Source organism: Microbacterium songi, from assembly GCF_042747925.1.
Taxonomy (GTDB): domain Bacteria; phylum Actinomycetota; class Actinomycetes; order Actinomycetales; family Microbacteriaceae; genus Microbacterium.
Map to the genome: position 1 here is coordinate 114,068 of NZ_JBHZIE010000003.1, position 42,902 is coordinate 156,969.

Consider the following 42,902-nt stretch of genomic DNA (forward strand, 5'->3'; position numbering starts at 1 on the left):
GCGGACGCCTTCCAGCGCCGCCTCCCGGATGATCTCGGCGACGCGGTCCTCGATCGACTCGTCGGTGACGACATCTTCGGGGTAGAGCGCAGGACCGAACGGCATGAGCGTCAGGACCTCGTCGGTGAGCACGTCCAGCTGCTCCCGGGTCAGTGCCGACAGGGGGATGACGGCCGCCCAGTCCTCGCGGAGGGCATCGACCTCGAGGAGTCGCTCGGTGATCTGGTCGCGGGCGGCGGCATCCGTCTTGGTCACGATCGCGATCTTCTTCGCCCGCGGATACCCGTCGAGGGACTGCGCGATGCGTCGATCGCCCGGGCCGACCTTCTCGGTCGCGGGCACGCAGAATCCGATCACGTCGACGTCGCCGAGCACCTGCTCGACCAGGCTGTTCAGGCGCTCGCCGAGCAGCGTGCGCGGCTTGTGGATGCCGGGGGTGTCGACGATGACGAGCTGGCCGGCCGGGCGGTTGAGGATGCCGCGGATCGCGCGTCGCGTCGTCTGGGGCTTGTCGCTCGTGATCGCGACCTTCTCACCCACGAGCGCGTTCGTGAGCGTCGATTTGCCGACGTTGGGGCGCCCGACGAACGTCACGAATCCGGAGCGGATCTCTTCAGACATGTGTTTCGCCCTTCTCTGCCGCGGCCTTGTTCCTCGCCGTGGACTTCTTGCTCTTCGACCCGGCGCTCTTCGATCCGGAGCTCTTGGCCGCCGCCGTCACGATGGGCCCGGTTCCCGTGCTCTGCGCGGCCGCGGCATCCTTCTCGCGCCTCGACGGGCGTCGGGACTGCTCCTTGTCCACGTCGCGGTCGAAAGCGGCTTCCGCAGCCTCCAAGGACTCGGCACGTTCGACGAAGACGGTGGCGATCCCCCGGCGGCGGCCGTGCGAGACACCACCGGTCATGATCAGACCGGCGTACTCGGCGGTGGCGCCGGGCTGCGGGATGCGCCCGAGCGCCTTGCCGAGCAGACCGCCGATCGAATCGACGTCGTCGTCGTCGAGGTCGATGCCGAACAGGTCGCCCACCTCATCGAGGGCCAGACGCGCGCTCACGCGGTAACGGCCGTGGTCGAGTTCGACGACCTCATCGGCACGGGGATCGTACTCGTCGGCGATCTCGCCCACGAGCTCCTCGATGATGTCCTCGAGAGTGACGATGCCCGACACTCCGCCGTACTCGTCGATCACCAGGCACACGTGCACGGCGTCGCGCTTCATCTGCTGGAGGAGCGTCTCGGCGCGCATCGACTCGGGCACGAAGACCGCCCGACGGGCGATCCGCGTGATCGGCGCGTCGCGCCAGCCGGCCTCGTCGCGGAACCCGAACTGCACGAGGTCCTTGAGGTACAGCATCCCCACGACGTCATCGGCCTCGTCGTCGACGATGGGGATGCGGGAGATGCCCTTCTCGAGGAAGATCGACATGGCCTCACGGGTCGAGGCCGCGGCATCCACCGTCACCATGTCGGTGCGCGGCACCATGACGGCACGCACGTAGGTGTCGGTGAAGTCGAAGACGGAGTGGATCAGCTCGCGATCGTCCTCCTCGATCAGGTCCTGCTCTGCGGCCTCGTCGACCATGCTGAGCAACTGCTCCTCGGAGGCGAACGAGGTGCTGCGCGACACGCCCGGGGTGAGCCGGTTGCCGAGCGCGACGAGCGCGTGGGCGAGAGGGCCGAGCAGGATGCGGACGAATCGGATGACCGGCGCCGCGCTGCGCAGCAGCCCCTTCGCATGCTGCCGACCCACGCTGCGCGGACTCGCGCCCACGAGCACGAAGGAGATCAGTGTCATCAGGATCGCGGCGGCCAGCATGGCCCACCAGATGTTGTCGAACAGGACGGTGAACGCCACGGTGACCAGGACCGCCGCCGCCGTCTCGGTCAGGATGCGGATGAAGACGACCGCGTTGGCGTGCGCGTCGGGGTCGGCCGCGATGCGCCGCAGGTACGCGCGATTGCGCCCCTCAGTGCTGAGCTCGGCGAGATCGGCGCGCGAGGTGACACCGAGTGCCGAATCGACCGCGGCCATCAGGCCGCCGAAGGCGACGAGCGCGACAGCGCCGAGGAGGAGGAAGAAGGGCGTCATGCGCGACGGCGGCGGCGCTCGGCGAGCTCGAAGCTCACGATCAGATCGCGCTGCAGACCGAACATCTCGCGTTCCTCCGCGGGCTCCGCATGGTCGAACCCGAGCAGGTGCAGGAGACCATGCGTGGTGAGCATGACGAGCTCGTCGATCGTGGAGTGCTTCGCCGTGACGGCCTGAGCCTCGGCCACTTGGGGGCACAGCACGATGTCGCCGAGCAGACCGGCCGGCGTGGGCGCGTCCTCCGTGCCCGGACGCAGCTCATCCATCGGGAAGCTCAGCACGTCGGTCGGACCGGGCTCGTCCATCCACTGCACGTGGAGAGCCTCCATCGCGCCCTCGTCCACGAGGACGATCGCGACATCCGCATCGGGGCTGACGTGCAGTTCGGCGAGGTTGTGCTCCGTCAGACGCAGCAGCACGGTTTCGTCGATCGCGATGGCGGATTCGTTGTTGATCTCGATGGTCACGAGCGGCCCCGCTTCGGCGTGTGGTCGCGCGGCCCGCCCGTGCGGGTGGATCCTCGTCGCTCGGCACGATTGGCGAAGTCGGATGCCTCGTTGCCTTCGCGACGCGCGGCGAGGCGCTTCTCGTCGTACTCGGTGTAGGCGTCGACGATGCGACCCACCAGCGTGTGCCGCACCACGTCATCGCTCGTGAGATACGCGAAGTGGATGTCGTCCACGTCGGACAGCACGCGGGTGACGAGGCGCAGCCCGGAGGTGCCCTGGGGCAGGTCCACCTGAGTGATGTCGCCGGTGACGACCATGCGCGTGCCGAATCCGAGTCGCGTCAGGAACATCTTCATCTGCTCGGGCGTCGTGTTCTGCGCCTCGTCGAGGACCACGAACGAGTCGTTCAGGGTGCGGCCGCGCATATAGGCGAGGGGTGCCACCTCGATCGTGCCGCTGGCCATCAGCTTGGGGACGATCTCCGGGTCGATCATCTCGTTGAGGGCGTCGTACAGCGGTCGCAGATACGGGTCGATCTTGTCCGTCAGGGTGCCCGGAAGGAAGCCGAGGCGCTCCCCCGCTTCGACGGCGGGTCGGGTGAGGATGATGCGGCTGACCTCCTTGCGCTGGAGGGCCTGCACGGCCTTGGCCATGGCGAGGTAGGTCTTGCCGGTGCCGGCCGGACCGATGCCGAAGACGATCGTCGCCTCGTCGATCGCATCGACGTACGCCTTCTGCCCGAGCGTCTTGGGGCGGATGATCTTCCCGCGCGACGAGAGGATCGCCTCTCCCATGACCTCGGACGGCCGCTGAACGCCGTCACCCTGCAGGATGCGGCTGGACGTGCTCACGTCGGCGGGTGCGAGCGCATGGCCCGAACGGGTCATCTCCACGAGCTCGTCGACGAGGGACCTGGCGGCCGCGACGGCCGCCGCGGGGCCGGTGAGGGTGATCTCGTTGCCGCGGACGTGCACGTCGACATCAGGATGCTCTCCCTCGACCACCCTCAGCAAGCGGTCCTGCGGGCCGAGGAGCTGCACCATGGCGACACCGTCGACCAGGACGGTGTCGACCGACTGGTCGGGGGATTCGGACGACTCAGGCACGGATACTCTCTTCACTCAGTCCACCGGCGAGCACGTGCGCGTGCACGTGGAACACCGTTTGGCCGGCAGCGGCGCCGGTGTTGAACACAAGGCGGAACTCGCCCTTCGCGTGCTCCCGCGCGAGGTCGCCCGCCACGGCGATCACCTCGGCGAGGAGAGCCGGATCGCCCGCCGCCAGCTCGACGACGTCGCGGTACTCCGATGTCTTCGGGATCACCAGCAGATGCACGGGAGCCTGGGGGGCGATATCGCGGATCGCGAACACATTGTCGGTCTCCGCGATGATCTCGGACGGGATCTCACCACCGAGGATGCGGGTGAAGATCGTCGGCTCGCTCATGGGGCCAGTCTACCGAGCCGTCGAAAGCCCGGCTGGCTCCGGTCGTCCGGACCGATCTCACCAGCGGCGGATCGCGGCGCTCACGACGACGATCGCCGCGGGGCCCGCCGTCGAGGTGCGCAGCACCGCATCGCCGATGCGCACGCCGCGGGCGCCGGCGGTCTCGAGCGCGGAGAGCTCCTCCGGAGCGATTCCGCCCTCGGGCCCGACGACGAGGACGATGTCGCGCTCGTCCGCGCCGTCGAAGTCCATCGAAGTGAGGGCGCGGGAGGCCGTGGGCTCCAGCACGAGGACTCGCGCCGTCTCGGCGCGGGCCACGAGCTGCTTCGTGGTCGAAAGCGGCGCGACCTCGGGCACCCACGCGCGATGCGCCTGCTTGGCCGCCTCGCGCACGATGCTCGCCCATCGCACCCGACCCTTCTCGGCCTTTCCCACCTCCCACCGCGCGACGCTGCGCGCGGCCTGCCACGGGACGATCTCGTCGACACCGAGCTCGGTGGCGGCCTGGACGGCAAGCTCGTCGCGGTCGCCCTTCGCCAGCGCCTGCACGAGCACGATGCGCGGCGCGGAGGGCGAGGCATCCGTCCGCTCCGCGATGCGGACGATGACCTCGCGCGGTGAGACCGACTCGCATGCGCCGGTCAGCCACGCACCCCGACCGTCGCCGACGGTCACCTCCTCGCCGACGCGCACCCGACGCACAGCGGCGGCATGGTGCGCCTCGGCACCCGTCAGCGCGACGACATCGCCGGGGCGGGCCGTCGTGACCGTGTCGAGGAGGAAGTGCAGAACCATGCGGTCAGCCGCGGAAGCGATCGCGCAGCTTGGCGAACAGCCCCTGGTGGAACTCCGACAGGTGCGGCGCCGGGGCCTTGAGCTTCTTCGCGAAGTCCTCGATCATCGCGCGCTGCCTCGCGTCGAGGCGCGACGGCGTCACCACGTGCACGCCGACCTTGAGGTCGCCCCGCTGGCTTCCTCGCAGCGGAGTGATGCCGCGGCCCTTGATCGTGAGCACGTCGCCGCCCTGAACCCCCGCGCGCAGCTCGAGCTCGACGGGGCCGTCCAGCGACTCGATCGTCGTGGTCGTGCCGAGGATGGCATCGGGCATCGACACCTCGAGCGTGGCGAGCAGGTCGTCGCCGTCTCGGCTGAAGACCTCGTGCGGCGTGACCGTCACCTCGAGGTAGAGGTCGCCGTTGGGCCCCCCGGCCGGCCCGACCTCACCCGATCCGGGCAGTTGCAGGCGCAGGCCGGTCTCGACGCCCGCCGGGATGTCGATCGACACGGTACGGCGCGAGCGCACGCGACCCTGCCCCTGGCAGGTGGCGCACGGATACGGGATCGTCGTGCCGTATCCCTGGCACGAACCGCAGGGCTGGCTGGTGACGACGTTGCCGAGCAGGCTTCGGACGGTGCGCTGCACCTGACCCGCACCGTGGCAGATGTCGCATGTGACGGGCGAGGTTCCCGGCTGGCAGCACGACCCCTGGCACGTCTCGCAGAGCACGGCGGTGTCGACATCGATGTCGCGGTGGACGCCGAAGACGATGTCCTCCAGGCCCAGGGTGACGCGGACGAGGGCGTCCTGACCTCGCTCGCGCCGCGAGCGAGGTCGCCCGGAGCGCTGACCCCCGGCCGCGCCGAAGAAGGTCTCGAAGATGTCGCCGAAGCCGCCGAACCCGCCCGCCGCGCCCCCACCTCCGCCGAACGGCGACGAGTCGCCGCCCATGTCGTAGCGACGACGCTGCTCGGGGTCGTTGAGCACGTCGTAGGCGTGGGTCACGAGTTTGAACCGCTCGGATGCCTCGGGGCTCGGGTTCACGTCGGGGTGGAGCTCGCGCGCCAGCCGGCGGTACGCCTTCTTGATCTCCTCGGGGGTCGCCTCGCGCGAGACACCGAGGACTTCGTAGTGGTCAGCCACAATCGCCTTCCTGCCCGCGCAGGACGCGGGGATCGTTCGTCACGGATGCTGCTCAGCGAGCGTTGTCGTCGTCTTCGAGCATCCGGGTGAGATAGCCGGCGACGGCTCGTACCGCCGCAAGATTGGTCGGGTAGTCCATGCGCGTGGGACCCATGAGTCCGACGCGTGCGTTTCCTCGGGCGGAGTCGTAGCCGCTGGCGAGCACGGAAGCCTCGGAGAGCCCGAAGGACTCGTTCTCGCGCCCGATGCTGGCCGCGAGGCCGTGCTCGTCCGCGGTCATCTCCGCCATCAGGCGCAACAGCGTGACCTGCTCCTCGATCGCCTCCAGCAGCGGGTAGATGCTGCCGCGGAAATCGGACTCGCGCCGCGCCAGATTCGCCGCACCGGCCATGACGAGGCGATCCTGACGGAACTCGTCGAGCTCCTCGGCCACGACGGCCGCGATCACCCGGGCCGCCGAGTCGGTCGCGAGGGGCCCCAGCGTCTCTTCGGCCAGCATCTCCCCCACGCGGTGCGCGGCGTCGCGTACGGATCGTCCGACGACGAGGTCGGCGATGCCGCGGCGCAGCCGCGCGATGTCGGCCTCGTCGAACTCCTCCCGCACGAACGCGAGTCGCTGCGACACCCGTCCGGTGTCGGTCACGACGATCACGAGCATGCGCCCGGCGCCGAGTGCGACGAGCTCCACATGGGAGACACTCGCCCGCGCGAAGGAGGGATACTGCACGATGGCGACCTGACCGGTGAGCTGCGTCAGGGCGCGCACGGTACGCGACAACAGGTCGTCCAGGTCGGTCGGACCCTCGAGGAACGAGGCGATCGCCGCGCGCTGCGCCGGGGTGAGCGGACGGAGCTCGGCGAGATGATCGACGAAGACGCGATAGCCCTTGTCGGTGGGTACGCGTCCCGACGAGGTGTGCGGAGCGGTGATCAGCTCTTCGTCCTCGAGCAGCGCCATGTCGTTGCGGATCGTCGCGGCGGAGACGCCGAACGAATGCCGGTCGACGATGGCCTTGCTGCCGACGGGCTCATGGGTGTCGACGTAGTCCTGCACGATCGCCCGGAGGACCTGCAGTCCGCGCTCACTGACCATGTCATCCCCTCCCGCCTGGCACTCGCATGTCTGGAGTGCCAATTCTATCGGATCGCCCGGGCAACGGATGGGAGGCGCGTCAGTCCGTCAGCGCCCGCACCACGGCGTCGGCGAGGAGCCGCCCGCGGAGGGTGAGGACGATGCGTCCGTGCACGGCGTCGGCGCCGTCGATGAGTCCATCCGCGATGAGCGCGGCCACGGCATGACGCCCCTCGCCGAGCAGATCCGCGATCGGCAGCCCCTCGCGGATGCGGGAGCGCAGCAGGACGTCCTCGAGCGACCGGGCGGCGGCATCCGGCTGCTCCCTCCCCGCGGCGGGCGATTCGCCTGCCGCCAGCCGCTGCGCGTACGCCGCGGGATGCTTGACGTTCCAGAAGCGCGTACCGGCGATATGGCTGTGCGCGCCGGGACCGAATCCCCACCAGTCCGCACCCCGCCAGTAGGCGAGATTGTGGCGCGACCGGTGGCGCTCGCCCGTCGACCAGTTCGACACTTCGTACCAGTCGTAGCCCGCCGCCCCCAGCAGCTCGTCGGCGAGCTCGTACATGTCGGCCTGCAGGTCGTCGTCGGGTGCGGGCACCTCTCCGCGTCGGATCTGGCGGGCGAGCTTGGTGCCGTCCTCGATGATGAGGGCGTAGGCCGAGATGTGATCGGGTTCGTGCGCGAGGGCCGTCTCGAGCGAGTGGCGCCAGTCGGCGAGGCTCTCGCCGGGTGCGCCGTAGATGAGGTCGAGGCTGACGTCGAGGCCGGCGGTGCGGGCGAACTGGACCGCTGTCGTCACGTTGTCGGGATCGTGGGTGCGGTCGAGGGCCGCCAGCACGTGCGGCACCGAGGACTGCATCCCGATGGACATGCGCGTCACGCCGGCGGCCGCGAGATCGGATGCCACGCCCGGAGTGACCGTGTCGGGATTGGCCTCGACCGTCACCTCGGCACCGGCGACGAGCCCGAACCGATCGCGGACCGCCTCGAGCATGCGCGCGAGGTCGCCCGCCGGCAGCAGCGTCGGCGTCCCGCCCCCGAAGAACACCGTCGTGGCGGGCCGCAGCCCCCCGGCCTCGACCAGCACCTCTGCGGCCAGGTCGACCTCGCGAAGGACGACGTCGGCGTACTCGTCCTGGCGTGCACCCTGCAGTTCGGTCGAGGTGTAGGTGTTGAAGTCGCAGTAGCCGCAGCGGACGCGACAGAACGGCACGTGCAGGTAGACGCCGAAGTCGGTGTCTGCATCGATGCGCGTGCCGGACGGCAGCCGGCCGTCGGCGGGTGCGGGATCGCCGAGCGGAAGAGCGGAGCCCATCAGCCGGGCGTCGTGTACAGCGGGGAGATCGCCCGGAGGTAGCGGGTGAACAGGGCCTTGCGCCGCCGCCGCGTGAGAGCGGGGAACAGCTTGTAGGCCAGCGCGATCGGCGCGTCGAAAGCCCGCACGGTGAACCACACCTCGTCGTTGCCGCGCCACTCGATCATGAACGACTCCTCGCCGCTGACCACCGAGCTGCCCACGGTGCCGAGGGCGAATCCGACTCTGCGCGGTTCCTCCACGGCGAAGATCACCCGCAGCTCGGCGTCGACGCGCTGACCGCCGATGCGCCCGCGGAGGTGCACGGTCGAACCCGCACCGACGTAAGGTGTGCCGTCGGCGTCGAAGCGCTGCTCGACCTCGAGGCGACTGGGAGCGGTCGGATTGCCCTCGTCGTCGAAACTGACACCCGAGTACATCGGACCGGCGGCGGGCCGCACGTCCTTCAGCTCGAGACCGCCACCGCGTTGCGCATCCCACGACAGCAGCGCCTCGCTGGCGGTGGTGAACCGCTGCTCACCACTGCCGATCCGCCACGACTCCTCCGCGGGGAGGCTGCGCTCGGGCGGGTACTGCATGAGGTCGGGGGCCTGCGTCGCCCCGACCGCGGCGTAATCGACGGTCTCGTCTCGAAAGGTCCCACGGCGCATCGGCGAAGCCTACTTTCCGTCCTTCTTCTCCGTGTCGCCCGACAGGGCGGCGATGAACGCCTCCTGCGGCACCTCGACGCGGCCGACCATCTTCATGCGCTTCTTGCCTTCCTTCTGCTTCTCCAGAAGTTTGCGCTTTCGGCTGATGTCACCGCCGTAGCATTTCGCGAGCACGTCCTTGCGCATCGCCCGTATCGACTCGCGGGCGATGATGCGTGCGCCGATCGCGGCCTGGATCGGCACCTCGAACTGCTGACGCGGGATGAGCTTTTTGAGGCGCTCGGTCATGAGCACGCCGTAGGCGTACGCCTTCTCCCGGTGCACGATCGCACTGAAGGCGTCGACCGGCTCGCCCTGCAGCAGGATGTCGACCTTCACGAGGTCCGCCTCCTGATCGCCGCTGGGCTCGTAGTCCAGCGACGCGTAGCCGGCGGTCTTTGACTTCAGATGGTCGAAGAAGTCGAAGACGATCTCACCGAGGGGCATCGTGTAGCGGATCTCGACCCGGTCTTCGCCGAGGTATTCCATGCCGAGGAGCGTGCCACGCCGCGACTGGCACAGTTCCATGATGGTGCCGACGTAGTCCTTGGGTGCGAGGATCGCGGCCTTGACCATCGGCTCGGTGACGCTGGAGATCTTCGTGCCGGACGGGAACTCGCTCGGGTTCGTGACGGTGAAGGACTTCTTGTCGTCCGTGATGACTTCATAGGTCACGGACGGGGCGGTCGAGATGAGATCGAGCCCGAATTCGCGCTCCAGACGCTCGGTCACGATCTCCAGATGAAGAAGCCCGAGGAAGCCGCAGCGGAACCCGAATCCGAGGGCGACCGACGTCTCGGGCTCGTAGTTGAGCGAAGCATCCGAGAGCTTCAGCTTGTCGAGGGCCTCGCGGAGGATCGGGTAGTCGCTGCCGTCGATGGGGTACAGACCCGAGAACACCATCGGCTTGGGGTCGGTGTAGCCGGGCAGCGCCTGCTTCGACGGCTTCGCGGCGCTCGTCACGGTGTCGCCGACTTTGGACTGGCGGACGTCTTTCACACCGGTGATGAGGTAGCCGACCTCGCCGACACCCAGCCCCTTGGTGGGGGTCGGCTCGGGCGAGGAGACGCCGATCTCGAGCAGTTCGTGGACGGCACGGGTCGACATCATCTGGATGCGCTCGCGCGGGTTGAGCGATCCGTCGATCATGCGCACATAGGTGATGACGCCGCGATAGGAGTCGTAGACCGAGTCGAAGATCATGGCCCGGGTCGGGGCATCCGGGTCACCCCGCGGCGACGGGATCTGCTGGACGACGTGGTCGAGCAGTTCCTCGACGCCCATGCCCGTCTTGCCGCTCACGCGGAGTACGTCCTCAGGCTCGCCGCCGATGAGGCTGGCGAGCTCCCGTGCGTATTTCTCGGGGTCGGCGGCGGGCAGGTCGATCTTGTTGAGGACCGGGATGATCTGCAGATCGTTATCGAGCGCGAGGTAGAGGTTGGCCAGTGTCTGCGCCTCGATCCCCTGTGCGGCATCGACCAGCAGGATCGCGCCCTCGCAGGCGGCCAGCGATCGACTCACCTCGTAGGTGAAGTCGACGTGACCGGGGGTGTCGATCATGTTCAGTGCGTAAGTGTTGCCGTCGACCTCCCACGGCATGCGCACCGCCTGCGACTTGATCGTGATGCCGCGCTCGCGTTCGATGTCCATGCGGTCCAGGTACTGCGCGCGCATGTCTCGGTCGGAGACGACGCCGGTGATCTGCAGCATGCGGTCGGCGAGCGTCGACTTGCCGTGGTCGATGTGAGCGATGATGCAGAAGTTGCGGAGCTGCGCGGGCGGCGTCGCGGACGGCTGGAGGGGCGTGAGGGCGCGAGGTGACATGTCCTGTCGATTCTACGCGGCGGGATGCCACGGCACGGTGCGGCCGCGTCGACATGACATTCGCGTGACGTTCACGTGTCGTTCCGCAGGTCCCCTTGCGCGAACGACGAGGCTCGGAGAGAGTCGTCTGCGGGGAGACGACTGGGGTCCGAAATCCGAAAGTACAACGACGTCGCGTTCGTGACGTCCTCATGAAGCCGTCGCTATGAAGGAGCCTTCGTCCGTGCATCCCCCCACCAATCCCTTTTCCGTGCGCGATCCTCGAGCCGGGCGGCGGTGGACGGCGGGACTCGCTCTCGGCGCGCTCATCGTGACCGGGCTGGTCGCCCCGACCGCGGCTTCCGCGGCGGTCTCGCCCGACGCGGACGTCGTGATCACCGAGGTCTACGGCGGCGGCGGCAACTCCGGGGGCGCGTTCAACCGCGACTTCATCGAGCTGCGCAACGTCGGCACCGAGTCGGCATCCCTGTCGTCGTGGAGCGTGCAGTACGCCTCGACGGCCGGCTCGTCGTGGCAGCTCACGGCCCTCACCGGCGTGACCCTGCCGGCGGGAGCATCGCTGCTGATCGGCGAGGGCGTCGGCGCCAACACCGCCCTGCCCGCCTTCTCCCCTGACGTCGAAGGCACCATCCCGCTGAGCGGAAGCGGCGGCAAGGTCGCCCTCGTCTCCGATCAGGTCGCGCTCTCCGGCAACGCCGGCCTCGCTGCCGCCCCTCAGGTCGTGGACTACGTGGGCTGGGGCGCCGCCACCGACTTCGCCGGTTCGGCCGCCGCCCCCGGTACCGGCAACGCGACGTCGATCTCCCGCAGCGCCGCGGCGGCGAACACCGCGGACAACGCGGCGGACTTCACCGCCGGTGCCCCCACGCCCCAGGGGATCGGGGCCGACCCGGATCCCGACCCCGAACCTGAGCCGACCGATCCGGTGACCATCGCCGAGATCCAGGGCACCGGCGCCGCATCGCCGTACGTCGGGCAGACCGTCACCACGAGCGGAGTCGTGACGGCCTCCTACCCCTCGGGCGGCTTCAACGGCTACGTCATCCAGACTCCGGGTACGGGCGGCGCGATCGACCTCGCCACGCACACCGCCTCGGACGCCGTCTTCATCTACTCCCCCGCCGCGACCGAGGTGGCGGTCGGCGACACCGTCCAGCTCACGGGAGCGGTCAGCGAGTTCAACGGACTCACCGAGATCACGGTCGCCGCGGGTGCAGCGACGAAGATCGCGGATGCCGCGGCCCCGGTCGCCGCGACGGTGGCGTGGCCGAGCGCCGACGTCCAGCGCGAGTCGCTCGAATCGATGCTCATCGCCCCGCAGGGCACGTACACCGTGAGCAACACCTACTCCACCAACCAGTACGGGGAGGTGGGACTCGCGTTCGGCGACCAGCCCCTGCGGCAGCCGACCGACGTCGCGCGTCCGGGCACCGCGGAGGCCGCCGCAGTGGCCGCCGACAACGCCGCACGCGCCGTGGTGCTCGATGACGGAGCATCCGTGAACTTCCTGTCCGCGGCGAACAGCGCGCTCACTCCCCCGTACGTCTCGCTCGTCGAGCCGCTCGTCGTGGGCGCGACCGCGAGCTTCACGGCGCCGGTGATCGTCGATCAGCGCAATGGCGTGTGGAAGTTCAACCCGACCGCGCCTGTGGCGGGCGACGGCAGCGGCGTCGACGGGGTGCAGTTCTCCAACCCGCGCACGTCAGCGCCCGCGGCGGTCGGCGGCGACGTGTCGGTGGCCTCATTCAACGTCCTCAACTACTTCACGACACTCGGCACCGACAGCGCCACGTGCACGGCGTATCGTGACCGCACGGGTGACGGCCTGTCCGTCAGCGGCGGCTGCGACCAGCGCGGAGCGTGGGACAGCGGGGACCTCGAGCGCCAGCAGCAGAAGATCGTCGCAGCCATCAACGCCCTCGACGCCGACGTGGTCGGGCTCATGGAGATCGAGAACTCCGCCGCGCTCGGCGAGGCGCCCGATGAGGCGACCGCGACTCTCGTGGCCGCCCTCAATGCCGCCGCCGGGGCGCCCCGGTGGGCGTTCATCCCGTCCTCGACGGATCTTCCCGACGCGTCGGAGCAGGACGTCATCACCAACGCGATCATCTACCAGCCGGCGGCGGCGACGCCGGTCGGGGCATCCCGGGCCCTCGGAACGCAGTCCGCCGACGATCAGGCCTTCGGCAACGCGCGGGAGCCCATCGCCCAGGTCTTCCGGCCGGCGACGGGCGGCGAGCGCTTCCTCTTCGCCGTGAACCACTTCAAGTCGAAGGGGTCGGCCGGCCCGTGGGCGGGCGACGCCGACACGGGCGACGGGCAGGGCGCGTCCAACGAATCACGGGTGCGTCAGGCCACGGCGCTCAGGGACTGGATCGCGTCGATCCAGGGCGATGTGTCGTCGGTGTTCCTCGCGGGTGACTTCAACTCGTACGGCCGCGAGGACCCGCTGCAGGTCCTGTACGACGCCGGCTACGTCGACGCCGAGCAGTCGCTCGGGATCGAGTCGTCGTCGTACTCGTTCTCGGGTCTGTCGGGCTCGCTGGACCACATCCTCATGAGCGCGGACGCGCGCGAGCGCGCCACCGGGGGCGACATCTGGAACATCAACTCCGGCGAATCGGTGGCACTGGAGTACAGCCGCTACAACGTGCACGGAACGCTGTTCTCAGCGCCCGACCCGTATCGCTCCTCCGACCATGACCCCGTGAAGGTCGGCGTCGCGGCGGGTGTCGACGAGCGCATCGTGACGAAGACGGCCTTGATCGCCCTTCCCCCCGTGCACATCAACCGGCTGCTGCCGGCGACGCTCGTCGCCGCCGTCAGCGGCGCACGCGGACTCACCGGCACGGTGGAATTCCGCGAGGGCGACACGGTGATCGGCTCGACGGCGGTCACGAAGGGGGTTGCGATCCTGCGGCTGCCCTCGAACCTCACCCGGGGAACACACCGTTACACGGCCACGTTCGTTCCGACCGACGCGAACACGACCATCGGCTCGAGCAGCTCGTCCGCCCGCGTGACGGTCCTGTTCTAGCAGGCCCGCGTCAGGGTCGTCCCCGCGCCTGGACGACCGTGCTCTCGTACGCTGGAGAGCATGGTCGTCCAGGTCGTCCTCGTTCACGGCATCCGCACATCGGCGAGCATGTGGCGCACCCAGGTCGAGTACCTCTCCGCGCGCGGCAACCCGGTGACCGCCGTCGACCTCCCCGGCCACGGCACGCGCATGGCGGAGGAGTTCACCCTCGAGGGGGCGTTCTCGACCATCGACGAGGCGGTGCGGCGCGCCGCCTCCGAGGGGCCCGTGCTGCTGGCCGCGCACTCGATGGGCGGGCTGCTGTCGATCGAGTACGTGGGTCGGGAGGACCCGCCGCCGGTCGCGGGCTTCATCGCGGCATCCTGCACCGCCATTCCGCGGGGTGTCGGACTCGCCACGTACCGGATGCTCGCGCGTCGGTTCGACTCCTTGCCCGACCGCGGGATGTGGCTGACCGAGCGGATGCTGGCGCGCACCCTGCCCGAGGAGACCCGTGCCGACTTCGGGGCGGGCGGGTATGCCTTCGACGCGCAGGATGTCGCACTGCAGAGCCTGTCCGTGCTCGACCTGCTCGCCGCTCTTCGCCGCATCGACGTGCCGCTCTGGTTCGTCAACGGGCAGTTCGACCAGTTGCGGGCGAACGAGCGACTCTTCACCCAGGTCGCTCCCCGGGCCGAGCTGATCGTCGTCCCCCGCACCACGCATCTGGTCACCGCCATGCGCCCGCGGGTGTTCAACGCGCTCCTCGGCCTCGCGCTCACGACCCTCGAATCGACCTGATAGACTCGGTGTTTGACTTGCGTGTGGGTGTATCCCGCACGACCGCCGCGCGGCATCCCTCTCGTGCTCACCGGCAACCTACCGAACATTCCTCTCACGAAAGATTCCACACGTGGCGAACATCAAGTCGCAGATCAAGCGCAACAAGACCAACGCGAAGGCGAACGAGCGCAACAAGGCGGTCAAGAGCCAGCTCCGCACCGAGGTGCGTCGCACCCGTGAGGCCGTCGCGGCCGGCGACAAGGCCGCTGCCGAGAAGGCTCTGGCCACGGCGTCCAAGAAGCTCGACAAGGCCGTGAGCAAGGGCGTCATCCACGAGAACCAGGCGGCGAACCGCAAGTCGGCCATCGCCAAGCAGGTCGCGTCGCTCTAGCCGACGCGCTGCATCTTCGCAGCCGAGCCCGTCCCCTCGCCGGGGCGGGCTTTTCTGCGTGGGCCGAGTGGTGTCGACGGCGCACCTCAGCCGGCGTCGAAGCACCGAGGACCTACCCGCCGAACGGCTCCCGCGTCGCGATCACGGTCACGAGCCGTTCCAGCGCGAAGATCGGGTCGCGAGATGCTCCCTTGACCTCGGCATCCGCCCTTGCGGCGGCCTGGATCGCGAGGCCGAGAGTGCCGTCGGTCCATCCCGACAGGTCACGTCGGGCGCGATCGACCTGCCAATCCTTCATGCCGAGCCGCGCAGCGAGGGCGCCGGACGGCTCGCGGTTGCCCGCCACGCGGGCCATCGTGCGCAGCTTCGACGCGATCGCCGCCACCATGGGCACCGGGTCCGCGCCGGACGCGAGAGCGTGCCGAAGAGCCACGAGAGCGTCGCCGTAACGCCCCGCGATCGCCGTGTCGGCGACCGTGAACGCCGACGTCTCGACGCGGCCGCCGTAGTAACGGGCCACGACCTGCTCGCTGATGTCGCCCGCCACATCGGCGATGAGCTGCTGGCATGCGGCGGCGAGCTCGGTCAGATCGTCGGCGAACGCCGAGACCAGCGCCCGCAACGCGGGGGACGCGATGCGCACTCCCGCGCTCTTGAACTCGCCCGCCGCGAAATCGAACCGGTCGGAGTCGCGCTTGACCGCCGCGCACGGCACCTCGATGCCGCCTCCCTGACCCCCGCGGACGGCGTCGAGCAGCTTCTTGCCCCGCACGCTCGATCCGGTGTGCCGCAGGACGACGGTGGCGCCGTCCTGCGGGTTCGCGAGGTAGCCGATCGCTTCGGCGAGGAAGGTGTCGCTACACTTCTCGACGCCCGACACACGCACCAGCCGCGGCTCACCGAACAGCGACGGCGACGTCACCGTGAGCAGGGTGCCGGCGACGTAGTCGTCAGCGCGCACGTCGGTCACCTCGAGACTGGCGTCCTCAGCTCTCAGATACTCCCGGATCGCGGCGGTGGCGCGTTCGGCCAGCACCTCTTCCGGCCCGGACACCAGCACGATGGGAGCGGGCTGCGGAGCCCGCCAGGACACCTGCGGGATCGCGCTGCGCGCCCTGGCCGCGGGGGCGCGTCGTGGGGTGGCCATTCCCCCAGCCTACCGACGGGTCCCGACACGGGAGGACTGCGCTCGCGCCAGAGCGTGACCCCGTCAGGGGTCGGCCAGACCGCCAGCAATCCGCTGAGATCCGTGCGGGCGACGGTCATCCGCCCCTGCTCGAGGAAAGCGAGGGTCTCGGCGCGCGGGTGTCCGTAACTGTTGTCCGCACCCACCGACACGAGGGCGACGGATGCCTCGATCTCTGCGTACAGCGCGGGCTCCTGGTCGGCGCTGCCGTGGTGGGCGACCTTGACGACCTCGTACGGCGGCGCGAGCACGTCCGACGCGAGCAGCGCACGCTGAGCGGATGCGCCGAGGTCACCGAGGTAGACCGACGTGGGCACGCGCCCGCCCCGCACGTCGACGATCACTCCGGCATCGTTGCCCGGCGGGAACGCCGTGTTCTGCGGCCGCGGCCAGAGCACCCGCCAGCGGGCCTCGCCCAGCATCCCCGTCATCCCGGCGGACACCTCGACGATCCGCGCTCCGTCCTCGGCCAGCTGCGCGAGCATCCGTGCGTCGGCGGGCTCGCCGACCGGGCCGTGCAGCACGATGTCGACCCGTCCTGAGAGCACACGCACTCCCCCGGCGTGGTCGAGGTCGAAGTGTGTGAGCACGAGCAGATCGACGCGACCGATGCCCGCGCGCGCAAGGCAGTCCTCGAGCGCGGCGGGCTCAGGACCGGTGTCGACCAGCGCCACACGGGTGTCCGAACGAATCAGCACCGCGTCGCCCTGCCCGACGTCGCACGCGAGGATCGCCCAGCCCGACGGCAGGGTCCACCGGCCGGCGACGCTGCCCAGCGTCGCCGTGCCCCCGACGATCCCCACCACGACGGCCACGAGGGCGGCGGCCGCGACCTGCACTCGACGTGCGCGGAGTCCGTCGGCCGCAGCGCGTCGTCGGGTGAGCAGCCCGACACAGACGCCGACCATCGCGAGCGCGGCGACCCCCCACCACCCTTCGATCCACGGCACCGCGTTCCCCGGCAGCGCCGACATCACCTCGGCGGTGGCCGCTATCCAGGCGGCCGGCACCCAGGCGAGCGCGGCGAGCCCGGACGCCAGCAGGGGGAAGGCACCCGCCAGACACGCGGCGAGCCCCACGATCGTCGCGACCGGCGCGGCGGGCGCGGCGACGAGGTTCGCCAGGACCCCGTAGAGGGGCACCACCGGGGTGATCAGCACGAGCAGCGGACCGCAGGCCAGTTGAGCGGCGAGCGGCACGGAGAGGACGAAGGCGAGGGAACGAGGCATCCATCGCTCCAATCCCGCGGCGAGGGGACGCGCGAACAGGAGCAGCGACGCCGTCGCCGTCGCCGACAGCGCGAACCCCAGCGACCAGGCCAGCCACGGGTCGCCGACCAGGAGCACCGTCACCGCGAGCGCCAGCACCGAGATGCCCGATCCGGTGCGGCCGAGCTGCACGGCGAGCATCGCGATGGCCGCCATCGCACCCGCCCGCACCACGCTCGGCTCGGGCGTCACCAGCAGGACGAAGCCGATGAGCGCCGTGAGCCCGGCACAGACGCGCATCCAGCGCCGGGCGCCGGCCAGCGCCGCAAGCGCGAAGGCGAGTCCGACCACGATCGCGCAGTTCGCTCCCGACACCGCGGTGAGGTGAGAGAGGCTCGATGCCTTCATCGCGACGTCCAGAGCCGGATCGACCGCGCTCGTGTCCCCCACGGCGAGACCCGGGACGAGGCCGCCGCCCGGCTGCGGGAGCGTGGCGCTGAGGCGCACCAATCCGCGCCGGAGGTCCGATGCGACCGCCCAGACGCCGCGGGGGGCCGAGACGACCGACACGCCCCGCGAGGCGGTCACCTCGAGGGCCGCCCGGTCTCCTTGCCGCGACGCACGAGCCGTGCCCCGCACCTCGACGAACGAGCCCACGTCGAGCGCGGCGATCCCGTCGACGTCGGCGGGCGCGACACGGACGGCGATGCCGACCGCCACCGGGTGTTCCTCGCGGCCGACCGCGATCCGTATGGCGTCGACGTCGAACGTGAGGCGGCCGTCGGCTCGCGGTTCGACCTTGCTCGTGATCGTGCCCGACACCGCCATCGCGCGACCCCCGTCCACGGCGATGTCGAGTGCCGCCGCGCGGGTAGGCAGGACGACGGCGACATGGGATGCCGCGGCCGCCGCACCCGCCAGCGAAACGACCAGCAGGACGGGCCAGACACCCCCGGCTCCGCCCACGCCGGCGCGCCGTCCGCGTACGCCGCGGCGGACCAGGATCCCCAGCACCCCCAGCACGGCGCACCACAGTCCCCCCGCGACGGCGGGCGCGGCATCCGGCACCCCCGTCGTGAGGAACGCGCTCCCCGCGCACGCCGCGGCCACCGGCAGGAGGCGCAACCGGCGCGCCCAGACGCGCAGCGCATCCGCAGCGGGTGACACCGCCGGGTCTTGCGACGGTGCGCGCGCAGACGCGGCGGGCCCGGCGTCGCCGTTCACACCGTGACCAGCTCGCGCAGGCTCTCGAGCATCTTGTCCCCGATACCGGGCACGGCCAGCAGGTCTTCCACGCTCGTGAATCGGCCGTTGGTCTCGCGCCATTCCAGGATGCGCCTGGCCATGGCCGGGCCGATGCGGGGCAGGGTGTCCAGGGCGGCCTCATCGGCGGTGTTGAGGTTCACGCGACCGTCGGTCGCGATCGCACCCGACGCCTCCCCCTCGCCCGCGGCCCCGGCGGCGGGCTGGTCACCGAGAGCAGGCACGGCGAGCTGCTCGCCGTCCGACACCGGCCTGGCGAGGTTCACCCCGGTGGGGTCGGCGGCGTCGGTGAATCCCCCGGCGGCGGCGATGACGTCGATCACGCGCGCTCCGTCGTCCAGGACGTAGAGGCCCGGATCGACCACAGCCCCGAACACGTGCACGTAGAGGGGCGCCGCGGATGCCGCAGCCCCGCCGTCCCCCTCGTCGATGACCGCGCCGGGCGTGACGGACTCCGTCGGAGCCATCGCACCCCGGAGGACGCCGATGCCCACGGTGACGGCGAGTGCGAGGAGCACGACCACGATCGCCGCACCCACCCCGAGTCTTCGGGGTCGCGACGCGGCCGCCGCCTCCAGGACCGAGGTCATCCCGCCAGGCTAGGCAGCGCCACGCTCGCGCCCCTCGCATTCGAGCCGTTCCCGGGGAGTACCGGGGAACGGCTCGAGTTGTGGAGGAGGGGCCTACTTCGTGCTGAAGCTGACGACCTTGGGCGCTCGGACGACCGCTCGGACGACCTCACGGTCGCCGAGCGAGCGGACGATGCGCTGGTCCGCCCGTGCGAGTGCTTCGAGCTCGGCGCCGTCGATGCGCGCCGGCACGGTGAAGGTGGCGCGCACCTTGCCGTCGACCTGGACGACGGCCGTCACGGACTCCTCGACCAGGAGGGTCGGGTCGGGCTGACGCCACGGGACGAGACCGACGAAGGGCGCGTACCCGAGGATCTCCCACATCTCCTCCGCGGTGTGCGGCGCGAAGAGATCGAGGATCATCGCGGTGACTTCGGCCGCCTCGCGGACGGCGGGGTCGGTCGGGCCCGCACCGGAGTCGATCACCTTGCGTGTCGCGTTCACCAGCTCCATGAGGCGGGCGACGACGACGTTGAACTTCGTCTGCTCGACGAGGCCGGGTGCGTCGGCGAGCAGGCGGTGCGTGACGCGTCGAAGCGCCTCGTCACCTTCGGCCCACACGACATCAGTGCTGCTGTCGACGTCCTTGGCCACACGCCACGCCCGCGCGAGGAACTTCTGCGCCCCCGCGGTCGAGACGTCCTCCCAGTTGATGTCGTCCTCGACGGGGCCGGCGAATGCGATCGCCACGCGCACGGCGTCGGCACCGGGATCGACCATGCTGGCGGCGAACTCGACGAGGTTGCCCTTGCTCTTGGACATCTTCGAGCCGTCCAGAAGCACCATGCCCTGGTTGATGAGGCTCGAGAAGGGCTCGGTGAAGTCCACCAGACCGATGTCGAACAGCACCTTGGTGATGAAGCGCGCGTAGAGCAGGTGCAGGATCGCATGCTCGACACCACCGATGTATGAGTCGACCGGTGCCCATTTGTCGGCCTGGCGGGTCGAGAACGCCTCGTTCGCATCACCCGGCGAAAGGAACCGCAGGAAGTACCACGAGCTGTCCACGAACGTGTCCATCGTGTCGGGGTCGCGCAGGGCGGGCTCGCCCGTCTCGGGGTCGACGGTCCGCATCCATTCGACCGCGCCCCCGAGGGGTGACGTCCCCTTCGGCGTGAGGTCGAGACCGTCGGCGTCGGGCAGCGTCAGCGGGAGCTGGTCCGCCGGCACCGGCAGGATGCGCCCGTCCGCCGTGTGGATCATCGGGATCGGCGTGCCCCAGAAGCGCTGCCGGGAGATCAGCCAGTCGCGGAGGCGGTAGGTCTTGGCCGCGCGGCCGGTGCCCGCCGCCTGGAGACGCTCGATCGCACGCGCGATCGCGTTGCGCTTGGACAAACCGTCGAGCGGACCGGAGTTGATCATCCGCCCCTCGCCGACGAGGGCGACCCCCGTCTTGGCAGGGTCGATGGTGTCGAGCCCGCCGTCGGGCATGATCGGATCGCCATTGTCGTCGAGCTCGATCACGGGGATCGCGCCGGTCACGGGCGCGGTGGTGTCGACGACCACGCGGACCGGAAGATCGAAGGCGCGCGCGAAGTCGAGATCGCGCTGATCGTGGGCGGGAACCGCCATCACGGCACCGTGCCCGTAGTCGGCGAGCACGTAGTCCGCCGCCCAGATGGGCAGACGCTCCCCGTTCAGCGGGTTGATCGCGTATCGCTCGAGGAAGACGCCCGTCTTCGGCCGGTCCGTCGCCTGACGATCGATCTCGGTCACCTTCTGCACGCCCTCCAGGTACTCCTGGAAGCGCTCGCGAGCGGGAGCGGATGCTCCGGCCGCGAGTTCTGCGGCGAGGTCGGAGTCGGGTGCCACGACGAAGAACGTCGCGCCGGCGAGCGTGTCGGGCCGCGTCGAGAAGACCGTCACCTTCTCGTCCCGGCCCTCGATCTCGAAGTCGATGTCGGCGCCGACCGAGCGCCCGATCCAGTTGCGCTGCATCCGGATCACCTTCGACGGCCATGATCCCTCGAGCTGATTGAGGTCGTCCAGGAGGCGATCCGCGTACTCGGTGATGCGGAAGTACCACTGCGTGAGCTTCTTCTTGACTACGACCGTGCCACAGCGTTCGCAGCGACCGTCGACGACCTGCTCGTTCGCGAGCACCGTCTGGTCGTGCGGGCACCAGTTGACAGGGCTGTCCTTGCGATACGCGAGACCGCGTTCGTGCAGCGTCTGGAAGAGCCATTGGTTCCAGCGGTAGTAGTCCGCATCGCTGGTGTGGAGCACGCGGCTCCAGTCGTACGACGTCCCGAAGTTCTTCAGGCTCGACTTCTGCTGGTCGATGTTGCGGTACGTCCACTCGCGCGGCTCGACACCGCGTTGGATCGCCGCGTTCTCCGCCGGAAGCCCGAACGAGTCCCAGCCGATCGGGTTGAGGACGTTGTACCCGCGGTGACGCCAGAACCGGGCCACGACGTCGACGTACGCGTAGTTCTCGGCGTGGCCCATGTGCATGTCGCCCGACGGGTAGGGGAACATCCCCAGCACGTACTTGCGCGGGCGGGTGTCCTCCTCGCCGGCCGCGCGGAACGGGTCCTGCTCCTGCCACCGCTGCTGCCACTTCACCTGCACCGCGTGCACGTCGTACACGCCGCCGTCGGGACCGGGAGCGGGGGGAGACGAGGTGGTTTGCGACACAGGACGACCAATCGTGATGAGCAGGGGGATGCGCCGGGCGCACCCTTCAGGTTACCCGAATCGCCGTTTCACCAGCCCCGCGGCAGCCCCGCGCCGACGGCGGCGAGCGGCCCCCGCGCCTTCACGCCGACCTCGGCGACCTCGTCCGCCGCGTCGGACAACCAGGTGATGCCGCCACCCGCGCCGACATACGCGCCGGCCGCCGACGTCACGATCGAGCGGATGACCATCGCGAGGTCGAGGTCGCCGTCCACGCCGATCCATCCGTAGCAGCCTGCGAACACCCCGCGCTCCGCGCCTTCGAGGCGACGCAGGATCGTCATGGCCGACAGCTTCGGAACCCCCGTCATGCTGCCCGCGGGGAACGTGGCATCCCACAGCCGCCCCACGGTCGTGCCCTCCCGCAGATCGCCCTCCACCGTGCTCACGAGTTGATGCACAGCGGGGTAGCTCTCCACCGCCAGCAGTCCGGTGGCCGCCACCGTCGACGGCTCGCACACCTGCGAGAGGTCGTTGCGCATCAGATCGACGATCATGACGTTCTCGGCGCGCTCCTTCTCACTGGCCAGCAGCTCCGCCGACAGGCGGACGTCGGACGCGGCGTCCGTCCCTCGCGGGCGCGTCCCCTTGATCGGCCGCGTCCGCACGTGCCCGTCGTGGACCTGCAGGAACTGTTCCGGGCTCGCGCTGGCCAGAGCAAACGGCGCGCTGCGCACCAGGCCCCCATGATGCGCGGGCGTGGCCGAGCGAAGCCTTCCATAGGCGTCGATCGCATCGACGCGGCCGTCGATCTCGAACCTCGTCGTCAAGCACAGCTGATAGGCGTCGCCGGCGCGGATCGCGTCGCGGCACCGCTGCACCAGATCGGCGTAGTCAGCGGGTGTGTGGCGGGCTCGGGCCTGCACCGGCGGTCCGGCATCCGCCGCCCCGATCACGGCTGCGGATCCGGCGAGCGCCCACCCCTGAACCTCCAGGGCGAAGCCGTCCAGCTCGTCCGGCGGCGCGACCACCCAGAGTCGCCGGCGCGCATGATCGACCGAGACGAACCGCGTCACCCGCAGCCAGAGATCCTGCGGGATACCGTCCTGGATCGGGAGCGCGGAGACACCGGCGCGGGCGGCACCGTCGTCGTAGCCGTGCCAGCCCACCCACCCTCCCGCGAACGGCCCCCACGGGCGCTCCTCGCGGCCCGCTCCCCGCGCACAGAGAACGTCGCGGACGACGGACGGGTCGCGTTCGGGAGCCCCGATCCCGAGCCAGCTCCAGCCGGCCGTGGCGTCCGGTCCGGCATCCAGCCAGAAGGCATGCGGATGCTGCGCCGGGCCCCCTGCGAACAGCTGAGCGGGATCGACCCAGGCGGGCAGGAGGAGGGCTGCCGAAGGTGCGGGCACCTTCCCAGGCTAGAGGGCGCGCCAGGTTCTAGGCTCGGCTCCGTGAACGAGTTCCTCACGTGGCTGCTCGACGTCGTTCAGAACGTCGACCCGCTCGTGCGCACGCTCGTCGCCGGTGCGGCGATCCTCCTCGAGACGAGCGTGCTGATCGGACTCGTGTTCCCCGGGGACACCATCGTCATCGTCGCCGGCACCGCGGTCGCCTCCCCCCTCGAAGGCGTGCTGCTCGGCATCGCCGTGCTGGTGGGGGCCCTGATCGGCGAGAGCATCGGGTTCTTCCTCGGGCGATATCTCGGCCCGTACATCCGTCGCTCGTGGGTCGGTCGCAAGATCGGCGACGCGAGCTGGAGACGTTCGGAACGCTATCTGCAGCGACGCGGCGGACCGGCGATCTTCCTCTCCCGCTTCCTGCCGGTCCTGCACTCGCTCGTCCCGCTCACCGTCGGCATGAGCGGCTTCACCTATCGACGCTTCCTCGCGTGGACCGCACCGGCCTGTGCGATCTGGGCCACCCTCTACATCTCCGTGGCGGCAGCCGCCGCCGGCACCTACCGAGAGCTCGCCGACCGCCTGCACTACGCCGGATACATCTTCGTCGGCGTCATCGTGCTCTTCCTCGTCCTCGTCGTGATCGGCAAGAAGGTCATCGAGCGGGTCGAGCGCCGGCACCTGGCCGAGGAACCTCTCGTCGATCCGCCCGCGGACCCCTCGGCGCCATCCCAGTCGTGAAAGACTGAGGCAATGGCCGACACGTCTTCCCGACCGCCTCGCGTGAAGATGCTGCTGATCGCCCGGTGGGAGTACCGCTTCCACTCCTGGCGGGAACGCCGGGCGCGGGCGCGGGGGCTGACGCCCACCGTCACGCCCTTCCCCGGTTACGGGAGTGTGGACTGGGTGCGCGTCCTCGGTCGCGTGCTGATCGTCCCGCCGGCCCGTCAGCGCGAGGGCGGCGACTACGCCAGCGTGCGCGGATGGCGCAGCTTCGCTGCGGTGCCGGTCGGCTACGCTCAGGTCGCCATCACGGTCGACGGTGCGACGCACGACGTGGTCGCCGACCGCGGCGGCGTCATCGACGTCGTCCTCCCCGCCGCCCTGGCCTCGGGGTGGCAGAAGCTCACCATGACGGTCGAGGGCGGAGAGCCGATCGAGACCCGCGTGTTCATCGTCGGAGCCGACGTGCGCTTCGGGGTCGTCTCCGACGTCGATGACACCGTCATGGTCACCGCACTCCCGAGGCCGTTCGTCGCCGCGTGGAACTCGTTCGTCGTGGACGAGCATGCCCGCCAGCCCGTGCCGGGCATGGCCGTGCTGATGGAGCGCCTCGTGCGGCAGCATCCGGGCTCCCCCGTCGTCTACCTCTCGACCGGGGCATGGAACATCGCGCCCACGCTGCTGCGCTTCTTCCATCGTCACCTGTACCCCGAGGGCTCGGTCCTCCTGACGGACTGGGGCCCGACGCACGACCGGTGGTTCCGGAGCGGCCGCGAGCACAAGCTCACCAACCTGCAGCGGCTCGCCGAGGAGTTCCCGCAGGTGCGTTGGCTCCTCATCGGTGACGATGGGCAGGAAGACGACTCGATCTACACGGCGTTCACGAACGAGCACCCCGAACGCGTGGCCGCCGTCGCCATTCGCCGGCTCTCCCCCGCGGAGGCCGTTCTGGCCGGTGGCCGCACGGTGGTCGACGACCACGAAGCCGCGGGAGTGCCGTGGGTGACCGGTCCGGACGGCGCCGGCCTCGTCGAGCGCCTGCGGGACGTGGGCGTCATCGCGCGGGGTCGGTCCGACCAGGCCTGACCCCCGGCCGCGATCGCGGAGCGGTCGGCGAGCTCGACGTCGCAGGTCCCCCGTACGCTGGAAGCATGTGCGGTCGTTTCGTCGTTGCGAATGTCGGTTCCGAGCTCGTCGGAGTACTCAGGGTGGACGTCGAGGGTGATGACCTGCCGCAGCCCTCGTACAACGTCGCTCCGACCGACGCGGCGGCCATCGTGCTCGACTCCGCCAAGACCGAGCCCCCGACGCGGCGCCTCGAGTCCGCACGCTGGGGACTCGTGCCGTCGTGGGCGAAGGACCCCTCGATCGGCTCCCGAGCCTTCAACGCCCGGTCAGAAGAGCTCGAAGACAAGAAGATGTTCCGCTCGGCCCTCGAGAAGCGTCGGGCCGTGGTGCCGGTGTCGGGCTACTACGAGTGGAAGAAGGTGGGGGACGAGAAGGTGCCGCACTACATCCACCCCGGTGACGACTCGCCGATGTTCCTCGCGGGTCTCTACGAGTGGTGGAAGAACCCGGCACTCGCTGACGACGATCCCGCGCGGTGGCTGCTGAGCTTCACGATCCTCACCCGCGACGCGATCGGCCACCTCGGGTCGATCCACGACCGCATGCCGCTCTTCCTCGATCCTGATTTCGCCGACGCGTGGCTCGACCCCACGATCGAGAACGTCGGCGACATCCTCGACGCGGCCGTCGACGCGGCACCCGATGTCGCCGAGACACTCACCGACCACGTCGTCGGAAAAGCCGTCGGTAACGTGCGCAACAACGGCGCCGAGTTGATCGAACCCGTGGGATGACATGACGGTGGGCACGATGTTCACCCGCACGGTGCCACGGACGGCCCCGCCTCCGCGGACGTCGCCGGCGGCGATGGTGCTGACGGCTCGCGAGTGGCGCGAGCTCGAGGCTGCACATCACGTGCGCGCCGATGCCCTCACCGCCGACCACCGCGCGCGTGCGTCGCGCCAGGAGAAGCATCCGATCGAGGACTTCCTCTTCACCTACTACGGCTACAAGCCCGCCGTGCTGCGGCGATGGCATCCGGGTCCGGGGGTGGAGCTGGCGGATGCCGCGACCGAGCCGCGTGCGGCGTGGCGATGGTATCGATCCGGGCCGACGCCCGGAAGCCTCGTGGTCGACGCGGATCGATTCCACCGCGAGCGCACCACCCAGGTGGAGCTCATCGACCGGATCCTCGCACGCACCGCCGCGCGACCGGGCAGCTTCGGGTGCTTCGGTCTGCACGAGTGGGCGATGGTCTACCGTCAGCCCGAGCATCGTCACGACGTGCCCCTCCGCCTCGGTCGGCGCGCCACGGATGAGGTCGTGGACACGCACGAACTGCGGTGCACCCACTTCGACGCCTTCCGGTTCTTCACGCCTGAGGCCGAGCCGCGCAATTGGGCCGTGCTGACCCGGTCCGACCAGCCCGAGTCCGAGCAGCCCGGCTGCCTGCACGCCGGCATGGACGTGTACAAGTGGGCCGTCAAGCTGTCGCCGCTCGTTCCCGGCGACCTCCTCCTGGACGCCTTCGAGCTCGCACGGGACATCCGCCGCGTCGACATGCAGGCATCGCCCTACGACATGAGGGCGTGGGGGGCGGAGCCGCTCCGGATCGAGACGCCCGAGGGGAAAGCCGAATACGTCCGACGTCAGCGCGCGTTCGCAGCGAGGTCCAACGCGCTGCGGGCGCGCGTGCGGGAGTCCATCGCTCGCTGACGTCACGCTCTCCGGCACCGCGCGACGCACGGGGTTCGGATGCGGGGCTCGGTCGATGTGGGTGATGGGCCACAATGGGGGTGTCCGCACCGAAGGAGACCTCCCATGTCGACGCCCGCCTCGCCGCCCGCCGGCTGGTACCCCGACCCGCAGGACGATCACCGCGAGCGCTGGTGGAACGGCCTCGCGTGGACGGCCTCGACGAGGGCGCCGGAGCCCGACGCGATCGCCGCTCTCACGCCGGCCGTGGACGTCTCCGCGCCGATGCAGACCTCACGCGAGCCGTACGCTCCGGCTCCCGCCCATCCGATGTCCGCGCCCGGGGTGGTGTACCCCTACGTTGGCAGTCAGACCGTGCAACCGTACGGGCAGGTCCGGCCTAACGACGCGTGGGCATACGGTGCCCCGCCCGTGCAGGGGATGGGAAGCGCGATCACGTCGGTGTTCCGCCACTACGTCGACTTCAGCGGGCGGGCGGGTCGCCCGGAGTTCTGGTACTGGTACCTGTTCAACGCCATCCTGACGATCGGCACCATCCTGCTCTTCGTGATCGGGATCCTGCTGCCCCCGGTCATCTGGCTCGGCATCCTCGCCTACCTCGCGCTCGCGCTCTGGGGACTCGTGGTGTTCCTCCCCACCCTGGCGCTCGAGGTGCGGCGTCTGCGTGATGCGGCGCTGCCCTGGCCGCTCATCTTCCTCGCGGTCGTGCCGTTCGGCAGCCTCGTGCTGATCGCCCTGTGGTGTCAGCCGAGCAAGGCCTGAGCAGTCCGCAGAGCCTGGGCGCCCTCGGTCATCGTGGGGCGTAGGCGCGCCACAGGATGCGGGCGTGCTCGCGCTTGGCATGGGCGACGCCTTCTTCGTCGCGTCGGAGCGCGTACACCCACTCCATCGCCCGGGTGAGCGTCGCGCCCAGCAGCATCCGCACATCGCGATGGCGTGCCGGCGGGACCTCGGCCTCCTCGTTCGACATGCGTCCGCGCGCGGCGACCTCGCCGTCCACGTGCCGCTGCGCGAGCTTGGCGACGCCGACCGCGTGACCGTGGATGATCGAATGCGCCGCGCCTTCGATCTCCCACCGCCGAGCGTCACGGGCGCGGGCGACCAGACGCGAGTGGAACCGGCGCGGGGAACTCCGGTCGAACTCACCGCGGATGAGGAGCAGTTCGGCCGACACGTGGTGCACCCGGTCGGAGATCCGGTAGCGCAGCATGTGCGGGAGCACCGAGAGGAAGTACACCGTGCCGCACAGGAGGTAGGCCGAGACGGCGATCACCGCCAGGTGGATGGTCTCGTGGAGCGCCGACTGGATGAATCGGACGGCCTGCGTGAACGCTCCCGCCTCGGCTTCGTTGATGACGGGGCTCACCAGGATCGCGTGAGTGAGCTCCGGACGGCGGATGAGCACCTCGGTGACGACCTGACTGCCCATCGAATGCCCGATGAGGACCGGGTTCTGGAGATGGTAGCGGTCGAGGACGGCCTCGACCTGATCTGCGAAGTACTCGATCGTGGGTTCTTCGTGCGCCCTCGACATCCCCGCGAAGCCCGGCATGTCGAGGGCGTACACGTCCTCGCGGAGCGCCAGAGTCGGGGCCAGGAGCTCGAAGTACGTCGATGCGACGCCGATGCCGGCCACCAGCACGAACGGACGCGTACTGCCCGATGAGGTCGTCGAAACCCTGGTGACACGTGTCGTGGAATCCCCGTTGCGCACGTGCTCCACCGCGACGTCGAGGGGAGGACTCTCATCTGGCACCTCCCCAGGATGCCATCGTTCGCGCGAGAGCCCGGACCTGCAGGCTTGCTAGGGTCGGTCGCACATGAGCGACGTCGTCAGCATCGAGCTTCTCCTCGACCCGGAATCCGATGCCTCGGTGCGCGGGGACTGGGACCGTCTGGCGCGCGCCGGACATTCCAGTCTCGGGTCCCACCGTTCGCCGAGCAACAGCCCCCACGTGACGCTCCTGGTCCGCCCCGCGCTCGCCCAGAACCGTTTCGCGCAGGCCTCGGCTCTCCTGCCGGTGACGCTCTCGCTCGGCTCCCCCATCGTGTTCGCGCACGGCGACCGCGGCGTGCTGGTGCGGCCGGTACTGCTCACCCCCGAGCTGCAGGCGCTGCATGCTGCCGTGCACGCTGCCGCGGCGCCCGGCGAGGATGCTCCGCACACTGCACCCGGGGAATGGACGCCGCACGTCAGCCTGGCGCGTCGGCTCCGCCTGACGTCTCTCCCCGAGGCACTCGAACTGCTCGGGCCGGAGTCCACCGCGTCCGGAGTCGCCCTCCGGCGGTGGGACTCGGCATCGGCGACCGTCACGACGCTGGACTGACCACCACGTCACTCCAGGGAGGCGGCCACGCCTCAGTGACGGGCGACGATGGCCGCGGCATCCGTCCCACGCGGGAGGACCCCGTACTGCGCACCCCTCTGCTCCCCGAGGCGCGCGGCCAGGAAGGTCTCTGCGTCGAGTGACGGAGCATGCCGCAGCATGAGGGAGCCCTGCAGTGCGAGCGCCAGACTCTCCGCCAATCGCCGCGCCTGGGCCTGCGCGCCCGCGGGATCGGCGTCGGCGACCTCCGCGAGCAACGCAACAGCCCGGTCGACGTGGGCGTCGAGCAGGCCGGACGCGCCGCGGGATGTCTCGAGCTCCTCGACGAACGCGGCCACCGAGTCGGGATTGCGGGTCAGTGCCCTCACCACATCGAGCGCGATGACGTTGCCCGAGCCCTCCCAGATCGACATCACGGGCTGCTCCCGGTACCGACGGGCGAGGGGGAAGTGCTCGATGTACCCGTTGCCGCCGAGGCACTCGAGGGCTTCGTACGCGTGATGCGGTCCGCGTTTGGTGACCCAGTACTTGGCGATGGGGGTGGCGATACGACGCAGCGCGACGTCCTGCTCGGAGGCATCCGCGTCGAAGAGCTGCGCCAGCCGGAGTCCCGTCAGCATCGCGGCCTCGGACTCCATCGCGAGGTCGGCGAGAACGGCCGACATCGCGGGCTGGTCGACGAGCGGCGCTCCGAGCGCGGATCGGCCACGCGCGTGCCAGACGGCTTCCGCGACGCTCTGGCGCATTCCGGCGGCCGCGCCGAGGATGCAGTCGAGCCGGGTGCGCTGCACCGTCTCGATGATGGCGTTCACGCCGCGCCCCGGCTCGCCGATCAGCACCCCGACGGTGCCGTCGAGCTCGACTTCGGCGGAGGCGTTGGACCGGTTGCCGAGCTTGTCCTTGAGTTTCTGGATGCGGAAGGAGTTGCGCATTCCCCGGGGCAGCAGCCGGGGCACGAACAGGCAGCTCAGTCCCTCGTCCTTGCCGCCACGGCGGGTCTGCGCGAGCATCAGGAACCCGTCCGACATGGGCGCGGAGCAGAACCATTTGTGTCCGGTCAGCTGATAGGCCTGCCCGCCCATGTGCACACCGGCGGTCGTGGCCGCCCGGAGGTCCGAGCCGCCCTGTTTCTCGGTCATCGCCATGCCGATGAGGGCGCTGCCCTTCTCCTCGTTCGGCAGCAGACGCGGCTCGTACTCGCGCGACAGCAGGCGCGGCATCCATTCCTCCGCCACACGCGGCGACTGCTGGATCGCGGCCACGGCGGCGTGCGTCATCGAGACCGAGCAGGCATGCCCCGCCTCCACCTGCGCGAACAGCATGAACGTCGCGGCACGGGCGACGGATGCTCCGGGGCGGGGCTCGGCCCACGCCGAGGTGTGCGCTCCGCGCGCGAGGGCTGCCGACAGGACGCGATGGTAGGACGGGTCGTACTCGACCTCGTCGAGGCGATATCCCCACCGGTCGTGCGGGTACGCGACCGGGGTGTGCACGTTCGCGCGCTCGGCGTCGGCCTGGAACTCCCCCGACCCGACGTGCGTGCCGGCCTCGTGCAGGTCACCGGCGGCCCACCCGGCGCCGAACGCCTCGACCGCTGCGACGAGCGGCGCGTTCAGCCCGAATTCGTCGACCTCGACACGGAAGGGCGGCTGGTTGTGCACCTTGTGGGTGGCGGCTCCGATCACGCGCTGGCCGCGCGAATACGAGGTCATGTGCGGTCCGCCGACCCCTGGAGCGCGAGCGACGCCTGCTGCGCGGTGGTGAGGGGCGCGCGGGTGACCAGTTCGTGCACGAACCCGAGCTTGGTGCGTACAGTCGGCACGATGTCGAACGGGTACAGGTCGCCGAAGCCCATGGCGCGGTTGATGCGGTTGAAGGCCTGCGACATCCATTCCCAATCGCCGAGCAGCTGGTGCACCGATTCGTCGCGGTACGACTCCCGCGGGATCACGTCGGTGTCGCGTGCGTTGGTGGTGGCGGCATCGAGATGGATGCCGATCGCCGCAGCCGTCTGCAGGGTTCCGGTGATGTGCAGATAGTGCGCGAACGTCTCGGCGAAGTCCTCCCACGGGTGCATCGTGGCGTATTCGGAGATGTACTCGTCGCGCCATCCGGCCGGTGCCCCGGAGGCGTAGTGGCGGGTCAACGCCTCCTGATAGCTGGCACGCTCGTCGCCGAACAGCGCGCGGCAGCGCGTCCATGCCGCGTCATCGGTGAGCAGGACGTTCTGGAAGTAGTGCCCGACCTCGTGACGCAGGTGGCCGAGCATCGTGCGATAGGGCTCGCCTAGCCGGATGCGCAGGGCTTCCCGCCGATCGTCGAGGCTCTCGGCCAGGTCGAGGCTGATGATGCCGTTCGCGTGTCCGATCATGATGCGCTCGCCCTGAGAGAGGCTCGAGAGGAAGTCGAACCCGAGCCCACCGGGCCGGACGTCCCACGGCACGATCGGCAGGCCGAGGTCGGCGAGCTGCAGCAGCAGCCGACGCTTCGCCTCCTCCGTCTTCGCCAGCTTCTCGAGGGCGACCGTGTCGTCGGACGGAGGTCGCCGCCGGGTCAGTCGGCACGCGATGCACCGCCCCGCCGGCGCGTCGTCTCGCACCAGCCAGTTGCACTGCCACCCGCGGTTCGAGCAGGTGTGCCACGTCTCCCCGTCGATCACGACCCGCCCGTTGTGGACCCCGAAGAACTGACGGCTGATGACGTGGAAAGCGATCGTGCCGTCGCACTCGGGACACGTCAGCGTGTCGAGGTAGACGAAGTGCCGACAGTACGGGCACCGAGGCTGCGAGCTCATGACTTCACCGTAGCGTCGCACGTGGAGGCGACGAACACGGTGCGAGAGAATTATCCGGTGGATCTGAGGGGACTCGAACCCCTGACCCCCTGCATGCCATGCAGGTGCGCTACCAGCTGCGCCACAGACCCAGAATCGTTGCTCCGCCGTGGCGGGGCAACCCCCCTAGATTACTACATCCGAGAGCGTGGGACGAACCACGACGGCCGGGTCAGTCGGCGGACGCGACGCGCGACGGCAACTCGATCGGGACCACCGGGCAGTCCTTCCAGAGACGCTCGAGTCCGTAGTACACGCGCTCCTGCTCGTGGAAGACGTGCACCACGAGATCGCCGAAGTCCAGCAGGATCCAGCGCGACTCCTTGCGGCCCTCACGGCGGAGCCGCTTGTAGCCCGACTCCAGCAGCTTGGTCTCGACCTCATCGGCGATCGATGCGACGTTGCGCTCGTTGCGCCCCGTCACGAGAAGGAAGATGTCGACGAGTGGCAGCGGCTCCGAGACGTCGAGAGCGACGAGGTCCTCGCCGCTCTTGTCGTCTGCGGCGGCGGCGGCGATCGCCAGCATCCGCCGGGAATTGTCGGTCGCGGTCATGAGAATACTCCTGTCGCAACGGCGAGGATCAAGACACCGACAAGAGCGATGGCAAGCACACCGATGGTGATTCCGAGGGCGAGCATGAGGCGCCCGCCCTTCTCGGGGGCGGGGGGGCGAATGATCTCGCCGGTGGTCTTCACCGTGCTGATCGCCGCACTCGCAGCGATCGGGGTGGGAGAGGAATGCGCGGGCAGTTCGCCGTCGACGAGCACGGCGTCGACGTCCTTGCCGTCGGTCGTACCGGGCGCGTGGCCCTGCGAGCCCAATCCCTCCGGGAGGGCGAACGTGCCGGTGATGAGCACCTCGCCCGTCGCGGTCACGGGGCTCATCATCGCGCCCTCGGGGGTCTGCGACAAGATCAGCGCGTTCGTCGTGGACTGCGAGCCGGTGGTCGTGCTGCTGCGCGCGATGAGCTGGTCGAACGAGGGCGGAAGGGTGACGGCAGCGATCGGAGCGGGACCGTCGCCGGCCAGCAGCTCGGAGCCGAAGGCGGGATTGACCACGGGGCCCGACGCGGGTGCATCGAGATCGTCATCATCCGCGGCGTCTCCGACGATGCCCGCCGGCTGATCGCGGGGTCCGTCCTCGTGCTCTTCGTCATGGTCCGTGGCCTCGTCGGCGGAGTCTTCGATGACGGATGCCTCGATCACGTCGTCGCCCTCGGACTCATCGGGCGCGGCGGTGACCTGCTCGAGGTCGCTGTCGACCGCGGCGTCCGTGCGGGCGGCGACATCGCCGGGCTGATCCTCGCGCTCTGCGGTGGACGCGGCTGACGACTGCGCGTTCAGCATGCCGGAGGTGATGACGGGGACGGATGCCGTGCGGATCCGTTCCTGTTGGCGCGCCTGGCGTCGCGTGAGCGGGTTGACCCCGAGGTCGACGCTGGCGTCGGGCGCCGGCGCCGGGGCGAGGTCGATGGGCTCGGCAGCACGGGCCAGCGGCACGGCGGGCGCAGGGCTCTCCGGCCGGCCGGCGGATGAAGGATCCTCGGGTGCGGCGTCCGCCGGCGCGTCGCCGTGCGCCGTCGACGATCCGGCCGAGTCGCTCGACCCCTCGGCGTCGGAGCGCGCGGCGTCGTCGAGGGCGCGGGCGGCGGCCGCAGCATCCGCTGCCCGGAGGTCTTCCGGCGTCACGATCGGCGTCGACGCGGTGTTGCGGATCTCCCGCAGCTGACGACGGGTCAGCGGCTGGCCTTCGTGTTGTTCGGGTGCGGTCATGCGTTGCTCCGATAGAGGTGATGCTTCGCGATGTACTGGACGACGCCGTCGGGGACGAGATACCAGACGGGATGCCCCATCTTGACCCGCTTCCGGCAGTCGGTCGAGGAGATCGACAGCGCCGGAATCTCGAGCTGACTCACCTTGCCGCCCGGCAGTCCGTCGGTGGTGAGCACGTGCCCCGGCCGGGAGACGGCCACGAAGTGGGCCAGGTCCCACAGTTCATCATGGTCCCTCCAACTGAGAATCTGCGCCACAGCGTCGGCGCCGGAGATGAAGAACAGCTCCGCGTCCGGCCGCGCCGCCTTCAGATCGCGCAGCGTGTCGATCGTGTAGGTGGGGCCGGCCCGGTCGATGTCGACGCGGCTGACGGTGAACTGCGGGTTGGCGGCCGTCGCGATCACCGCCATGAGGTAACGATGCTCGCCCGCCGTGACCACCTCTTTCTGCCACGGGCGGCCGGTCGGAACGAAGATCACTTCGTCGAGGCCGAACGAGGAGGCGACCTCGCTGGCGGCCACCAGGTGCCCGTGATGGATGGGATCGAACGTCCCACCCATGACCCCGATCCTCGGGGCTGCCGTCACCTGCATGCGGTCGACCTAGTGGCCGTGCCCCACTTCTGGCTTGTCGTTCGCGTGCGCGCGTGCGTAAGCCTCGGCCTTGCTGCCGTGGCGGTTGGCCACGTTGCGGTACGAGAGGGTCACGAGACCGAGCGCCGCGAACGCGATGATCGCCACGATGGGGTAGCCGATCGTCTCGAGCATCACGTTGCCGTGCTGCTCCCCCTCTTCAGCTGCGAGGGCGATGAGCGAGGCGAAGGTCATCTGGGCTCCGTTTCGGATGGGGCGGTGCACACGGTGCGCACCTCAGTTTAGGACGTCAGGCTCGGACTTGTCCTGAGCCGCGCGCGAGCCACTTGGTGCTGTTCAGCTCAGCGAGTCCCATCGGGCCCCGGGCATGCAGCTTCTGGGTGGAGATGCCGACCTCCGCTCCGAAGCCGAACTCGGCTCCGTCGGTGAAGCGGGTGGACGCGTTCGCCATCACCACGGCCGAATCGACCTCGGCGAGGAAGCGCTCGGCGATCGCGTCGTCCTCGGTGATGATCGACTCCGTGTGGTGCGTCGAGTACCGACGGATGTGCGCCATGGCCGCATCGACGTCGTCCACGACGCGCATCGAGAGGTCGAGGCTCATGTGCTCGGTCGCCCAGTCGTCCTCGGTCGCCGGCACGACGCCGGCGGCCAGCATGCGCACGTCGTCGTCGCCGTGGACGGTGACGCCGGCCTCCTGCAGGGCGGCCACCACGGGACGCACGAGACGCTCCGCAGCATCGCGGTGCACCAGTACGGTCTCGACCGCGTTGCAGACGCTCGGACGCTGCGCCTTCGCGTTGACGACGATCTCCTGCGCCCAGGACTCCGGGGCGGTCGCGTCGAGGAAGATGTGGACGACACCGGCGCCGGTCTCGATGACAGGGACGGATGACTCGGTCACGACGGTCTCGATCAGCTGAGCGCTCCCTCGGGGAACGAGGACGTCGACGATCCCCCGCGCCTGCATCAGCTCGCGCGCCCCCGCGCGGCCGTAGTCATCGACGGTCTGCACAGCTTCGGGGTCGACGCCGGCGGACGTGAGAGCCTCTCGCATCGCGTCGATGAGCGCGCGGTTCGTCGACTCGGCCGCGGAGCCTCCGCGCAGCACCACAGCGTTGCCCGAACGCAGGGCAAGCGCGGTGATGTCGACGGTGACGTTGGGCCGTGCCTCGTAGATCGAGCCGACAACTCCGAACGGCACCGACACCTTCTGCAGTCGGATGCCGTTCGGGAGCAGCCGTTCGTCGAGGATGCGCCCCACCGGGTCGGGGAGCTCGGCGACGTCGCGGACGGCCTGCGCCAGCGCCGCCACGCGTCCTTCGTCCAGGCGCAATCTGTCCTGCAGGCCCTCCGACAACCCGGTCGCCCGACCGCGCTCGAGGTCAGCGTGGTTCGCCTCGACGATGAGAGCGGCGGATGCCTCGAGGGAATCGGCGATCGCGCGCAGCACGTCCTGCTTGCGCGCGTCGGAGAGCAGACCGATCTGCCTCGACGCGTCCTTTGCCCGCAGCATCCGCTCACGAAGCACGTCCGCCGCCGATGCCTCGACAGCGCTCTCGCCCGCGGTGATGGTCATCGGCCCAGTGTATCGGCGGGCAGCGCCGCGACCGGGGCCGTGCGGATGGGGCCGGTCGGCGTCGGTGTGCTCCCGTGCGGGTGCGGATCGAACCAGGTGCCGATGTCGTCGCCGTCGAGAGCCGCCGCCACCCGATCGGCGCTCGTGACGAGCACGCCCACTCCCGCTGCGGCGGCCAGACGCGCGGCGGAGACCTTCGTGGCCGCTCCCCCGGTGCCGACGCTGTTCACGACGCCCGAGCCGAACTCGTAGCCATGCAGGTCGTCGTCGTACTCGACCCGATGGATGGGGCGTGCGCCCGGCTGATCCGGCGGGCGGGTGAACAGGCACTCGATGTCGCTCAGCAGCACCAGCGCATCAGCGCCGATGAGCTCGGCCACGAGCGCGGCGAGCCGGTCGTTGTCACCGAATCGGATCTCGTGGGTGGCGACCGTGTCGTTCTCGTTGACGATCGGCAGGATGCGCAGGCCGAGCAGTCGCTCCATCGCGCGCCGGGCGTTGGAGCGGTGCGTGGGGTTCTCGAGGTCTCCCGCCGTCAGCAGAACCTGGCCGGCGACGATGCGGAACGGGCGGAGGGATTCCTGGTAACGGTAGATCAGGACGTTCTGCCCGACCGCGGCCGCCGCCTGCTGAGTGGCGAGGTCGCTGGGCCTCGCATCGAGAGCGAGGAACGGCATTCCCGTCGCGATCGCGCCCGACGAGACCAGCACCACCTCCGTGCCCCGGCCGTGCGCGACGGCCAGCGCTTCGACGATCGGCTGGATCTTGCCGGCGTTCTCACCACTGATCGACGACGAGCCGACCTTGACCACGACGCGGCGGGCTGTGCGCAGCTCCGCCCTCGTGCGTGCGGTCACTGCGCGTCCTCGTCGAAGGACTCACCCGCGCCGATCCGCTCGGCCTCGAGATCGGCACGAGCCTCGGCTTTCGCATCCATCATCGCGTGATAGCGCTCACGGCGCTGCGATGTCGTGCGGCGGTTGTCCTGCAGCAGACGCGGATCGGTACCGCGCGGCGCCGTCATGAGCTCGGCCACCGACGTGAGCGTCGGCTGCCAGTCGAAGACGACACCGTCACCCTCGCCGATCACGACGGTGGAGCCCGTCGTCGCGCCCACGCGGTGCAGTTCGTCCTCGACGCCCAGCTTCTCCAGGCGATCGGCGAGATAGCCGACGGCCTCTTCGTTCTGGAAGTCGGTCTGCTGCATCCAGCGCACAGGCTTGTCGCCGATGATGCGGTAGATGTCGCCGTACGATCCGCCTTCGATGCGGATCGTGAAGTCCTTCTCGCTGCCACGCGGGCGGATGACGATGCGCTCGGGCGCCGGCTTCGCCGCCTCTTCCGCACGGTGCCGCAGCACGACGTCGCCGAGCGCGTAGGTCAGCTGGCGCAGGCCATCATGGCTGACGGTCGAGATCTCGAAGACGCGGAATCCGCGAGCCTCCAGGTCGGGACGGACCAGGTCGGCGAGCTCTTGCGCCTCCGGCACATCGACCTTGTTGAGCGCGATGAGCTGCGGACGTTCGAGCAAGGGAACCTGGCCGTCGGGGACGGGGTAGGCGGCGAGCTCCGCGAGGATGATGTCGAGGTCGCTGATCGGGTCGCGACCGGGCTCGAGCGTGGCGCAGTCCAGCACGTGGACCAGAGCCGTGCACCGCTCGACGTGGCGGAGGAACTCCAGGCCCAGGCCCTTGCCCTCGCTGGCGCCCTCGATCAGACCGGGGACGTCGGCGACCGTATAGCGGGTGTCGCCCGCCTGGACGACGCCCAGGTTGGGATGCAGGGTCGTGAACGGATACTCGGCGATCTTCGGACGCGCCGCGGAGATGGCCGCCACGAGGCTCGATTTGCCGGCCGACGGGAAGCCCACGAGCGCGACGTCGGCGACGGTCTTGAGTTCGAGGACGACATCGCCTTCCCAGCCCGGCGTGCCGAGCAGTGCGAAACCCGGCGCCTTGCGCTTCGGATTCGACAGTGCGGCATTGCCGAGACCGCCGATGCCGCCGGGCGCGACGATGAATCGCATACCCGGCTCGACGAGGTCGACGAGCACTTCGCCCGAGGCGTCCTTCACCACGGTGCCGACCGGGATCGGCAGTTCGAGGTTCTCGCCCTCTGCGCCCGATCGGTGGTCGCCCATCCCGAATCCGCCGTTACTGGCGGACCGGTGCGGAGAATGGTGGTACGACAGGAGCGTGGTCACCTGGGGGTCGGCGACCAGGATGACGTCGCCACCGTGCCCGCCATTGCCGCCGTCGGGCCCTGCCAAAGGCTTGAACTTCTCGCGTTTGACCGAGACGCAGCCGTTGCCGCCTTTGCCCGCACGCAGGTGCAGAGTGACGTGGTCGACGAACGTGACCATTCGCTCCTCCTCCGTGATGGGCCTCAGCGGCCTTCGATGAAAACACGAGGGGGCGAGCCGAAGCCCGCCCCCTCGTACGAAACTGTGTGCAGCCTCGAACTACTCCGCAGCCACCGCGGCGACGATGTTGACGACCTTGCGGCCGCCCTTCTGGCCGAATTCGACCGCGCCCGGGGTCAGGGCGAACAGCGTGTCGTCGCCGCCACGGCCGACGTTCACGCCGGGGTGGAAGTGCGTGCCACGCTGGCGGACGATGATCTCGCCGGCGAGGACCTTCTGGCCGCCGAAACGCTTGACGCCGAGGCGCTGAGCGTTGGAGTCACGACCGTTACGGGTGGAGCTTGCGCCCTTTTTGTGTGCCATGTCCTGAGTCTCTTCCGTGCTTACTTGATGCCCGTGACCTTGACGCGCGTGAGGTCCTGACGGTGCCCCTGGCGCTTCTTGTACCCGGTCTTGTTCTTGAACTTCTGGATGATGATCTTCGGGCCGCGCTCTTCACCGAGGACCTCGGCGGTGACGCTGACCTTCGCGAGCGTGTCGGCGTCAGTCGTCACGGCGTCGCCGTCGACCAGCAGAACGGCGGGAAGCTGGATGCTGTCGCCGATCTTCGCCGCCTGTCGGTCGAGAACGACGATCGTGCCGACCTCGACCTTTTCCTGCCGTCCACCGGCGCGCACAACTGCGTAGACCACTTCATACCTTGTTTCTTCAGGGAGCGCGCGGCTCCGGATGCCTGGGCAAAGATGCGGTGCGGAAGCAAATACTGTCGTCAACGCACCAAAGGAATACATTACCGGATCGGGGCCGATATCCCAAAAGCTGATGCGGTCCGACTCCCGCGGCGCGGTCGTAGGATCCGTCTGTGACGATCCTGATCGACGACCCCCGCTGGCCCGCGCACGGGCGGATGTGGGCGCACCTCGTGAGCGACTCGGATCTGGCCGAGCTGCACGCGTTCGCCGAGGCGAACGGGATCCCCCGGCGCGGGTTCGATCGCGACCACTACGACGTGCCCGAAGACGCCCACGCTCGACTCGTCGCCGCGGGTGCCGTGCACGTCGACGGTCGCACGCTCGTGCGATCGCTGATCGCGTCGGGCCTCCGGGTGACGGCGCGCCAGCGTCGCGGACGATGACCGCCCGCGACGCCGAGATGCGTCGCCCTCAGTCCTGGGTGGGGGTCGTGCTCACCGGCGTACCCGTCAGGGCGGCCGTGGTCACGCGTCGCCGTCCGCGGCCCTGACCGGGGGCCTTCGGCTCCGGAAGGGCGTTCAGCACGACGTCCAGCAGAGCATCCTTCTCGGTGCGCGGCGGGGCGGCGGGTGCGGGACGCTTCTTGCGCTGCTTCTTGGGACGCTCTGCAGTGACCTGCTCGACAGGCTCGGAGACCGGGGCTTCCGTCTCGGTGGCCGGCACCTCTTCCGCGTGCGGGTGGATCGTCGATGCGGCGATCTGCGCCAGTGCGGACTTCACTCCCTCGGTGATCATGTGGGTGCCGCCCCCGGAAGACGATCCGTTCGTGTTGCTGGGCGGCCCCGAGCGCGGGCGACGCCCCGTCGGCGCGCCCGTGAGCGGAGCGCGGTGCTTCATGACGGGATCGTGGTGCACGACGACACCCCGGCCGGCGCAGACGTCGCACGGCTCACTGAAGGTCTCCAGCAGGCCCAGCCCGAGCTTCTTGCGGGTCATCTGCACGAGACCCAGTGACGTCACCTCAGCGACCTGATGCTTCGTGCGGTCGCGACTGAGGCACTCCACCAGGCGGCGCAGCACGAGGTCCCGGTTGGACTCGAGCACCATGTCGATGAAGTCGACCACGATGATGCCGCCGATGTCGCGCAGTCGCAGCTGGCGGACGATCTCCTCGGCGGCTTCGAGGTTGTTCTTGGTGACGGTCTCCTCGAGGTTTCCTCCGGAGCCGACGAACTTCCCGGTGTTGACGTCCACAACGGTCATGGCCTCGGTGCGGTCGATCACGAGCGAACCGCCGGACGGCAGCCAGACCTTGCGGTCGAGCGCCTTCTCGATCTGCTCCGTGACGCGGAAGTCGTCGAAGGGGTCGCCGTCGCTGTCGTAGCGCTCGATGCGCTCGAGCAGATCGGGCGCGACGCCTGCGACGTAGCTCTCGATCGTCTGAGCGGCGTCTTCGCCCTGGATGAGCATCTTGGAGAAGTCCTCGTTGAAGACGTCGCGCACGATCTTGACGAGCAGGTCGGGCTCCGAGTGCAGCAGCGCGGGCGCCTGCACGGATTCGAGCTGGGCGCTGATGTGCTCCCACTGCGAGGTCAGTCGCTGCACGTCGACGGTGAGCTGGTCTTCGGTGGCGCCCTCGGCGGCGGTGCGCACGATGACGCCGCTCGACTCAGGCAGCACCTCCTTGAGGATGCGCTTGAGGCGCGCGCGCTCGGTGTCGGGGAGCTTGCGCGAGATCCCGTTCATCGCGCCGCCCGGCACGTAGACGAGGTATCGGCCGGGAAGTGAGATCTGGCTCGTGAGCCGCGCACCCTTGTGGCCGACGGGATCCTTCGTGACCTGTACGAGGACCCGGTCCCCCGACTTCAGGGCGAGCTCGATGCGTCGCGGCTGGTTGCCGGTTTCGACGCCGTCCCAGTCCACCTCGCCGGAGTACAGCACGGCGTTACGGCCGCGGCCGATGTCGACGAACGCGGCCTCCATGCTGGGCAGCACGTTCTGCACGCGCCCGAGGTAGACGTTGCCGATCAGAGAGGCGTCCTGGTTGCGGGCGACGTAGTGCTCGACGAGCACCTTGTCTTCGAGCACCGCGATCTGGATGCGGCCGTTCTTGGAACGGACGATCATGGTGCGGTCGACGGCCTCGCGACGCGCGAGGAACTCGGCCTCGGTCACGACCGTGCGACGTCGCCCTGCCTCGCGTCCGTCGCGACGACGCTGCTTCTTGGCTTCGAGACGCGTGGAACCCTTGATGCGCTGCGGCTCGGTGATGAGCTCGACCGCGCGCTGGCGCGGCTGATGCTGCGGCGGCTGCGGGGCATCGGGCGCGTCTTCCCGCCCTTCGCCGCCGGTGCGGCGCCGGTTGCGACGTCGGCCGCCCGCGGATGCGGAGTCTTCGTCGACCGACTCCTCGACGCGGCTCTGCCGGACGGGCGGGAGCGGCGGCAGCGCGATGATGGGCGGAGCGTAGAAGTGCAGCTGGGTCGAGACGGCCGAGACGAAGACCTCGGGGATCAGGCCGAGCGTCACTGCGGTCAGCGGAACATCGTCCGCAGGCTCCGTGGGCGGGGCCGCTTCGTCCGCCTGGGGTGACGAGGAGTCCTCCGCGGAGGCAGCGTCGGCGAAGACCTCTGCGACCTCCAGATCATCACTCGGCCCGGCACCCGCGTCGAGGGAGGGCAACGTGTCGGGCGAAGGCTCCGTGTCGGGCGAGGGACTCGACTCGGGTGCGGTAGGGGTCAGCTCCTCCGCGGGCTCCGGCGTGTTCTCGAACTCGGTCTGGTCATTGTCATCAGCCATCACTGGCGCTCCCTGCGGGCGGCACCGCGTCGCCCGGCGAAATATCGTGCGGCTCCCTGGGGTGGGGCCGCGAACTCAATGCGGTCTGCAACAGGCTCTGTGGCTCGTGCTGCGATAGGGCTCACGTGGCCCTGAAGTATTCGTGTGACGCGACGTCCGTCGTGGCCGTGACGCATCGAAGCCCATTATCGCACTTTCACCCGGGCGATGCGCGACGGCACGCTCCCGCGGGTCGCGAGAGGGGTCGGCACCGGGGACTCCCCCAGCCCGGACTGGGATAATGCCGACATGTCCTCGTCGCTGTCACGCACGCGCCCGACCGGCCTCGCCATCTGGCTGATCATCGCCGGCGTCATCGGGTGGTGGGCGGCGTTCTCGCTCACCGTGGAGAAGTTCGCGCTCCTGGAGAATCCGGGGTCCAGCGCCTCGTGCGACTTCAGTGTGCTGGTGCAGTGCGGCAAGAACCTCGACTCGTGGCAGGGCAGCGCGTTCGGTTTCCCGAACCCGCTCATCGGGCTGGCCGCGTGGATCGCGCCGATCGTCGTGGGTGTCGCGATCCTGGCCGGTGCACGATTCGCACGATGGTTCTGGTGGCTGTTCTGGCTCGGCTTCCTGTTCGCGTTCGGCTTCTCCTGCTGGCTCGCCTACCAGAGCATCTTCTCGTTGGCGACCCTGTGCCCCTGGTGCATGGTGACGTGGTCGGTGGCGATCCCGTCGTTCTATGCCGTCACCCTTCACCTGCTGCGGAGCGGTGTCGCGCCGGTGTCGGAGCGCGTTCGCGAGGTCGCGGATCGACTCATGGCGTGGGTGCCGCTGATGGCGATCCTCAGCTACGCAGTGATCCTGTTCATCGCGCAGCTGCGGCTCGACGCGATCGTGAACATCTTCACGCTGATCTTCGGCTGAGCGCCCTTCGCCGCCTCTGCGCACGCCACGTCCGGGGCGGCCCGTCGTGGGCGTCGCACATCGCAGTGTGTACGCCTGTTGCAGGCGGGATCCGTCAGCCGGGGCTTCGTGCGCGTAGTGCCCGGCTGAGGCGTGTGGGTGATGTGGTGACGGGTCTCCACTGCCTTCCGGGGTCCCATGCGGATGGACCGCGTATTTCGGGGATGCCGCCCCGCATGCGCACTTTCCACC

Annotated in this window: 40 protein-coding genes and 1 tRNA gene (1 of these 41 cut by a window edge); 11 read left to right on the top strand and 30 right to left on the bottom strand. The window is 69.7% G+C overall.

Translation table 11 applies throughout. From position 1 onward, the window contains the following. From era to lepA, 11 genes are all read right to left on the bottom strand, one after another. Positions 1-621: the 5' portion of a GTPase Era gene (era, locus tag ACFM35_RS06230; protein ID WP_378839748.1), read on the bottom strand. Its footprint begins 276 nt before the window's first position; 621 of the gene's 897 nt are visible here — the first part of the coding sequence; the start codon lies at positions 619-621; its stop codon lies off the left edge, out of view. Then, complete coding sequence (locus ACFM35_RS06235; protein ID WP_378839750.1) at positions 614-2,089, bottom strand: hemolysin family protein; 1,476 nt, start codon at positions 2,087-2,089, stop codon at positions 614-616. Before ACFM35_RS06235 ends, era begins: the two co-directional genes overlap by 8 nt. Next, positions 2,086-2,556: an rRNA maturation RNase YbeY gene (gene ybeY, locus ACFM35_RS06240; RefSeq protein ID WP_378839753.1), complete on the bottom strand. Its 471-nt coding sequence runs from the start codon at positions 2,554-2,556 to the stop codon at positions 2,086-2,088. The genes ACFM35_RS06235 and ybeY overlap by 4 nt, the downstream gene beginning before the upstream one ends. Then, positions 2,553-3,581 carry a PhoH family protein gene (locus tag ACFM35_RS06245; protein WP_378839864.1) on the bottom strand — a complete coding sequence of 343 codons (1,029 nt, stop codon included), beginning with the start codon at positions 3,579-3,581 and terminating at the stop codon, positions 2,553-2,555. The genes ybeY and ACFM35_RS06245 overlap by 4 nt, the downstream gene beginning before the upstream one ends. Positions 3,582-3,636: 55 nt before the next feature. After that, a complete protein-coding gene (locus ACFM35_RS06250) occupies positions 3,637-3,984 on the bottom strand; it encodes an HIT domain-containing protein (RefSeq protein WP_378839755.1) in 348 nt (115 codons plus the stop codon). Positions 3,985-4,041: 57 nt separating this feature from the next. Continuing rightward, on the bottom strand, positions 4,042-4,779 hold the full coding sequence (locus ACFM35_RS06255; RefSeq protein WP_378839758.1) for a 16S rRNA (uracil(1498)-N(3))-methyltransferase: 738 nt from the start codon (positions 4,777-4,779) through the stop codon (positions 4,042-4,044). Between the two features lie 4 nt (positions 4,780-4,783). Continuing rightward, complete coding sequence (dnaJ, locus tag ACFM35_RS06260; protein WP_378839760.1) at positions 4,784-5,905, bottom strand: molecular chaperone DnaJ; 1,122 nt, start codon at positions 5,903-5,905, stop codon at positions 4,784-4,786. A gap of 52 nt (positions 5,906-5,957) precedes the next feature. Further along, positions 5,958-6,998, bottom strand: coding sequence for a heat-inducible transcriptional repressor HrcA (hrcA, locus tag ACFM35_RS06265; RefSeq protein ID WP_378839763.1), 1,041 nt, complete (start codon positions 6,996-6,998; stop codon positions 5,958-5,960). A gap of 79 nt (positions 6,999-7,077) precedes the next feature. After that, on the bottom strand, positions 7,078-8,295 hold the full coding sequence (gene hemW, locus ACFM35_RS06270; RefSeq protein WP_378839765.1) for a radical SAM family heme chaperone HemW: 1,218 nt from the start codon (positions 8,293-8,295) through the stop codon (positions 7,078-7,080). Continuing rightward, positions 8,295-8,945, bottom strand: coding sequence for a DUF1990 domain-containing protein (locus ACFM35_RS06275; protein ID WP_378839768.1), 651 nt, complete (start codon positions 8,943-8,945; stop codon positions 8,295-8,297). Before ACFM35_RS06275 ends, hemW begins: the two co-directional genes overlap by 1 nt. 9 nt (positions 8,946-8,954) lie before the next feature. Further along, positions 8,955-10,808 carry a translation elongation factor 4 gene (gene lepA, locus ACFM35_RS06280; RefSeq protein WP_378839771.1) on the bottom strand — a complete coding sequence of 618 codons (1,854 nt, stop codon included), beginning with the start codon at positions 10,806-10,808 and terminating at the stop codon, positions 8,955-8,957. Positions 10,809-11,013: 205 nt separating this feature from the next. On the opposite strand from lepA, the gene ACFM35_RS06285 reads away from it, so the two are divergent. The 3 genes from ACFM35_RS06285 to rpsT all read left to right on the top strand — a co-directional run bounded on the left by ACFM35_RS06285 (position 11,014) and on the right by rpsT (position 14,998). Next, positions 11,014-13,845 carry an ExeM/NucH family extracellular endonuclease gene (locus ACFM35_RS06285; protein WP_378839775.1) on the top strand — a complete coding sequence of 944 codons (2,832 nt, stop codon included), beginning with the start codon at positions 11,014-11,016 and terminating at the stop codon, positions 13,843-13,845. 60 nt (positions 13,846-13,905) lie between these two features. After that, positions 13,906-14,625 carry an alpha/beta fold hydrolase gene (locus ACFM35_RS06290; RefSeq protein ID WP_378839778.1) on the top strand — a complete coding sequence of 240 codons (720 nt, stop codon included), beginning with the start codon at positions 13,906-13,908 and terminating at the stop codon, positions 14,623-14,625. A gap of 112 nt (positions 14,626-14,737) precedes the next feature. After that, complete coding sequence (rpsT, locus tag ACFM35_RS06295) at positions 14,738-14,998, top strand: 30S ribosomal protein S20 (protein ID WP_378839781.1); 261 nt, start codon at positions 14,738-14,740, stop codon at positions 14,996-14,998. Between the two features lie 112 nt (positions 14,999-15,110). On the opposite strand, the gene holA is transcribed toward rpsT, so the two are convergent. From holA to ACFM35_RS06320, 5 genes are all read right to left on the bottom strand, one after another. Then, a complete protein-coding gene (gene holA, locus ACFM35_RS06300; protein ID WP_378839783.1) occupies positions 15,111-16,052 on the bottom strand; it encodes a DNA polymerase III subunit delta in 942 nt (313 codons plus the stop codon). After that, positions 15,992-18,559: a ComEC/Rec2 family competence protein gene (locus ACFM35_RS06305; protein ID WP_378839787.1), complete on the bottom strand. Its 2,568-nt coding sequence runs from the start codon at positions 18,557-18,559 to the stop codon at positions 15,992-15,994. Before ACFM35_RS06305 ends, holA begins: the two co-directional genes overlap by 61 nt. A gap of 53 nt (positions 18,560-18,612) precedes the next feature. Beyond that, entirely contained in the window at positions 18,613-19,245 is a 633-nt protein-coding gene (locus tag ACFM35_RS06310) for a ComEA family DNA-binding protein (RefSeq protein ID WP_378839790.1), read from the bottom strand. A gap of 93 nt (positions 19,246-19,338) precedes the next feature. Then, positions 19,339-21,921, bottom strand: coding sequence for a leucine--tRNA ligase (gene leuS, locus ACFM35_RS06315; protein ID WP_378839792.1), 2,583 nt, complete (start codon positions 21,919-21,921; stop codon positions 19,339-19,341). A gap of 68 nt (positions 21,922-21,989) precedes the next feature. Beyond that, complete coding sequence (locus ACFM35_RS06320; protein WP_378839795.1) at positions 21,990-23,312, bottom strand: anthranilate synthase component I family protein; 1,323 nt, start codon at positions 23,310-23,312, stop codon at positions 21,990-21,992. 42 nt (positions 23,313-23,354) lie between these two features. Here ACFM35_RS06320 and ACFM35_RS06325 point away from each other — a divergent pair, with 42 nt between their 5' ends. The 5 genes from ACFM35_RS06325 (at position 23,355) to ACFM35_RS06345 (ending at position 27,569) form a co-directional block, all read left to right on the top strand. Next, complete coding sequence (locus ACFM35_RS06325; RefSeq protein WP_378839798.1) at positions 23,355-24,041, top strand: DedA family protein; 687 nt, start codon at positions 23,355-23,357, stop codon at positions 24,039-24,041. A gap of 12 nt (positions 24,042-24,053) precedes the next feature. After that, positions 24,054-25,109 carry an App1 family protein phosphatidate phosphatase gene (locus tag ACFM35_RS06330; protein WP_378839800.1) on the top strand — a complete coding sequence of 352 codons (1,056 nt, stop codon included), beginning with the start codon at positions 24,054-24,056 and terminating at the stop codon, positions 25,107-25,109. A gap of 65 nt (positions 25,110-25,174) precedes the next feature. Next, positions 25,175-25,885 carry an SOS response-associated peptidase gene (locus tag ACFM35_RS06335; RefSeq protein WP_378839803.1) on the top strand — a complete coding sequence of 237 codons (711 nt, stop codon included), beginning with the start codon at positions 25,175-25,177 and terminating at the stop codon, positions 25,883-25,885. A gap of 73 nt (positions 25,886-25,958) precedes the next feature. Beyond that, a complete protein-coding gene (locus ACFM35_RS06340; RefSeq protein WP_378839866.1) occupies positions 25,959-26,807 on the top strand; it encodes a 3-methyladenine DNA glycosylase in 849 nt (282 codons plus the stop codon). 105 nt (positions 26,808-26,912) lie between these two features. Beyond that, positions 26,913-27,569, top strand: coding sequence for a DUF805 domain-containing protein (locus ACFM35_RS06345; RefSeq protein ID WP_378839806.1), 657 nt, complete (start codon positions 26,913-26,915; stop codon positions 27,567-27,569). Between the two features lie 28 nt (positions 27,570-27,597). Here the strand turns inward: ACFM35_RS06345 and ACFM35_RS06350 are convergent, their stop codons facing one another. Further along, positions 27,598-28,563, bottom strand: a complete 966-nt coding sequence (locus ACFM35_RS06350; protein ID WP_378839809.1) for an alpha/beta fold hydrolase — start codon at positions 28,561-28,563, stop codon at positions 27,598-27,600. Positions 28,564-28,627: 64 nt separating this feature from the next. Between ACFM35_RS06350 and ACFM35_RS06355 the strand changes: the two genes are divergently transcribed. Further along, positions 28,628-29,134: a 2'-5' RNA ligase family protein gene (locus tag ACFM35_RS06355; RefSeq protein WP_378839811.1), complete on the top strand. Its 507-nt coding sequence runs from the start codon at positions 28,628-28,630 to the stop codon at positions 29,132-29,134. Between the two features lie 32 nt (positions 29,135-29,166). On the opposite strand, the gene ACFM35_RS06360 is transcribed toward ACFM35_RS06355, so the two are convergent. From ACFM35_RS06360 to rplU, 12 genes are all read right to left on the bottom strand, one after another. Then, a complete protein-coding gene (locus ACFM35_RS06360) occupies positions 29,167-30,846 on the bottom strand; it encodes an acyl-CoA dehydrogenase family protein (protein WP_378839814.1) in 1,680 nt (559 codons plus the stop codon). Continuing rightward, entirely contained in the window at positions 30,843-31,928 is a 1,086-nt protein-coding gene (locus tag ACFM35_RS06365; RefSeq protein WP_378839817.1) for a zinc-binding metallopeptidase family protein, read from the bottom strand. The genes ACFM35_RS06360 and ACFM35_RS06365 overlap by 4 nt, the downstream gene beginning before the upstream one ends. A gap of 58 nt (positions 31,929-31,986) precedes the next feature. After that, positions 31,987-32,059 (bottom strand) — tRNA-Ala (locus ACFM35_RS06370). Positions 32,060-32,139: 80 nt separating this feature from the next. Beyond that, positions 32,140-32,520, bottom strand: coding sequence for a ribosome silencing factor (gene rsfS / locus ACFM35_RS06375; protein WP_378839819.1), 381 nt, complete (start codon positions 32,518-32,520; stop codon positions 32,140-32,142). Continuing rightward, the gene (locus ACFM35_RS06380; protein ID WP_378839822.1) at positions 32,517-33,740 is read right to left on the bottom strand and encodes a hypothetical protein; all 1,224 of its coding nucleotides are present in this window, start codon (positions 33,738-33,740) and stop codon (positions 32,517-32,519) included. Before ACFM35_RS06380 ends, rsfS begins: the two co-directional genes overlap by 4 nt. Next, positions 33,737-34,333 carry a nicotinate-nucleotide adenylyltransferase gene (gene nadD, locus ACFM35_RS06385; protein WP_378839825.1) on the bottom strand — a complete coding sequence of 199 codons (597 nt, stop codon included), beginning with the start codon at positions 34,331-34,333 and terminating at the stop codon, positions 33,737-33,739. The genes ACFM35_RS06380 and nadD overlap by 4 nt, the downstream gene beginning before the upstream one ends. Positions 34,334-34,342: 9 nt before the next feature. Continuing rightward, a complete protein-coding gene (locus ACFM35_RS06390) occupies positions 34,343-34,567 on the bottom strand; it encodes a hypothetical protein (RefSeq protein ID WP_378839827.1) in 225 nt (74 codons plus the stop codon). A 55-nt stretch (positions 34,568-34,622) separates the two neighbouring features. Continuing rightward, entirely contained in the window at positions 34,623-35,912 is a 1,290-nt protein-coding gene (locus tag ACFM35_RS06395; protein WP_378839830.1) for a glutamate-5-semialdehyde dehydrogenase, read from the bottom strand. Further along, positions 35,909-36,769 (bottom strand): glutamate 5-kinase, encoded by an 861-nt coding sequence (gene proB, locus ACFM35_RS06400; protein WP_378839832.1) that lies wholly within the window; start codon positions 36,767-36,769, stop codon positions 35,909-35,911. The genes ACFM35_RS06395 and proB overlap by 4 nt, the downstream gene beginning before the upstream one ends. Next, a complete protein-coding gene (obgE, locus tag ACFM35_RS06405) occupies positions 36,766-38,274 on the bottom strand; it encodes a GTPase ObgE (protein ID WP_378839835.1) in 1,509 nt (502 codons plus the stop codon). Before obgE ends, proB begins: the two co-directional genes overlap by 4 nt. Positions 38,275-38,373: 99 nt before the next feature. Continuing rightward, a complete protein-coding gene (rpmA, locus tag ACFM35_RS06410; RefSeq protein ID WP_378839837.1) occupies positions 38,374-38,637 on the bottom strand; it encodes a 50S ribosomal protein L27 in 264 nt (87 codons plus the stop codon). A 20-nt stretch (positions 38,638-38,657) separates the two neighbouring features. Further along, entirely contained in the window at positions 38,658-38,966 is a 309-nt protein-coding gene (rplU, locus tag ACFM35_RS06415; RefSeq protein WP_378839840.1) for a 50S ribosomal protein L21, read from the bottom strand. Between the two features lie 170 nt (positions 38,967-39,136). Here rplU and ACFM35_RS06420 point away from each other — a divergent pair, with 170 nt between their 5' ends. Further along, positions 39,137-39,409: a DUF4031 domain-containing protein gene (locus ACFM35_RS06420; RefSeq protein WP_378839842.1), complete on the top strand. Its 273-nt coding sequence runs from the start codon at positions 39,137-39,139 to the stop codon at positions 39,407-39,409. Between the two features lie 28 nt (positions 39,410-39,437). Here ACFM35_RS06420 and ACFM35_RS06425 read toward each other — a convergent pair whose 3' ends face one another. Beyond that, complete coding sequence (locus ACFM35_RS06425; RefSeq protein ID WP_378839845.1) at positions 39,438-41,765, bottom strand: Rne/Rng family ribonuclease; 2,328 nt, start codon at positions 41,763-41,765, stop codon at positions 39,438-39,440. A gap of 288 nt (positions 41,766-42,053) precedes the next feature. Between ACFM35_RS06425 and ACFM35_RS06430 the strand changes: the two genes are divergently transcribed. Beyond that, the gene (locus ACFM35_RS06430) at positions 42,054-42,671 is read left to right on the top strand and encodes a vitamin K epoxide reductase family protein (protein WP_378839849.1); all 618 of its coding nucleotides are present in this window, start codon (positions 42,054-42,056) and stop codon (positions 42,669-42,671) included. Positions 42,672-42,902 lie beyond the last annotated feature (231 nt).

Excerpts from the sequence above, each read along its gene's own strand:
- ACFM35_RS06245 (WP_378839864.1), bottom strand. The coding sequence starts at position 3,581 with ATGGTGCAGCTCCTCGGCCCGCAGGACCGCTTGCTGAGGGTGGTCGAG.
- hemW (WP_378839765.1), bottom strand. The coding sequence starts at position 8,295 with ATGGGCTCCGCTCTTCCGCTCGGCGATCCCGCACCCGCCGACGGCCGG.
- ACFM35_RS06250 (WP_378839755.1), bottom strand. The coding sequence starts at position 3,984 with ATGAGCGAGCCGACGATCTTCACCCGCATCCTCGGTGGTGAGATCCCG.
- ACFM35_RS06395 (WP_378839830.1), bottom strand. The coding sequence starts at position 35,912 with ATGACCATCACCGCGGGCGAGAGCGCTGTCGAGGCATCGGCGGCGGAC.
- ACFM35_RS06345 (WP_378839806.1), top strand. The coding sequence starts at position 26,913 with ATGTCGACGCCCGCCTCGCCGCCCGCCGGCTGGTACCCCGACCCGCAG.
- lepA (WP_378839771.1), bottom strand. The coding sequence starts at position 10,808 with ATGTCACCTCGCGCCCTCACGCCCCTCCAGCCGTCCGCGACGCCGCCC.
- ACFM35_RS06430 (WP_378839849.1), top strand. The coding sequence starts at position 42,054 with ATGTCCTCGTCGCTGTCACGCACGCGCCCGACCGGCCTCGCCATCTGG.
- rpmA (WP_378839837.1), bottom strand. The coding sequence starts at position 38,637 with ATGGCACACAAAAAGGGCGCAAGCTCCACCCGTAACGGTCGTGACTCC.
- ACFM35_RS06335 (WP_378839803.1), top strand. The coding sequence starts at position 25,175 with ATGTGCGGTCGTTTCGTCGTTGCGAATGTCGGTTCCGAGCTCGTCGGA.
- ACFM35_RS06365 (WP_378839817.1), bottom strand. The coding sequence starts at position 31,928 with ATGAGCTCGCAGCCTCGGTGCCCGTACTGTCGGCACTTCGTCTACCTC.
- obgE (WP_378839835.1), bottom strand. The coding sequence starts at position 38,274 with ATGGTCACGTTCGTCGACCACGTCACTCTGCACCTGCGTGCGGGCAAA.
- ACFM35_RS06425 (WP_378839845.1), bottom strand. The coding sequence starts at position 41,765 with ATGGCTGATGACAATGACCAGACCGAGTTCGAGAACACGCCGGAGCCC.
- rsfS (WP_378839819.1), bottom strand. The coding sequence starts at position 32,520 with ATGACCGCGACCGACAATTCCCGGCGGATGCTGGCGATCGCCGCCGCC.
- ACFM35_RS06310 (WP_378839790.1), bottom strand. The coding sequence starts at position 19,245 with ATGACCTCGGTCCTGGAGGCGGCGGCCGCGTCGCGACCCCGAAGACTC.
- ACFM35_RS06390 (WP_378839827.1), bottom strand. The coding sequence starts at position 34,567 with ATGACCTTCGCCTCGCTCATCGCCCTCGCAGCTGAAGAGGGGGAGCAG.
- ACFM35_RS06290 (WP_378839778.1), top strand. The coding sequence starts at position 13,906 with ATGGTCGTCCAGGTCGTCCTCGTTCACGGCATCCGCACATCGGCGAGC.
- nadD (WP_378839825.1), bottom strand. The coding sequence starts at position 34,333 with ATGCAGGTGACGGCAGCCCCGAGGATCGGGGTCATGGGTGGGACGTTC.
- ACFM35_RS06355 (WP_378839811.1), top strand. The coding sequence starts at position 28,628 with ATGAGCGACGTCGTCAGCATCGAGCTTCTCCTCGACCCGGAATCCGAT.
- ACFM35_RS06380 (WP_378839822.1), bottom strand. The coding sequence starts at position 33,740 with ATGACCGCACCCGAACAACACGAAGGCCAGCCGCTGACCCGTCGTCAG.
- ACFM35_RS06275 (WP_378839768.1), bottom strand. The coding sequence starts at position 8,945 with ATGCGCCGTGGGACCTTTCGAGACGAGACCGTCGATTACGCCGCGGTC.
- ACFM35_RS06330 (WP_378839800.1), top strand. The coding sequence starts at position 24,054 with ATGGCCGACACGTCTTCCCGACCGCCTCGCGTGAAGATGCTGCTGATC.
- ACFM35_RS06360 (WP_378839814.1), bottom strand. The coding sequence starts at position 30,846 with ATGACCTCGTATTCGCGCGGCCAGCGCGTGATCGGAGCCGCCACCCAC.
- ACFM35_RS06235 (WP_378839750.1), bottom strand. The coding sequence starts at position 2,089 with ATGACGCCCTTCTTCCTCCTCCTCGGCGCTGTCGCGCTCGTCGCCTTC.
- ACFM35_RS06255 (WP_378839758.1), bottom strand. The coding sequence starts at position 4,779 with ATGGTTCTGCACTTCCTCCTCGACACGGTCACGACGGCCCGCCCCGGC.
- hrcA (WP_378839763.1), bottom strand. The coding sequence starts at position 6,998 with ATGGTCAGTGAGCGCGGACTGCAGGTCCTCCGGGCGATCGTGCAGGAC.
- ACFM35_RS06285 (WP_378839775.1), top strand. The coding sequence starts at position 11,014 with ATGAAGGAGCCTTCGTCCGTGCATCCCCCCACCAATCCCTTTTCCGTG.
- ACFM35_RS06340 (WP_378839866.1), top strand. The coding sequence starts at position 25,959 with ATGGTGCTGACGGCTCGCGAGTGGCGCGAGCTCGAGGCTGCACATCAC.